We start from the raw sequence: 57,671 nt of genomic DNA on the forward strand, positions 1-57,671 counted from the left end.
TTTTCTTGCTGTAATCGTTCAACAATAAGCTGGCTGTCAATACCAAGTTGGCTAACTTTATGTTGGTCAATTAAAATTTGAATTTCTTTTTCGAAGCCGCCGCCCAATTTTACTGACGCAACGCCACTGACCGATTCAAGCTTTCTTTTTAACTCTTCGTCGGCATAGTCTCTTATTGATTTAAGTTTTTGTTCATCAAAGTTTTCACTACTTTGTTTTGTTTTCAAAGCAAAACGAATAATAGGATCTAAATTAGGGTTAAACCGTAATAACAGAGGTTTTTTTACGTCTAGGGGGAGGCGGATAACATCGAGCTTTTCTCGAACTTCAAGGCTGGCGAAGTCCATCTCTGTTCCCCATTCAAATTCAAGCAATACATCTGACTGACCTGCTTTTGAGATTGACTGTATATTGCGCACACCTTTAACAATACCAACAGCTTCCTCAATAGGTTTTGTAACAAGCTGTTCAACTTCTCCTGGTGCTGCACCTATATAATCGGTACGAATTGTTAGAGTAGGGTAAGATAATTCTGGTAATAAATTAACCGATAACTTTGATAGACTCACCATACCAAATAACAGCACAGCAAACGTAAACATCCATACAGTTACCGGCCTTTTAACCGCAACATTAACCACGTTCATAGTAATTTCCTTGAATTTTTATTTTTATTATATTACTTAAATAGCTTCAATTACTTGAATTACGGCTTGATCTTTTAAATTGTTTTGACCTGTAGTTACCACCATGGCATCTAAGTCTAAGCCACCAATAATTTCGACAAATGATTCATCTTCGTAGCCAAGAGTTACTACAGTTTTATGGGCTTTATTGTCATCAATGGTAAACACTGTATGTTTGTTATCCATTGATATAAGAGCTTTTTTAGGCAAAAGTTTAGTGTTGTTATGTACGTCATAAACCAGTTTAACTTGCGCAAACATACCTGCTTTAAGTTTATTGTCAGGATTTTCAACTCTAAGTTTTACGCTAAATGTACCGGTATCTGAGTCAACAACAGGGCTTATACGTTCAACATGAGCGATCACATGTTCGTTTGGAAATGCAGTAAAACTAAGCTTAGCTGGTTGGTTTAAGCGCAACTTACTTAATTCTTGTTCAGGTAAATTTACTGTGCTTTCTAATACTTGCATTTTAACGATATGAAAAAGTTTTTGGCTTTGATATTGCTCAACCAGGTTACCTTCCTTAACGTAACGCTTTGAAATATACCCTGAAATTGGTGCCAGTATTTTTGTTTCTTTTAAATCTAGCTCAGCAATTTTTACATTAGATTTAGCAATTTCATATTGCCACTTTAATTTATCAAACGTATCAGTACTCACTAGTTTTTGACTATGAACTTTATTAATTCTGTCTAATTCTATTTTTAAACTTGAAAGTTCAGCTTGTGCTTTTTCAGCTCTTAATTGAAATCGTTCTGGTTCTATTTCAGCAAGTAACTCGCCGGCCTCAACGAATTGGCCCTCTTCTACGTAAAGCTTTTCTAAAATACCTGATGCTTTTGAAATAACTTCCGCTTCTTCTTTTGGTTCTAACACCGTAGTTGAAACATAGTTAGAACTGATGTCACCACTTTGTACTAAGGCAACTTCTACAGGGATGGCAATTACTTCAGCGGGTTTGTCTTCAGCTACGGCTTCTGCATTATTACAACCCGTTATGAATATTGAAGAAGAAAGCATTGTTGATACTAGCAGCACAGATTTTAAATTGAATTTAGGAGATTTCATCACTTTTTACCTTATATATTGTCAGCCCGTATTAAGTACGGGATAACAAAAGTCGTATTATCTAGACCTAACGTTGCATTGACTGTGCCAACTGTAATAAAAATATTTTTAATGTTAATTTTCAGTAGGTTAGGCGTTTGAAGTATTTAAGGATATTTTAGATGTTTTGCGATATTAGTTAAATTTACAAAATGTTAGCAAATATAACTAAATGTTAATGAAATGTTAAAAATTGATACTTTTCATGGAGTTATAATGTGCAGGGAGAGTGTAAGAATTTGTGTATTGGAGAACTCAATAAGCAGGAAATCGACTCTCGTCGTCCCGTACTTGTTACGGGATCTACTAGTTAGCGGTTATTTTTGCGGTGCTCACGTTGTTGTTCAATTTCTTCTTTTCGTTTTACGCCTGCTCTAGGTAGAGTTTCTTGTAAATCGTTTAGGCTGTTTTTACGAATAGGTTTTGCACTTTTTTGCAACATTGATAAATTACCAATAAGTGTGGCAACAACTGCAATTATGATGGCGATAATTACCCAAGAGTCCATATTAAGGTGTTCCTACATTAATAATGTATTGATTATAGATAATATCTAACATGGCTAAAAGGTCAGTTTTATTTGATATCTCACTTGTCGCTAAACAATCTCTAAGCAAATCTAGTGTAAGTTTCGAACTGTACATACTCGCCAATGGGTGATACGAAATATGCCAAGGCTCAGCCGCAACCCCACCACGATATAAATCATAAGGACGGTAAAAGCCAAAATCTTTCATATTTTCATCGAGCCATTTGGTTAACGGTGCTTGTGGACCCGTTGCTTCATACTCCCAAGATTCAAGCTGCAATGGTTTATCATTGAGGAGATCAGGGTCGTATACATCAATATCTGTGCCCCAATGGTGCCGACTCGCACCAGGCAAGGCAGAAAAGAGTAAAATGCTTGTGATCTTTTCTTGGATTTTTAAATCTGCAAGATTTAACTTTTGATTATTAATATCTAACACATTCCGCTGACCAGACAACTTGCCATTAAATATGGCAAGCTGTTGGTCAAAAGAGCGATAACCACTGGCTATTTTTAGATTAAAGCCTGCTGCTAAAGCCGCTTGTTGTAATTTTAAAAATGCATCAACCATTGCCTTATGCACACCAACTCTGTCATTGAGGTAGTGAATATGTGCATCAGTGCAACCAGTAATACTGGCTTTCGATATCGCTGTTGGCATAGGTTGAATAAAGATCCTAATCAGTTAAAAGTTTTTTCATGATCAAATAATACATTTCTACCAAATCTTCTAAGTCTTGACAATTTACACTTTCATTAACTTTATGAATGGTTGCATTAGTAGGTCCAAGTTCGACAACTTGCGCTCCTGTTGGGGCGATAAAACGACCATCTGAAGTTCCACCTGCAGTAGACGGTGTACAATCTACGCCATTGGCTTCTTTAACTGAATCAACCACCGCGGAAAGTAACTTACCTTCACCTGTAATGAACGGTTTGCCATTAAAGGTCCATTTTAATTCATAATCGAGTTGATGTTTATCGAGAATATCGGTGACTCGAGTAATGATAATGTCATCATTAATTTCAGTGCTGTAACGCAAATTGAAAATAGCGTGTAGTTCACCTGGCACAACATTAGTTGCACCAGTACCTGAATTTACATTAGATAATTGAAAGCTGGTTGGCGGAAAATATTGATTACCGTCATCCCAATGTTCTGTACTTAATTCTGTTAAAGCAGGAGTTGCCAGGTGGATAGGGTTTTTGACTAAATGCGGATAGGCAACATGACCTTGCACACCATGAATAGTTAAGTCGCCAGTAATTGAACCTCTGCGGCCATTTTTAACAATATCGCCAGCTTTATCTGTACTTGATGGCTCACCAACAATACACCAATCAATTTTTTCATTGCGAGCTTCTAAAGTGTCAATAACTCGAGTGGTGCCATTAATAAATGGGCCTTCCTCATCAGAAGTAATTAAATAAGCAATGGAACCCTTATGATCTGGGTAGTCTTTTACAAAACGCTCGGTAGCAACGATCATCGCAGCAAGAGAGCCTTTCATATCGGCAGCGCCGCGACCATAAAGCCAGCCATCTTTAATGGTAGGTTCAAAAGCAGGGGTATGCCATTTTGAATCAGGCCCAGCAGGCACTACATCGGTATGACCGGCAAAACAAAACACCGGATGCTCAGTGCCGCGTCTTGCCCACATGTTGGTAGTATCTTCAAAAACCATAGATTCATTATTAAAACCAGCAGCAATAAGTCTGTTGGCCATTAATTCTTGGCAGCCCTCATCTAATGGTGTTACTGATTTTCTAGATATTAAGTCTTTAGTTAGTTCAATTACTGCGGATTGGTTAGTCATGGCTAAAAATCTCTTCATATTGAGCTGGCTTAAAGCCTAAATGCAATTGTGCATTAATTTCTAATAGAGGGCGCTTTAACAAGGTTGGTTGCTCTAAAACAGTTTGCTTGGCGATATCTGCTGTTAAATTATTTTTAACCTCATCGCTTAAACTACGAAACGTTGTGCTTCGTTTATTTATTAATAAATCCCAACTTGATTTAGCAACAATGCTGTCTAACAAGCTGTCATTCAATCCATCTTTTCTTAAGTCATGAAATTTATAGTTTATATTATTTTTTTCTAACCATGATTTGGCTTTTTTAACAGTATCGCAATTATGGATACCATAAAGAATAGTCATTAATTTTCTCTAATTTTATATTTATTTGTTCTTAATTTTATGATTAATAGGTTAATCATTAATTATAAGATAATGGTTTGCTCTTAAACAATTTACTGCCTTTTTTAAAGTATCTTGTTTTACGAGAATGTAATCTGTATCAAAAGTAGATATAGCGAAAATACTTATTTTTTTTTCGGCTAGAACTCCAGCAATATTTGATAAAATGCCAGTTAATGAAAAACCCAGAGGGCCCAAAACTTCAAGTGCGCGCCAATTTGACTCGCTTTCTAAACTGTCTAAATGAATACCTTCAGGCACAACAATTGATAACTCATCATAAGTTTTACTAATAAAATATACTTTGGCAGAAAAGACCGCGCTAGGTACTTCAGTTTCAGGTGTGAAGCTGTGAATGGTAAATAATTCATCTAATATTTGCAGAGTTTGCTTGGTCATTAAAGTCTCATCAGTGCTTTTATTGATTCACCTAACTATACCGTACAGAACATGCTAATGGTATAGAAAGTAAAGTGATAATAAATAAAATTTAGCTATATAACCTAATTTTAGTGATGTTTATTAGATAACTTGCAAAAACTAAAGCTTAAATGACATTAATCGCGATACTTTATTTATTTATCTAAAATTCATTATCCACAAAAGATGTGGGTAATTATGTGCATAAGCTTTTACTATAGTTGTAAGTTACTGTATTTAAAAGAATAAAATGAACCGCTTGAAAAGTGAGCTATGCTAGCTGTTGTTTGTATTTTGAACAGCTTGTTGTATAATCAGTTAGCACTTAAAATATGTCTTTAATGGCTATAAATACATATTAACTCTTATTAATATGACACGGTTAGCTTGATAAAAGGATCCTTTTATAGATCTAAATTAGTGATTTTTGATCTATAAAAGTCCAAATATTATGCATTCAGATAAATTTTGTAACGTTTTGAGCCCATATATTTTCAAATTATTTTCCTAATATGTGTTATCTTTATAGTGTTAATCATACAGAATAGAAATCATGCAGCAATCTTTATTAGAGCAAGTAAAACAAGGTCGCCATTACGTAAATCTTTGGCCACAACGACCAGAACTCATTCAATATTTTTCTGAATACAGAGCTGTTATCGTTAGTCGTTTTGTACTTAAATATGGTGGGGCGTTAGCGCTATTAGCTTTTTTAATGCCAATACTATTTATTGGCATCGAGCAGTTGAAACAATCTTTAGTGTACTCATTATTTATAGGATCTTTACCTGTACAAGCACTGTTTTTAATGAACAATAAGTCAAAAGAAAAGTTACCACCTTCATTGGCAAACTGGTATCGAAGTGGTGTAGAAAAACTAAAAGCTAAAAACGATGAAGGCGAGTTGATTATAAACAAGCCCACGTTTCTAGACTTAGCTAAGTTATTGAATATTTCTTATTCGCAGAAGTAATACCAGTTTCATTAAGTTTGTGATCTTGTTGTGCGCAGGAAAAATAAATCAAGGAAAGACGCTCGATTGACCAATAGCTGGCTATTGGGATTGAGAGCAACGCCGCCTTGAAGGATTTTAACCAGCACAAGTGAGCAGTAATTTAATGAAATTGGTATATCCATTCCTAAACTTTAGACCCTGAAATAAATTCAGGGAATAACATTGTGGCAGAGCCACTCATTACTCCTCTAAGAAATACAAGCGTCAACTTCCTGAACTACTACCAAGTTCTATTCTTATGACCTCCTGAATTTATTTCAGGATCTCCTATGCCTTTTTATAAATCCGCACCATGAAATCTACCTGACAGGTAAAGTTTATCGCTTGTCTAAGTGCGGTAACAAGTTGCTCTGATGATTTAAATGCAAAAGGAGTCATTGCCAATAATGTTAACGCTTGTTCCCCACGTTCAAAATTCATTTGATAATTAATATTTTCTTCAGCAACAAGTTCAAAACCATCAAGTTGCTGTTTATCAATATTATGATATTTAGGTGTTTGATAAATCATTTGTTTTAATTCCCACAAATGCTTTTCACCGGGTGTGACCGTAAGTAAGTAACCTTCATTTTTTAGTAAACGACTGAATTCTTCGGTTTTAATTGGCGCATAAATAGAGAATAGCCAATCAAAAAATTCGTCTGCAAACGGTAGTTGCGCAATTGAGCCAACACTAAAATGACACTGTTTATATTTTTTTGCGGCAATTTTAACGGCATTCTTGGCAATATCTACACCGTATACTTGATGTTGTTCAGATTCGTGGGCATTAGTGTAATAGCCTTCACCACACCCCGCGTCTAGAATATTTCCTGCAACAGCATAGCGGTTTTTGAGCTCAACCAAACGATCTTGCAATGGTTGATAAAAACCGGATTCTAAAAAGGATCGACGAGCATTAACCATTTCTTTGTTATCACCAGGATCCTTTGAGTGCTTATGTTGCACAGGCAATAAGTTTACGTAGCCTTCTTTGGCTTGATCAAAACTGTGATTATTAGTACAGCTAAAACTCTTATTATTAAGAGTTAAAGCTTGCTGGCAAATAGGGCAAATGTATTGGCTAGTTTTCATCATCAATTATTTAAATGTTGACCAAATAGGAGCGTGATCAGACGGCTTTTCAATGCCACGCAGTTCATAATCAATATCAGATTCAATACACGTTGCGGCAAGTTCATGAGTGGCCAATACCACATCAATACGCAGACCTCGGTTATCATCAAAGCCACGAGAACGATAGTCAAACCAAGAGTATTTTTCGGTTGTGTCTGGGTGTAGCTCTCTAAAGGTATCTTTAAAGCCCCAGTTTAATAGGGTAGATAACCATTCTCGCTCTTCAGGCTGAAAACTACATTTCCCGGTTTTTAACCAGCGCTTCTGATTTGGTTCACCAATACCAATATCTAAATCAATTGGCGATATATTGATATCTCCCATCACAATAATATTTTCATCGGGAGTGTGGTTATCATTTAAATAACCCATTAAGTCTTTATAAAATTGACGTTTATATGGATATTTAGTTTCATGAGAAATGTTATCACCTTGCGGAAAGTAACCATTTAATACTGTAACTTCTTCACCTTTGTCATTAGTGGTTTTCACCATAATCATACGCTTTTGCATATCTTCATTATCAGTTGGGAAGCCTTTTTGTACTGAAACAGGTTCTTTTTTACAAAGCATGGCTACGCCGTAATGGGCTTTTTGACCGTGAAAATACACGTGGTAGCCCATAGCTTCTACGTCTGCTAAAGGGAAAGCTTCATCATGAACTTTAATTTCTTGTAGACCAATAATATCTGGTTGATGTTTATCGATAATAGCTTGTAATTGATGCAAACGTGCGCGAAGGCCGTTTATGTTAAATGAGATTGTTTTCATTAAATAAGTCTTTAATTTTATTTTAAATAATAACCTATGCTAACAGAATTTAGCCTAGGCTTGTATGTCGTTTAGGGCGAACGATGGATTTTATTTAGGTGGCTCTGAGTTTTCATTAATCTCGATGAAATGCAAAATTGAAATAGCAATGAGCATAAGAAAACCACCAAACATAATAGAATAAACGCTGCCGTATAATGAAATAATACTGCCGATTATTGCCATAAGCACGTTTGATAAACTGAATGTTGTAGTGATCAGTCCCATTAATTTTCCTTGGCTAACATCTGAAAACTGCTCTGAGGCAAAAATAGGTAGCATGGCATTATAAATGGCAATTGCTACACCAATAAATACATAGGCAAACCAACTACTCGTCTCTGTTAAAAGTGCATGGGCAAACATCATCAAGGCAAAGCACAACATTGAAATTTTAGAAGCTTTAACTAAGCCATATTTCGCTTTAACAATAGGCAACAGATAAATGCTACTTATGATCATCGCTGTGGTTAATATAGCCGTTATAAAGCCTATATTCGGCCCCGAAAAATTAAAACTCTCAACTAACCACAATGGGTAAAACTCATAATATGCATTAGTGGCTAGGGTTGAAAATAAGAATACGTAAAATAGACGCCTAATTGGTTTATGCTTTAATAAGGTAAATGAGTTATTTTGATAAAGTACTCGTCGAATCGACAAATGAGCATGTTCCTGACACATTTTACTACGGTTACTCTCTCCTAAATAGAAGTACACAACAACAATGGCAAATAACATAGCAACGGCTGCAACTAAAAAAGCTAGATAGGCACCATGGGGTTGTAACAGTCCGCCGACAACTGGTCCTAATAACCAACCTGCATAGGTAGTCGCACTAACTAATGAATAATTCCGAGTTTTATCCAACGGTGGAGATAGGTCAATAGCAATTGCTTTAGCTATGGCAATGTTTCCTTCGCTAATGCCGGTAATAAAACGAGTAAGGGCAAATAATAAATAGTTTTCACTCAATAAAGCCCAAACTGACAGTAAATATCCAACAGCGCTAAAAATTAAAGTGATGACTAACACTTTTCGTCTACCATAAATATCTGAAGCTGCGCCAATAAAAGAACTACCGATCAATAATCCAAGTGGATAAACCGCTAATAAAAAACCAAGCAATAATTTAGGCTCGATACCGGCAAAATTAGTGAAGCTATTTACTTCATTTAGGAATAAAGGCGCTAAAATAGGATATGGCAAGGCAATGCCGGCACAACTTAGCAAAACAATTAGGAGTAGAGTGTATAAAGATTTTTTTGCTTGTTGTTCAGTCATAGTAGGCTTTGTAGCTATTATTTGACAGTATTCTAACCTTGAAAATTGCAGTGATACAGAAAAAAAACAAAAAAAATCACTTTTTAATTTAGTCTTTATAAATCAATTAACTAAAATGTAACCAAGAACAAATTTTATTCACTGTGAAGGCGTATTTTTAGCCACTTACGGTTACCTTTGTAATTCGATTGTAAACAGGGGTATTGATTTGTTATCAGAAAACGTAAAAAAAACGTTAAATAATGCAATTAAGTTATTGTTATATATGGGTTTAAGATGTAAATTTAATGTGAAGGGCTTTGTAAAATAACATTATTAACTGTCAAATTATTTTGTTATAACTATAAGCAGATGTACGAGAAGAGAACTTTTCTACTAAACGATTACAAAAAGAATAAGTTCGTTGTTAATAAATGGAGCGATATTTAATGTCAGAAAATAAACCGAGTTTGAAAAAAATACTATTGGTTGAAGATGATCGTCAGTTATCTGATTTGATTAAAGACTTTCTTGTTAGTGAAGGTTTTCACGTTAAGCAAGAATTCAGAGGTGATACGGTTTCTAAAACAGTAGAAAATTTTTCACCAGATTTAATTGTATTAGACGTAATGTTACCGGGTAAAGATGGTTTTACAGTATGTCGTGATCTTCGTCCTGCATTTAGCAATCCAATTCTAATGTTAACAGCAAAAAGTACCGATTTTGATCAAGTACTTGGCTTAGAAATTGGCGCCGACGATTATGTTGCCAAACCAGTTGAACCACGTGTATTACTTGCTCGTATTAATGCGCTTCTACGTCGCGGTCAATTACCAAAAGGCGGCAGTGAAAAAGCTGAAATTACTTGTGGTGGTTTGCATGTAAACCGTAACTCACGTCAAGTTACACTTGCTGGTGAGAATATTGAATTAACTAGCCAAGAATTTGATCTGTTATGGTTGTTAGCAACACGTGCAGGTGAAGTGCAAAACCGTGATTATATCTACAAAGCAGTGGTTGGTCGCGAATATGACGGGATGGACCGAAGCGTTGATGTACGTATTTCTCGTTTACGTAAAAAATTGCACGATAGCAACGAAACGCCGTTTAGAATCAAAACTATTTGGGGACAAGGTTACTTATTCGTACCAGATGCTTGGGAATAAGTAATGAATCTAGGTCGCTCCTTTTTTAGCCTGTATTTTTTAATTGTTGCGTGTTTTGGTGCTTTAAGTTGGTTATTAGACGAATTTTGGAGCATGAATGTACAGCAAGATGTTGAGTCATATACAGGCTATAAAACCGTCCTTATCGCATTATCTGACAGACTCGTAAGCTTTCCTGTAGCCGATTGGCAAGGGAGAGTTGAATCTGCCAATAAGCGCTATGATTTACCAATTCAAATTGTGTCTGATGATAGTATAGAAAAGCTATTACCAGATCTTCAGTATGTGAAAGATGAACGAGTTACCGTTTATTACGACGATAATTATATAACCTTATTTCACCCTATAGCTAATCAAAACAAAGTATTAATTTTAGGTCCTGTACAATCTCCCACAAGACCAAGAGATGCTGCCCTTATACGGGTTATAAGTGTCTTGTTATTAGGTGTGGTGATATTTTTCTGGGTTTGGCCTATTTCAAAAGATTTAGATAAGCTTGCCAAATCGGCAAAAGATTTTGGTTATGGTGATTTTAAAATAAAAGTTGATCGAGCTGACTCTGTTTTAGTTCAACCTATGATGAACACATTTAATATGATGGCATCAAGGATCAACAATTTAATTGAAGCTCATAAAGAATTAACCAACGCAGTATCTCATGAATTACGAACGCCTTTAGCGCGCAGTAAATTTGCATTACAAGTGTTACGTGGTGCTAAAGATGATGAAACTCGTGAAAAATATATCGATAAAATTACTACTGACGTAGAAGAGCTCGAATCATTAGTTAATGAACTATTGGTCTATGCAGCATTTGAAAGTGAACAGCCCAACATAAATTTCACCAATAGTGATGTTAAACAGTTAGTTGATTTTCAAGTAGCAAGTTTTGCCAGTAATGATTTTGATATTAACTTTATTTGTGAACAAGATTGTGTGATGGCTGAATACGACGCTCATTTTATTAACCGGGCATTTAGCAACTTATTAACCAATGCAGTCAAGTATGGGCAAGGAAAATTACAAGTTTCGTTATTGAGTGATGGCCAGCAATGCTCACTAATTGTTGAAGATAATGGACCAGGTATTGATGATGATTTTAAAGAAATAATCTTCGATGCATTTTCAAGATACGATAAAAGCCGAGGTAAAGACACTGGAGGTTTTGGCTTAGGCTTAGCCATAGTGAGTAAAGTTATGCTTTGGCACAATGGCAGCGCAACTGTAGAAAATAGTGATCTTGGCGGTGCAAAATTTATTCTTTCTTGGCCTGTTGACCATATAACGGGTTAACCAATTCTGATTAGTTCCGAATCACGAATACGTTGCACTGCGAATCTCGAAGTAGTTATCGTAGTGCAACGTATTCGAAGCGCTAGCGTATCCGAAGTAGCGAAGCTACGTATTCGAAACTAATTTCTCATACAACAGCGTTTGAATTTTCTTTTACTTAGGCATGGGCAGTCTTCATTTCTAGATACTTTTTTAATTAACTTATGAGCGCGTACATCACCATCTAAATAACGCCACGTTTCTTGTTCTTGGACAAATCTCGATTTTTCATGCATTTGCCAAACTTCATTTTCTACCAGATATTTAGCAACAAACTCAACGAAATGATATCTATTATCAGAGTAATCTGTAGACACGACTTCTAATGATAACCAAGTTGTTTGCTCAGCCCATTCTTTAATGTCGTCAATGCTATTTTCAGCTTGCTTAATAGATGCATAGGTTTGTGCAATATATTTCGAATTTTTCAGTACATAGGCGCTATAACGTGAACGCATTAACTGTTCAGCAGTTAAAGGTAATTGAGTTTGGTTGATATGGTTTTCACAGCAAAGTGAGAATGATTTATCAGAGCCGCAAGGGCAAAGTTCAGTCAAAGTGTTCACTAAATTAAAAGTATATTTGTTTGTCACTATAGCAGATCAAAAAGCGGTAAAGAATACAAAACAGGACGCTGGTGGAACAACTGGAGTTTTATATCAATCATTAGTATAGATTGGTATTGTTTTGTGCTCTTTACCAAAATTGGTGGTATTTAACTCTAATGCAGGCTACTTAACTAAATTAATGTAATTGGTTCTGTTTCTTATTTACTACAATGCATTCGGTATTACCTTGTTTGGCACAACTCTGTAGCATCATTAATTGACGCTCGCTAAAGTCATGATCACAAAGGATAACTGTTGAACAATTTCCTTTTAACAAAGTACGGGCTATTTTATCAAACGCTATAGGTTGATGTTGGCCATTAACACGTAAAATTTTAGATTTATCTACAGTGTCAGCAAGAGTTTGCAAACTTGATTCATCACTATCGACACATAAAATCCAACGTTTTTGTTGTTGGTTTTTAGCACACACTTCAGCTAAGTCATTGCTGAAAAATTGCTCATTATCTACATGTTTAATTTTAAACCATGATTGGTTTAACCCTATGTTTGCATTTAAGTTGCTGTTTTTTATAGTGATTGACTTGTTCATTTGCTAGCTCCAGCTAATCCATATAACTACTGTATAAAACAACAGTATATGTAAATCTTATGTAATGCAAGAACTTTTACTGAGTTTTTATACAGAGCCCTGTTTTTGAATATTGATTTCATAAAATACAATTTTTAAACATAAACTGCTAACCTACAGAAAAGATATCTCAATTAGATAGTATGATGAATGGATAATGCATTGCAGCCAAGTGCGGGCCTTGGGCATCAACATGCCAAGTTAAAAGTGTATATTGATAAGCGACCACCACTAGAGCAATACCAACAACTCGCAACAATTGAGCCGGTACAAGAAGGTGAAATTTTAGAAATAGGGCGCTTGACTGGTAATCATTGGCGAAAAATATTTAATGTGTATGCAAAGCTTTGTTTTGAATTAAATCCTAATAATTTTAGTTCTTGGCAGAAGTTGCGAGATCAACAACTTCTCCAAAAAAGTAGTGAACAAGCATTAATTTTTAATCAGGCAGGTTTTCAAAAGTATATTAAACAAGGTTCAAAAGATGCAATTCATATAATTATGGGCAGAACCTTTGCCAGTTCATTAATTAATAACAATCAGTTCAGCACCGATCTTTTATGGCTAAATGCAGAGTTTGCTATAAATAAAAAATCTAAAATTGTTGTTTGCCCATATTTTGATTACCGTCAGCTTTCTAACATCAAAATTAGCTATTTGGCTAAATTATTAAATTCCTTAAAATAATTGAGTTATTGGTAATTTATACCGTTAAAAAAATGTAAACTAATTTGTTTTTATTGAATTAAATCAACTCTATTCGCCATTTAACACTATACTATTCACTATTGTTAAATCTATTGGCTAACAACATGATTAAAAATGCAGTATTAGTAATTAATTGCGGTAGTTCTTCTCTGAAATTTTCTCTTATTGAACCCACTTCTGGTAACATCTTAGCCGCAGGCGTTGCTGAGCGTTTATTATCAAAACATGGTTTTATTAAAATTAATTATCAAGGCAATAAAGAAAGCACGCCACTTGCCGTACCTTTTGATCATCAAGTAGCGGTTAATTTTATTGTTGAATTTTTACGCCAACATGATTTAGTTGATTGTTTATCTGCTGTAGGACATCGTTTAGTTCATGGTGGAGAAGAATACTCGACACCAACATTAATAGACGATGTGGTTAAGTACTCGATTAAAAAACTCTCAAAATTGGCACCATTACATAATCCTGTAAATTTAATTGGCGTAAATGCAGCGCAACAAGCATTCCCACATTTACCGCAAGTAGCCGTATTCGATACAGCTTTTCATCAAAGTATGCCAACTAAAGCCTATATATATGGCTTACCCTATAACTTGTATAAAGACCATGGTATTCGTCGTTATGGTTTTCATGGTACCAGCCACTATTATGTTGGTAAGCAAGCCGCTAAACTGCTAGGTAAACCATTTGCTCAAACCAGTGTTATAACTGCTCATTTAGGCAATGGCTGTAGTATTACAGCAATAGATAACGGGAAGAGTGTCGATACATCTATGGGACTAACTCCGCTCGAGGGTGTAGTTATGGGTACCCGCAGTGGTGATTTAGACCCAGGTATCATTTTTCATTTAATTGAACAATTAAATTACACACCTGAACAAGTATCAAACTTGTTAAATAAGGATAGCGGTTTATTAGGTATCTCAGAAATGAGTAATGATTGCCGCACTATTGAAGAAGCCATCATTAATGAGCAAGATCAACGTGCTAATTTAACCATGGACATTTTTTGCTATCGCATTGCTAAAACAATAGCCTCTTATATGGCAAGCTTATCTCATTTTGATGGTTTAGTTTTTACCGGGGGCATTGGTGAAAATTCAGATCTAGTCCGTACTCGCATTGTTAATTCATTACACTTATTAAATATTCAACTAGATGAGACTCAAAATATCGAAGTTAGATTTGGTAAAAGTGGTTTGATTTCAACCGCAACTAGCCAAAACTGTTGGGTAATACCAACTAATGAAGAGCAAGTAATTGCTGAACAAACCTATCAATTAATTGCTGGAGGTAAATAACATGCCACGTCGCATTATGCTTGTACCTATTGGCTTTGAAGTAGGCTTAACTAGTGCCTCTTTTGGCTTGTTCCACAAGCTACAACAGTTGGGAATTGATGTTGGTTATTTTAAACCAATCAGCCAGCCATCACGAAATATCTTAACCAATGATCAAAACTCACCCGCCGAGTTTAGTCATATGGATGTCGGTTCAATTCCCATCAGCTATGTTGAAGATAAGGTTGGAGATGATTTACTTGATGTGGTGCTTGAAGAGATTGTCGGTAATTTTGAAAGTATTAATAAAGAAATCATCATTATTGAAGGTTTAGTGCAAACCACACGTCAACCTTATGCGGCAAAAATTAACAGTGAAGTAGCACAAGCGTTATCGGCCGATATTATTTTTGTCGCCACCCCTGACAATGATGAACCTGAGCAATTCGAAGATCGGCTAGAAATGAGTGCTAAAACCTTTGGTGGTGTTAAAAACAGTCGTATTCTAGGTTGCATCATTAATAAAATTAATTCACCCGATAAAGATGTATTCGGTTTGTTGCCTAGTGAAACTGAATTTCAACAAGAAGTAGACTTAACCCCTTGGCAACAACTGAGTATTTTTAAGAAGGGCAATTTTCATTTAGTTGGCGCAGTGCCATGGGAAATGGATTTGGTGGCTCCAAGGGTTACTGAAATTAAAAGTTATTTAAATGCCAAGGTTATAAATGAAGGTGATATGGAACATCGGCGGGTGCGGAGCATAAGTTTTTGCGCTCGCAGTGTGGCCAATTTAAAAAGTCATTTAGTACCTGGACGATTAATTGTAACCCCAGGGGACAGAACCGACATTATTATTGCTACCTGTTTATCAGCCTTAAATGGTACCAAAGTAGGAGCATTAATATTAACTAATGGCTATGTCCCTAATGAGAGTGTGATGGAATTGTGCCAACAAGCATTTAAAACCGGTCTGCCTGTATTATCGGTGCCATGGGATACTTGGGAAACGTCACGACACTTGCTAAGTTTCAGCCCTGAAATACCTGAAGAAGATATGCAACGTCAAGACCGAGTTAAGCAATTTGTTGCCGATTGTTTAAACCAAGACTTATTAGACAAATACCTTGATGCTAAAGTTCGAGGGCAACTGCTATCTCCACCAGCGTTTAGACACAAACTTACCGATTTGGCCAGACGCGCCAATAAACTTATTGTTTTGCCTGAAGGTAATGATATCCGCACTATTAAAGCTGCGGCTATATGTGCCGAACGCGGTATTGCCCGTTGCCAGTTGCTTGGCAATAAAGAGGAAATTTTATTAATTGCTGAACAACAAGGTATTAATTTACCCAGTGGCTTATTAATTACCGAGCCAGCAAGTATTGTTGAAAACTATGTAAGCCCATTGATGAAACTTAGAGAACATAAGGGTTTAACTGAAATTGTCGCTCGTGAAGAGTTAAAAGACAATGTGGTGTTAGGCACAATGATGTTACAGCTTGGTCAAGTTGATGGCTTAGTGTCAGGTGCGGTGCATACCACAGCCAATACAATTCGCCCTGCATTGCAGTTAATTAAAACATCCCCAGGAAACTCTTTAGTATCATCAGTGTTCTTTATGTTATTACCTGATCAAGTTTTTGTTTATGGTGATTGTGCGATAAACCCTGATCCTAATGCTGAACAACTCGCTGACATTGCTATTCAATCAGCCGATTCTGCAAGAGCGTTTGGTATTGAACCTAAAGTGGCAATGATCAGTTACTCTACCGGTAGTTCAGGCACAGGCCAAGATGTTGAAAAGGTCGCGTTAGCAACTCAAATTGCCCAAACGAAACGACCTGACTTATTAATTGATGGTCCATTACAATATGATGCTGCGGTGATGGAGAATGTAGCGAAGAAAAAAGCACCAGATTCTAAGGTTGCAGGTCAAGCTACAGTATTTATTTTCCCAGATTTAAACACTGGTAATACAACCTATAAAGCAGTACAGCGCTCTGCAAATTTAGTGAGTATAGGGCCAATGTTACAAGGGATGAATAAACCGGTAAATGACTTATCTAGAGGGGCACTCGTTGACGACATTATTTACACTATTGCGTTAACAGCTATACAAGCAACTCAGTAGGGGGGGGATATCGCCTATCAGCCGTCTTCCCAATATACACCGTCTTCCCGATGAAAATCGGGATCTCCCTGCTCGACAGTGAGCGGGCATGACGAAAGAATCAAAACTGTTTTTGCAGCTCACTGTGACTAAATAAGGTCCCTGATGTCGCTTATGCTCCTCAAGGATGACGCGTTATTGTCTCTATAACGCGTATATCGCCCTGCTCGACAGTGAGCGGTACTCTCTACTCTTCTATTACTTTAACTTTTCAATACCCGAAATAGGCGTTTTGAAAAAATACTGGCTATCATCATCAGCTACAGGCATATCACCCGCTTGAATATTACACTGTAATGACGGAAAGATAAGCTTAGGGTTTGCTAATGTAGAATCACGTGCCTCACGTACTTGTACATAATCCGTTTCACTTACACCACTCGATATTTGAATGTTTTCGGCTTTCTGCTCAGCAACGGTTGTTATGTATTTTAATTCACGGCCACCTGGTTGATAGTCATGACACATAAATAATTTAGTATCATCACCTAACTCATAAATTTTGTGGATTGAGCTATACAAAAGCGCGGCGTCGCCACCTGGGAAATCACAACGAGCTGAGCCTGAATCAGGCATAAACAAAGTGTCACCAATAAATGCGTTACCATCAATAACATAAGTAACACTGTCAGGTGTGTGGCCGGGAGTAGCTAATACATCTATTTCGAAGCTACCTAATGTCAGTTTATCACCATCAGTTAATAGCAAATCAAACTGTACGCCGTCTGTATTAAAATCTTTTGCTAGATTAAATACGGTTTTAAAGGTTTTTTGAATGCCTTTAATACCTCCTCCAATAGCAATTTTACCGCCAAGCTGTTGTTTTAAATAAAACGCACAAGATATATGATCCGCATGTGCGTGAGTTTCTAAAATATAATTAACCGTTAAGTCGTTATCTTTTACAAAGGCAATTAATTGTTTTGCATACACGGTATCTACGCTACTTGCTACAACATCATAATCTAGTGCTGGGTCGATAATTGCACAGTCCTTACTTATATCATCAAAAATAATGTAGGTAAGAGTGAAAGATGCTTTATGAAAAAACTGTTCTATTTGTAACGCCATGGAAATTCCTAGTGTTGTTAAATTTTTTGCTTTAGATGTTTATTATTACTATTTTACTGATTTATTCAGGTCAATAATGGGCAATATAAAGTACTTTTAATTACTTATTGCACATAGCCAGTGTCAGCAAGTAAATCGGTACCTTCTGCGGCTGTTCTGGCTAAATCGTCACAACGTTCATTGTCTGGGTGACCAGAGTGACCTTTAACCCATTGCCAGTCAATATCGTGTCTATTGTTTTGCTCGTAAAGGGCTTTCCATAAATCGACGTTTTTAACGGGTTGTTTGCTTGCAGTACGCCAGTTATTTTTAACCCAATTATTAACCCAGCCAGTAATGCCTTGTCTTACATATTGACTGTCGGTTGTTACGGTAACCTTACAAGGTTCTTTTAATATTTCTAACGCTTTAATTGTTGCTAGCATTTCCATACGGTTATTAGTGGTTAATTGATAACCTTGAGCAAGCTCTTTAACATGTCCTTGATATTTTAAAACTGCGCCATAGCCGCCTGGACCAGGGTTGCATATACCCGTCGCCACTCAAGATGCAGGTTTCAGAGCGATTGAGCGATTCCAATACAAGGCGTACTTATACAGTAATGGTTATTCCCTTGCAAATAGGTACAACGAAGTAGTGGGGTTGCTCAAGCGCTTCTTCGATGGGTTTAAAAGTAATTTATGCCGCGTTATTAAATTGAACAATGGAACAACCATTCTCTAAATGTAATGCCTAGCCTAAATTACTTTTAACTCCCACTGAAATCCCGCACTTTGAATGGCGACGGGTATAGACACGAACCATCAGTAAATATTTCTAATTGTTTTATTGTTTTAGTCATTATTAATAATGTTGAAGCGTTTTGCGCAAGTTTATCAGCTTAAACTAACACGCCATAGTTAAAGAATGTCAAAAGCTGGTATTTTTGATTTACATCATAGGGTAGAATTTGTTTATATATATTTACGACAGCAGTATTAAGGCTAATTAGTGTGCAAAGCAGCGAACAACAAGTAACAGAAAAACCAGAGCGTATTATAGTTCTTGATACTGAAACAACCGGTATCGACCCTAAGCAAGGGCACCGAATTGTTGAAATTGGCTGTGTTGAACTTATCGACCGTAGGTTTACTGGGCGCAGTTATCATGTGTATATAAACCCGCAAATGCACATGGAACAAGAAGTTATTAATATTCACGGCTTAAGTAACGAGTTTTTGTTGGATAAAAAGCTATTTAATCAAGTCGCAGATGAGTTTATTGAGTTTATTCGCGGTGCTGAACTGGTTATCCATAACTCACGATTCGATGTTGGTTTTATGGACCATGAATTTGCCATGACCCGTCGAGGTTTACCTAAAACCCTTGATATATGCACCGTAACTGACACATTGAAAACATCTCGTGATCAATTTGGCTCACCAAAAACCTTAGATTTTTTAGCCCGTCATTACCGCGTTGAAAAGCTAGTAGATCGTACCTATCACGGCGCCTTAATTGATGCGCAGTTACTGGCTTACGTTTACATTGAAATGACCCGTTATCAAAAACACCTTAAATTGAATGAAGGTGATGGTAAAGGCAACACAAAAGGTGTTCGTAGGGTGGAGCAAAATAGACCAGCGTTAAACGTTGTATTAGCAACTGATGATGAATTATCAGCACATGATGAACGTATGTCTATTGTTGAGGGAAAAGCAGGAAAAAGCATTTGGCGTGGCCCAGTTGTCGACTAGCATTTTTATTGGCTATTACAGCCAAAAAAGGTAACTTTTTGTGCTTATTGTATGACATTTGTGCAGTCGAACATTTTTATTCAAAAAAGTAGTTGACTCGTATAGTTCATATCCGTATTATTCGCTCCGCATTCAACGACATGTTGTTGCAGATGACTTATGTAGCGGAGTGGTAGTTCAGTTGGTTAGAATACCGGCCTGTCACGCCGGGGGTCGCGGGTTCGAGTCCCGTCCACTCCGCCAAATAAGCAGATACGTTAATTGAATATCTAAGATTTTCGATTCACATATCAGTTTAATTAAATCATCAGTTTATATCCTAAGTGGAGTGGTAGTTCAGTTGGTTAGAATACCGGCCTGTCACGCCGGGGGTCGCGGGTTCGAGTCCCGTCCACTCCGCCAACGATATAAACAAATCAAAATCTCTGCGGAGTGGTAGTTCAGTTGGTTAGAATACCGGCCTGTCACGCCGGGGGTCGCGGGTTCGAGTCCCGTCCACTCCGCCAGTTTTGATTAAACAGTTAATGTCGTTACACAATGCAAACATACGCGCGGAGTGGTAGTTCAGTTGGTTAGAATACCGGCCTGTCACGCCGGGGGTCGCGGGTTCGAGTCCCGTCCACTCCGCCAATATGTTTTCTGAATAAAATTTCTGATTTAAATTTCCAAAATATTACCTATAAAAATTCAACAGTTCATGCTGTTCATTTCTCGTTCCTATTATTCTCGTTTTTGTCATGTAGTTCAGTTGGTTAGGCTCTTCGCCATTCGATTCAATTTATGGATACCCGAACGAGTCGAGTATGACGCTTATGTAGTACAGTCAATCACACATAGAGCAGTTTTACCTACTAGTATTCGTCATTGCCGCGAATGCGGTAATCCATGCTTTTCGTCTCTCGTTTCTAGCATCCTCGTTTCTATCATGTAGTTCATTCAGATAGACTCTGTGTCCTTTACTTAAACATCGAATATTTCAAAATAAACCTGAATTTAACCTATAGTTATTATCAAACTAAATAAAAGGTATTAAAATGAAAAAACTATTATTAACAACAGCGTTTGTTTTTTCTTCAACAGTAGTTGCAGGAGGAGATGTTCATTGGGGCTATAGTGGAGAAGTTGGGGCCGATAATTGGGGTAAACTTTCACCTGATAACTATCAATGCTCAGGTAATAATCAATCACCAATTAATTTAGCTGGCTTTATTGAAGCAGACTTAGCGCCGATTAAGTTTAATTATAGTGCTATGGCAAAAGAAATCTTAAATAACGGTCATACCGTACAGGTTAATTTAAATTCAGGAAGTAGCATAGAACTTGATGGTATTTCATTTGATTTATTACAGTTTCATTTCCATGCGCCAAGTGAAAATCACATAAACGGACAATCATACCCACTAGAAGCGCACTTTGTGCACAGTGATAAAAGTGGCAATTTAGCCGTTGTCGCAGTTATGTTTAAAGAGGGAAGTGCAAGCAAAGGGTTAATGCCTGCTTGGCAGCAAATGCCTAAGCATGAAGGAGATACACATTCACTAAAAGCTAAATTTAACGGTATGGAAATATTACCTGATAGTAAAGATTATTACCGTTTCAATGGTTCATTAACCACACCGCCATGTTCTGAAGGTGTGCGTTGGTTAGTGATGAAAACTGCTGTTCAAGCATCAAAGCAGCAAATAAGTGCTTTTAGTAGCGTATTACACGAGCCTAATAACCGTACGATTCAAGCAACTAATGCACGAATGATCTTACAATAATCTAGTTACATTTAGGCCTGTTGCTTATTGACGACAAATGAAATGGCGTTAAAGAAATTAATGCCGTTTTCTTTAAGCCAGTTTTAACGCTAAAAACTCTGCCGCTATTTGTTTATCGTGCACCAGCGCCAATAATTGGCTTCGTATTACTTCATTAATATGTTGATGCTTATAATCATTTTCTGAAACTTTTAACGCAATCGGGATTGCAACGGAAACGGCTTGACCGATCAGAATTGATAAGAACACATTCACGATAAAAATCTGCCAATTTACCTCAACCCAAACAACGTCTTGATCATCACCTTTGATAAACTCAACTGTTTGCATTAGGCGTTTACCAAAGTTTTGATAAAACATGCTGTTGGCACTGTGTAATTCACGGTTCATCATCTCTTGAATGGCAATACTGGTAAAGTACTGTTGAGTTGAGCCCCACTGTTGCAGAGTGTGGCAAAACTGGTAAAAGCGCTCAAGGGCAGGGGCGTCTTCATGTTGTGCAACCAAATCATTTATCATATTGGCAAAATTTTGTTCTAAATGTTCTGTTACCGCTAAATATAATCCTTGTTTAGATTTAAAATGATAAACAATGGTAGAATTTTTTACGTCAACTTTTTCTCTAATTTTACTTAGCGATGCACCTTCAAAACCAAGTTTTGAAAATTGCTCAGCTGCAGCATTAATTAGCTGTTGCTTAGTCCAGTCGACGTTTCCTTTGCCGTGTTCTTGCTTTACTGGTCTGGTCATAATATTCACTACTAAATCGGTAATTATGCGGGCTAAAATAGCATGCTTTAATCGTTCCAACATTAATTAAATGAGCACATTGTAGTAATGTTACAAATAAATAACCCTACTAGCATCTCCTTATTGGAGTACAAGCAAGTTTTTACTGCAAGTGCTCTAATTAAAATTAATAATCTGGTAGTTCAATCATTCCGCCTGCCGAACGAGATACACAAGGCGTGAAGAGCTTAACTCGATTTTTTTCATCATCACTTAGCACCATATCACGATGTTCTATTTCTCCATTGACTTTACATCGACAAGTGCCGCAGACGCCATTTTCACAAGAAATAGGAATGAAAATATTCTTTTCAGTTAAAGCCTGCACAATAGATTTATCTGCGTGCACTTCAATTTCTTGCTTTGACTTTAATAATTTGACGGTAAAGCTTTTATTTTCTGAAACGCCAAGCTCACCACCAGCTTTAAAGCTTTCCTTATTAAACTGCTCTTGGCTAAAGCCTGCATCCATCACTGTTTTTTCGATATAGTCCATAAAGCCGCCTGGGCCACATACATAAATGTCAGCATTATCATGACCTTCTAATTCGATTTTAGCATTGAATTTATGGCTCGAATCGTCATCTAAGTACACTGAGGTATTCGCTAAAAACGGTAAATCATTCCAATGATCTTTAAACGCCCATTTACTTGAGCTTGCAGTACAGTAATGTAAATGAAAAGGAATTTTCTGACGGTGTAATGTCCATGCCATAGCCAGCATTGGTGTAATGCCAATGCCGCCCGCGAATAAGATAACTTCGGAGGCTTTTTTCAATTCGAATAAATTTCTCGGCTTACTGATCTTTATATTATCACCAACCTTGAATTTCTCATGTAGTGTTCTTGACCCGCCGCGTCCGTCATTTTCGCATTGAACGGCAATTTCATAGCGATTTTTTTGATCTGAAGCGTTACATAAGGAATATTGGCGTATTAAACCGGGCTCAATAATTACATCTACATGAGCACCCGCTTTAAAGGTTGGAAAATCCTCACCTCCTTTAGCAGGAGCAAAGCTATAGTGATTAATACCGTCAGCAACCGTAGTTACACTTTTAATGGTGACATCCATGAATTGGTGATTGGTGGAATTTTGTAGCCCATTTTGACGGCTGATTTCTTCAAAATGTTCTGAATTAATCCCAACATTCACTAATTCTTGCTGTTCAAAAATATCCTTACCCAACTGCCATGCTTTCCAGTTACGGTAAATTGGCATATTAGGATAAAGATGATGAATTAAATGACGGTTTTGACCAAAATAAACTGAGGCAAACGCACTATCAAAACCACGAATAACGACCGTTGTTTTAAAAGGATTATGCTCTTTAGCACTACATTTTTCTGGCGGATGCTGAACATATGCAAACATATAAATAGCGACAAAAAATCCAATGCGCTGCGGCAAAACATACAGCATAACAAATTCGTACCAGTAGGCAGAACTTAAGCCAACAGCCAAAATGCTTATATAGATAGCCATGCCTGATAAACTTGCCCATTGGGTTACTACTGTAGCTGTATTCCGATGACGAAAACTCCAGTAAGCCCAGTAAAAATCTTGCGTGGCAACTTTAAACATGTTTACCAGAAGCGAACCTTTATATAAACGTTCGTCAGGATCGTCTTCGCCACAGGTGTCTCGATGGTGAGTTAAATGCTGATGACGCCATTGTAGGATTGGCAATTGCGGGAAAGGAATAATCGTTAACACAGTAGCTAGCCAATCATTAATTTTAAGGTTTCGCGCCATACTTAAATGTGCTGCTTCATGCCCTGTTAGTAAAAATATAAAAAAGGTATAGGTACTCAATACTACGAGCCAAATAGCTGAAAGTTCACCAGCTAACCAAAGCTGACTAACATAAGCCCATGCCGCCAAGCAAAAGCTACAAGCGAAAAATAACACCCAGTTAACTTGTGGCACATCAAGTAATTTTTTAAATTCAGGACGTTGTGATAATAATAACAAATCGGCCATTGCTTTATCGGGAATCTGGCCTTTTGTTGACGCTGGTATATTCATATAAATTAAATTTCTATTTTATGTATCGGTTGGTACATAAGGTAGCAGTTGGTAAAAAAAAATTCAACGATTATTGAAGTTATTTTTAATAATTCCGTGTAAAAACAAAGGTTTATTTTGTTTTTGAAGATCGAAAAAATATTACCGGGGAGTAATTTCTTAAAGAGAATGATATTTTTGTTCCTTTGCCTTGTGAACAAGGTATTTGTAGAACTTGTATTCACAGTCAAATAAGGTGAAGTGGAAAATAAAAACTTAGAGTTAAATAGCCGTTTAGTCCTTGTGTTAGTCGAGCTATAAAATACTAGGGGCAGAGTCAGGTCCTAATAACCTGATTCTGACCCTAGTTTATTTAATTTTATTGTTTTTTATAAAAAGGTCGTATTTTTTATAAAAAGTGACTATTTGCTGTTTTCGGTGATCACCAAGTGTGATACTCAAACGCTTACTTAAAATAACGATAAAAAAAGTCTCGGGAGTTCATAATGAATACCAATAGTTTAAAACTGTGCGCCTGGACAGGGCCGATATTTGTCATCATGTTTTTATTCGGCTTTGTTGCTCTCGCTGGTTTTCTACCGCCGCCATCGCCGTCGTTAAATGCCGATGAAATTGCCAGTTTATACAGCCAGAATAGTCTTATGATCCGTTCAGGATTAGTGATTATGATGATCGCTTTAGCCTTATTAATACCGTTTTTAGCTGCTATAGCTGCTCGTATGCGCCATATGAATAACCATAGTCCAGTTTTGATAATTACCTTTTTATTATCTGCTGCCGCAACAACTGCACTTTTATATATCATTGTTTGTGCGTGGGGAGTAGCAAGTTTTCGGCCAGAACGTTTAGCAGATGTTACCCAAGCATTTAATGACTTTGCCTTTATTATGCTAATTTGGCCGGTATCGTTAATACCGGTGAGTTATATTGCATTAGGCATTTCCATATTAAACGATAATCGCCAACAGCCTGTGTTTCCTCGCTGGTTTGGTTTTTTTAATTTTTGGATGGCTTTACTTGCCTATGGTGGCGCGTTGTTGATTTTTTTCACCCATGGACCATTTGCTTGGAACGGCTTAATTGCATTTTGGATCCCTGCATTTGCGTTTTTTGGTTGGTATATTGTTGCTGCAATAGTTCTTATTCAGTCAGTAAATTGTGAGATACGAAATAACAAAATAGCGGAACGCAATTAATGAATCAGTATCGGTCAATAAAAACTGATCAACTTGCAGGTTATGCTGGCATTAGCTATGAGAAAAAGAAAATACCGGCAGAACTTGGTGTTTGGCTGTTTATCATTGGTGATATGTTAGTTTTTACCGCTCTTTTTGTCAGCTATGCCATGCAACGTTCTGACCAAGTAACGTTGTTTACCCACTCTCAAACAATGCTTAACCAATCATTTGGGGTGATTAATACGTTGTTATTACTTACCGGGTCGTTATTTGTTGTTCTCGCACTACATAGTGCCAGAAATGGTTATAAACGAGCGCTAACACGGTTTTTGCTGTTGGCAATAAGCACAGGCTTATTGTTTTTTATTGTTAAAATTTTTGAATACAGTGAAAAAATTAGTCAGGGCTATAACTTACTTAGCAATGATTTTTTTATGTACTATTTCATGTTGACCGGCATTCATTTGTTGCACGTATGTGTGGCTATTGGAGTATTAATATTTCTGCTGTGTCGTTATCACCATGGTGATAACGATATTCGTAATTTAGAAAGTGGCGGTGTTATTTGGCACATGGTGGATCTATTATGGATTGTCTTATTTCCGCTCATTTATTTGATTAAATAGTATGATAAATTTTACTAAATTTTCAGACAGAAACGTTCGGCAGAGCATGTTGATATGGGTAGTTTTAATTACGCTGACATTACTATCGTTTTATTTAGGCCATAGCTCAGAGCATGTTTCGCACACGACAATAACGATGGCGATATTGCTGCTCTCATTTTTCAAAGTGCGCATGGTCATTGTATATTTTATGGAAGTTAAAGATACACCGCTGCTATTACGATGCTTCTTTGAGCTTTGGTGCATAACTGTATGTGCTGCGTTGATCGTTATCTTGTAGACATAAACATCATCAACTATAAACGCATTTTTTTTCTGAGTTGTGCCGGTGTCATTTGGTAGAATTTAGCAAATTGTGTGGTTAAATGACTTTGACTACTAAACCCCAATGATTCGGCTATTTGACAAATCGACAGGCTGGAGTGGATCAATAGTTCTCTGGTTCTGTTGAGCCTGGTTTGTAAAATAAACTGATGTACAGACTGACCCGTAACGGCAGTAAAAATTCGTCTAAAATAAGACTCGCTCACTGATAGCACATCGGCTAAATGATGGACCGATAAATTCTTACCTAAGTTCAGTTGAATATACTCTATAGTGCTGCGAATTCGAAACAATTGTAATGAGTTAGATGCAAACGCTGTGGTATGTTGTTTTGATAACACTCGTTCACTATGCAATAAAACCGTTTCTGTTAACGCGTCAATATAATTAATATCATCACTATTTTGCTCACTGGATATTTGCAACAACTGCCGAATTAGAGCATCGAGTACAGGATCGCCAACCATAACCACTGATACCAATGACTTTGCCATGCGATATAATTTTTCGGTTAATTGGTTTTGTTTAGGGTCAATGATCATTAACGCAAAGTCCACTTCACCTAGCATATCAAAGCGAGTTTTTTGATCTGCGGGAAAAATTGTTACCACACTTGATGATGAATGGTCTGTATTTCCCTGTATGCCCGAGGTTTTAATGCGAGCCCCAGAAAATTGCACGCCAATTAGAATCGATTTCAACGGTGGCACTGTACCGGTTATTTCCGAGCACACATAGCGCTCCAAACGAAAACTAACTTTCTCACCCTGTTTATAACTGGCGATAGGTTTGCGGTTAAGTAAATTTTCGATAGTTTGTCGGCTGACTTCAACGTTTTTGGCACTAGTCACATTGTTCATATCTCGCCTTAGGTTTCTGGCTAGTTAGCAATAATTATTTAAACAATAAGTTTTGCTTAATAATAATCGGTTTTTATAAAAAACACACTCTTTTTATAAAAGACAGCACTTATTTGTCAAGGTAAAGTTTACAGCATAATAATTAAATTAGAGTTAAACATGACATTACATAACGTTAAATTAGTCTTTAGTGACAATGAAGAAGTCGAACTAGAACTATCGAGTGAAGAAAATTTATTGGACAAAGCCGAGCAGCAGGGTATATATCTGGCCAATGATTGTCGTGAAGGGGTTTGTGGTGTTTGCAGTGGTAAATGCAAAACGGGTAACTATACCTTAACCGACGATACCGCATTAAGTGAACATGAAAAAGACAAAGGTATGGTTTTACCTTGTACCATGCAAGTACAAAGTGATACTGAGTTGCATTTTGATTATCCCAAAAGCCAGTGTAAGCCAAGTTCAAATACCATAATTTCAGCCACGATCAGTAATATTGAAACCATTGCAGAAAATACGGCAAGTATCACGGTTACAGCAAGTGAACAAACACAGCAGTTAAATTACTATCCTGGGCAATTTACTTCAATAAATATCCCTGAAACAGATGACTGGCGTGCCTATTCATTTGCTAACACTAGTAACAAGGTCAATGAGTGGCAGTTTATCATCAGACTGCTTGAAGACGGTAAAATGAGTAATTACCTGCGCGATCAGGCGAAAGTAGGCGATAACATTGATATAAAGTCTCCAAATGGTCATTTCTACCTTAGAGATATTACTCGTCCAACACTATTTTTTGCTGGTGGCACTGGCATATCGGCAATTATTGTGATGTTAAAATCGATAGCTGAAAACCTATCTAGTTACTCAAGCATTCCGCCCTTAGTTTTGTATTACGGGGTTAACAATGCAACCGAATTTTGCTGTGCAGATGAGCTTAAACAGCTAGAAAAAACACTGCCACAACTTATCGTAAAACGAATTGCGATGACAGTTGAAAAAAATAATGTAGAAGATTTCGCTATAGAAACTGGCTTAATTACGCAGTTATTGTCAGAGCAAAGTGTATTTAACGGTAATGCCGATTGCTATATGTGTGGTCCGCCGCCGATGCTTGCAGCCATTGAGCAATGGTTTGAGCAAGCACCAATGTCGGGATATAAATTCTATAGTGAAAAGTTTGTTGCCAGTAAAGGGCAAGGTAGCACAATTCAAAGTACTGAAATGTCGGTTTCTTGCGTAGCCGATTTAAGTAAACCCTATAAACGCGCGGTTGTGGTTGGTGGCAGTATTAGCGGTATTATCAATGCAAGAGTGTTAAGCGATTATTTTCAAGAAGTCATTATTGTTGAACGCGATGATCCCCATCATATAGATCAAGTAAAAAAATCAACTCCGCAAGCACATCATGCTCATCACTTACTGCAAAAAGGCCAGCGCGAGCTTGCTAAACTATTTCCTGAACTTCTTGAGAACTTAGTCGCAGCAGGCACGCAAGCCTATGACTCTTCTAAAGATTATCGTATATTTCAAAATGGTAATTGGAAGCACGTGTTTAACTCTGACATAACCATTATGGCCGGCCCAAGAAGAATTTTTGAAACGGTATTAAGACGACAATTATACCATTATGCCAATATTGGTTATCGCTATAATGCCAATGTTGATAAATTGCTGCTCAATGATGACAGTAGCGTTATCGAAGGTGTAGGGCTGAGTAACGGCGAGAAAATTAATGCCGACTTTATCGTTGATGCGAGTGGCAAAAACAGCTCTTTTCCTAAAATGCTTAACCAGCATGGTTACCCTTTACCCAAAGAAACCAGCCAGGAGCTTAATATATATTACTCAACCTATATTTTTGAGCTAACTGCACAGCAGGTACCTGAATGGGGGATGATGTTACTTTATGGTACGCGTCCAATTGATAAAGATTTTGGTTATGCAGCACTATATGGCAAAAATAAGCAATCGTTGTTAGTTACCCTTTGCTCCTACGGCTGTGAAAAGCCGATACGAAATCACGATGAATTTATTAGCCATGCTAAATCGATTGTGCGCAAAGAAATTTTTGAGATGATCAAAAATTTAACTCCGGTTACCGAGTTGAGAACTTTTAAATATCCAAAAATGTTTCGTCGTCACTTTGAGCAGCAAAGCAAGTTACCACAGGGGTTTATTGCCAGTGGTGATGCATTAGGAAGCGCTGATCCTATATCTGGTGCAGGGATGACAAAAGCGGTATTAGAAGCACAAGCGCTAAATAACATTTTAGCTAAAAATCCAAAACACTTAACCAAGGTCCCGAATCAATTTTATCAACAGGCAGCGAAATTATTCGATTACATCTGGTTTGTTATTAGCGAGCAAAATTTCCGTTTCCCATGGGTAAAAGGCAAACGACCATTTTATCAAAAAATAATGAAATGGTACGTCGACCAAGTGCTGGATTTAGCCCATTATGATGAACAGGCGTTTAGAAGCTATTTGATGGTGATGCATTTGAATGATCATGTTTTATCATTAATGAAACCTAAAATGTTGCTCAAAGTGTGCAATAAGGTGTTATTTAAACGTAATAAAACAGAGCAGATAAACACTATAGTATCGAATAAGATCAATTAAATACTAGGGTCAGAGTAGGTTTAATAACCTGACTCTGACCCTGAGGTATCCCCACAAAATATAGAGATAAATTAATAATTTAATGAACTTTCATGGTGTTTGGTGATCTGTTTAATCGCCAAAAAAAATAAATCAGGAAACACCATGAAAGTCATCGATATTTTGAACAATACCTTAGCCAATGTCACTAAAAATATGCATTCCACAAGAAAAAAGTCCCTCTTTTCTTGTATCGAGAGTGCTTTAAGTGGTGCTAGTTCAACGGTAACCAGTATTGGCCGGGGTATTCGCTCTAATGCCTATGAAAAACATAATATTAAAAGAGCTGACCGCTTACTATCTAATAAGAATCTCAATTCTGATTCTATAACCATCTATAAATCAATCGCTAAGACATTAATTGCTCCAGGTAGTAGACCAATTATTCTTGTCGATTGGTCTGATTTAGATCCTTATAAATGCAACTTTTTAATTCGAGCAACGCTCGCGATGAATGGTCGAGGGTTAACAGTTTATGAAGAGGTTCACTGTATAAAGCACAAAGAAAAGCCTCAAACACATAAACGATTTTTGCAATCATTAGCAAAGGTCATCGACGCGTCATGTGAGCCTGTTATCGTTACGGATGCTGGATTCAAAGTACCTTGGTTTAAGCAAGTACAGGCTGTTGGATGGGATTTTGTTGGTCGTACTCGCCTACCAAATACTTATTCTTTGGATGGCCTGAATTGGCCAAGCATTAAGTCGCTTTATGAGAAAGCCACAACGCAACCAAAGAGCTTTTCTGGTTTTATTACCAAAAGTAATCCATTAGCCGTAAATCTATCTCTGTATAAAGAAAACCTAAAGGCAGAAAAAACTTAACTCGTTGTGGGAAAGTGAGAAAAAGTGCCGTGTCTTTAAAGCATGCGAAAGGTGCTGAAGACCCTTGGTTAATATCAACATCATTAAAGATGAAAGGTAACTTAGGAAAAAGCCTTGTAGGGATTTATAAAACACGAATGCAAATAGAAGAAGGCTTTCGAGATATGAAAAGTCACCGGTATGGTTTAGGACTAGGTCTACACCAAAGCTATAAAACTGAGAGGCTTGCAAATCTAGTATTAATAACCACATTAGCTAATTTTGTCGTGTTCTTGACGGGAACTGTCGCGATAATGACGAATCGGCATCGACGATACCAAGCCAATACAGTGAAGAATAAAATGATATTGTCGAGAGTGTTTATCGGTTTAAGAGTGTTATCGGATAAGAAAATGAGATTAACAAAAAGGCATCTTAACGATGCCTTAGATAAAATCACTATCGATATGAAAGAACTCTATGAGGGGTTCCAATAAATTTGTGGGGATCCCTCAGACTCTGACCCCGGTTTTTATAGGTGAGAGTATATCCATTTACGGTTTTTGTACAAATAAGTCATCAACTTAGTGAATTTTTCCGGCATCCAACGTTTAATCGCCCACACCCAGCGAGCATCAGCTTGCGGCATGACATACAATTTATTTTTCAATATCCCTTCAAAGGTTTTATCTGCAACCATTTCTGGAGTAAATTTTGACTCATTAATTTGCTGGGCAATATTTTTTTCAAAAGCGGTTTCGCCCTTCAACGATTCGCTGATATTAGTTTTTAGCACGGTAGGGCAAACAACCGTTACACCAATATTATCAGTAGATAATTCAACATTTAGCGTTTCAGATAAGGCAACTACACCAGATTTAGCTACGTTGTAGCCAGCCATTTCGGCTAAGCATAACGTGCCAGCACTTGATGCCGTATTGATTATGTGACCACCACCATTCTTTTTAAGTAACGGAGCAAAAATACGACAGCCGTGAATCACACTCCATAAGTCGATATTTATTACTCGGTGCCATTCTTCATCATCATGCTCGTTTAATTTACCGCAACTGCCAATGCCAGCATTATTAAACACTAAATCTACACCGCCCCAGGCTTGTTCGAGTTGATCTGCAGCACCTTGTTGTTGCTCTTTGCTCGTTACATCAACCACCATAGTGATAATAATGCCACCTAGCTCTTCAAGCTCTTGCTTCGCAGCAGCTAGTCTTTGTTCATTAATATCGGCAATTGCAATTCGCCATTTATTGGCGGCTAATTTTTTTGCATAGGCTAAACCTAAACCACTGGCGCCACCGGTAATAAAGGCGCGTTTTTCTGGGAAACGTTTGTTTAACATGTAATGTCCTGCATATTTTTAAGTTTATAAATGTCTGCTCTATATTTACCGTAGCAATACATTATAAACCTCACCCGTTCGGATGATATTTATGAGTTTTTTGCAAGCTGTTATGCTGTTATCAAGCTTTATATAAATTCCCGACTGACTAATTCATATGTTATATCTTTAAGTAGTTTCAATAAGCAGGTGATATGCGTATTGCTATAACATTAAACTTGCATTATCGATGATAAAGATCATAGTTAATTTATAAGAACAATTTATTAATAAACTTTGGTAACGATTTGCATGGGTACGAACAATGATCACTTTGCCTTACAGTCAATATAAGCTTGGCAGATTCACCATCAACTGTCATGAGCTTACGATTGCTTATGGGGGCGAGTCGATCAAATTACCAAAGAAATTGTTCAATTTACTGATGCTCTTTATCAGCAATAGTGAGAATACAGTCAATACGCAACAGGCCATAGATATTGTTTGGCAAGGAAACGAAGGGGTTGGCAAAACTGGATTTCCCCAAGCAATGTGGCATTTGCGCAAAGCATTTTCAGACTTAGGTGCAGAAAATGAAGAGGTTTTTAAAACCGTACACAAGGTTGGTTACGCGCTTATTATCAACCCTGAGCCTATTAGAAAAGAATATGAGCTACAGAAACGCAGCAAAGTCTCAAGGTTACAAACGTTTATAGCGGCGGTCATAGCATTATTGATATTAGTTGCTATGAGTTATCATCTGGTCGTGCAAACAGATAAAACAAAAGTAAATTCTGCAAGGCTAATAAGTCACACTGATCTCCCCGGCATTGAAAGGCAACCAGCAATATCTCCTAACGGACGCTACCTAGCATACATTTGGAATCAGCAGGATTTAGTAGAGCAAATATATGTTCAGGATTTGAACAATCCGAATGTTGCAGCGAAAGCGATAACCGATAATCTAGCGCAAAAAACATCCCCAGCCTGGTCAGCTGACAATGAGTCTCTGGCTTATTTGCTTCGTTCCTCAGATAAAGCGTGTGAGTTAAAGGTAAGGCAACTGGTCAGCAAAGTGCTCAAGGTTTTAGATAACGGCTGTGCGTTTTCAGCAACGCAGAGCCGATTGAGCTGGAGTGTTGATGGCAATCATATACTTTATCCAAAACAACTTAACGAAAAAATAGGTCTATTTAGTTACGATCTTGAGCGCAACAAACCTGCGCAAGTGACGTTTCCTGCCGTAGGTGAACGGGACTTGATGGGAATATACTCGAAAAATAACAAAAAAATTATTTTTGTCAGAAAGTCTGACCAACAATCTGTGTTAATGCAGCTAAAGGATGGTAAAGAAACGGCTTTACACATTCAACAAGGAAAAATACTTGGCATTAACTGGCATTATAACTTTAATAAAATCTACATGACGGTGCTAATTAATGGCCACCATATAAGCCAATCTTATAATATCAATGATAACAGCATTAAGGTACTTGACTACGTTCATTCGCTGTCTCGGTTAAGCATTGATCAGCAACAAAATTCGCTATATTTTAGCCGAGTTCTTAATAAACCCTTTATTCTACAAAGTTCGTTAATTGATGACAGGGCGGTTACCCGGGTAAAAAGCGATGATAAAAACTATTATGGTCGGTATCTGGCAAATTCTTCAGATGTGTTGTTTATTTCAGATCGTTCTGGCGACAAGGATTTATGGTTAAAATACCCGAGTGGTACGCGCAATCTCACTCAAAATTCTGGCAAAGTGTTAGTTTCAGCAGTGTCACTTGATAGCAAGCACTTTGTGGTCAACTTAAAAAATCCAATGAAATACAAATATCAGTTATATTTAGCAAAATTACCTGGTGCCCAATTGACTCTGCTTAACACAGGTGACCTAGAGCCTATCAACCCATCATGGAGTCGTGACAATCAGGGCATTTATTTTTCAGCAACCAGCGAAGCAGGAACCGGTTTGTTTCTCTTAAATATCGCCAGTGGCGAGGTTCGCCAAGTTACTTTCAAAAATGAGGTGTATGCCATGGAAGGTGCTGACGGTATGCTCTATGTTAGTCGTAAAGGGGCTAAGGGTATATGGCAGGTAGACCCTAAAAGTCTGAGCGAAAAGCTCGTCATTAGCAACTTGGCCGAACAAGATTTCGGTAATTATTTTTGGGAAAATAATAGCATTTATTATCTGCTGCGCAGCAAGAAATACGATTACATAATGCAATGGCGACCTGATCAAAAAGATCTGATTATCAAGCAATTCCCTGCACAAAGTATCGTTGAATATTTTGGTATTTCAGCTGCTGATGCACATACATTTTTAGTAACCATACAACGCGCCAATAATGCCAACATTTACTCTACCAGTTTAAAAAACCAACCATAATCGACTCTATTCTACGTTTGACTTTCTCATATAACTTTAAAGTTTAGCTTTTTATATATTTGTAACACGCTGAATACAAAGGTTTAAATTGATCAAAAACAAATCAAAAAATAATCAAAAACAAATAACAGGAGGTAACCTTAACTCTTGCCATTATTGCAGATAAGATGCCGAGCTTAAAATTCTAGAGTTTAGAGTTTGCCGAGTTTGGTTTCCAATATTATTTGATGGTTTTGCATGACATTATACAGTTCACTATATAAATACAGTTTACTTTGGCTGGGGTGCTTTGCTTGCCTTAGCCTTTCATGTTTGGTTAAAGCCGATATTAATGAGACCTTATGGCAAGATGTCCCAATAGTAATGTCTGTTAATAGTAGTGTGACAGAGTCATTGAACGCATTTTCAAACAACACACCTTCAAACATAGTACCAGCAAGCCAGTATCGCTTAGTCGATTTGAATCGCGAATTGTTAAAACAAAAACTACAGCAACACCGACAAATTATTTCGCTACCATTACCTAACGGCGAGTTAATTGATATCGAGCTTAGCGAAAACAGTGTGCTGCCCAATGCATTACAGGCAAAATATCCAAGCATAAAAACCTATACCGGGGTACAAGTTGGCCACCCTGAACATGTTGGCCGCTTTGAATATACTGAGCAGGGTTTTCATGGTGTTTTGCATTATCAAAATGACACTATATATATTGATCCACAACAGTCTGGCAACCAGCAACAATACCTGAGCTACTATAAAAAACATGCGCTTGCACAAACCATTGCAGTAGAAACCTCAGTATTAGCGCTACCGAAAGTAGCCTCAATCCGAGCCATGGGAAACACTAATGTTTCGTCCGTCAATAAAATCTATCGTATCGCCTTTGCCGCCACAGGAGAATACAGTCAATTTCATGGTGGTACTAAGGCTGCAACTATTTCAGCGATTGCGACACTTGTTAATCGGCTCAATCAGGTATTTTCGGTCGAGCTGGGTCTTACTCTGCAACTGGCTGAAAATAATGATGCGGTAATATATCTTGACCCTGATACCGACCCGTTTGATAACGATGATTTTGACGTTTACAACAACCCCGAGGTATTACGCACGCAGCTTGGAAGCGAAAATTTTGATCTTGGTCATGTGTTAACCACTGGAGCTGGTGGCATAGCCTTGGTAGCGGGTGCCTGCGATAACGATGCCTATGAAGAAGGTGAGCAAAGTTTTTATCCGTTAAAAGCAATGGGCGTAACCGGGCGTGAAGCTCCAGTAACCGACAGTTTCTACATCGACTTTGTCGCCCATGAACTCGGTCATCAACTTGGCGCAGAGCATAGTTTTAATTCTGAAAGCGAGTATTGCAACTTTAATCGAGATTGGAATTCGGCTTACGAGCCGGGCAGTGGTTCAACCATTATGGGGTACGCTGGGATTTGTGCGCCGGAAAACGTACAATCCAACTCCGATGCCTATTTTCATGCCCATTCGATTGCTCAAATCCACGATTATTTAACCGCAGACCCTTACTATATTGGCCAAAATTGTGGGCAAACAGTGGCGTCAGACAATAATGCTCCGCAAATTACCTTGTCGAAAGTATTAACTGAAAATGTCACCATTCCAGCAAAAACGCCGTTTCAATTAACCGCCAGTGCCAGCGATAGTGATCAAGATAGGTTAACGTATAACTGGGAACAGTTTGACCTTGGCTCAGCAACTAGCAGTGCTGCTATGATGCAAAAAGACGATGGTATACGGCCATTATTTCGTTCTTTTAAGCCTACGGACGATGGCAAGCGAGTATTACCAACACTTGCCAGTATTTTAAGCGGTGACCTGGTGGCCGGTGAAACTTATGCCACGACAACAAGGGCATTGAACTTTAAGTTATCGGTGCGCGACCAAAAAGGCGCGGTGACTATGCAACAAGTTACGTTGCAAGTTGACGGCAGTGCCGGCCCATTTTCCGTGAGTGCGCCATCTCAGTCTACCTATTGGGCCGCAACCACAACCAATACTATTCATTGGGACGTTGCCAATACTAATGTTGCGCCAATAAATTGTCAGTACGTCAACATTGACTTGTCATTAGACGATGGTGGCCATTTTAGCCAACGCCTGGTAAGCAATGCAGACAATAGCGGCAGCGCAGACGTTAGTACGCCTCAGGGAGTACATAAACAAGCACGATTAAAAGTAAGCTGTAGCGATAATATTTTTTTCGCCATCTCTGCAAAGTTTGAAATTTTTAATAGTACAGCGGCTAATGTTGCGCCAAAAATTACGGCTGTGGTTGAGCAATTATCCACGTTAGAAGATACGCCGCTAGACCTTAATGCCGCGCAATTCAACATTATTGACCCTGATACGCGCTATCCCGAAGGCATTAGTTTATCCATACAACCAGGTCCGCATTATCAGGTTAATGGTAATAAGGTGATCCCTGAGGCTAATTTTTATGGTCAATTACAGCTGCAGGTGATTGCCAACGATGGCACTGATAGCAGTGAACCATTGGCATTAACAGTCGAGGTTATCGCCGTTAATGACCCACCAACAGCAACTGATGATAATTTTAAAACAACGTCCGAAACAATAATCGACTTAGATGTTTTAGCTAATGATAGCGACCTAGAAGGACAAGCCTTAACACTTGCTTCGTTTAATTACCAAGGTAACGGCTTGCTGAGTCTGCACAATAATAAAATTCGTTACCAAAGTGCGCCAGACTTTATCGGTGACGAGCAACTGAGTTATCGAGTCATTGACAGCGCAGGCGCAATATCGAACGCCAACATAGTCATAACGGTTTCGGCTAAACCCAATAATAGCTCTTCTGGCGGCAGCTTATGGCCATTGAGTTTTATTTTTTTGTTGGTGTGCCAATTTTTCCGTTGTTTAAACCTGTCATATAGCATTCAAATTTTACGAAAATTCGGCACTGAACTTAATTCAGCTTGCTGTCATTCAACACTTTTAAACATTTTTAAGCACAATTTAAAAATGTATTTACACCTTAAATAAGAGGACATTATGGTTTTCAAATCAACCTCAGTCGCATTGCTCGTTGGCAGTTTACTGTCACCAGAAGCAGGCGCCTTAGATGCCAATGCTGCTAGTTCAACTAGCCAGCTACCACAGGGCAGTGTGTTTACCGAACAAGTCAGCGGCTCTTACTTGCTGACACTAACAGGGTCGGGTGCATTAGATCGACAACACTGGCAACAGGGTAGTGATCGTCAAGCTATTTTAGCCCAAATTAGCCAACAACAAAGCAGTGTCCTTGCTAGTGTTAAAGCGATTCAAGCGGATGCTCAGCTCATTAGCCAAACACGATTGTTGGCCAATCAGCTGTTCCTAACCATGACCGCAGATACCGCTGAACAAATAAAACATAACGATCAGTTGGCGAGTGTGCAATTTGTTACCAATGCCGCGGCTACCAATGTGACAACACTAGCGGCTAAAGTTACGGCTGAAGACGATGATTCAACCTCTCCCAATGTTGGTCACCCGTACCCATTTTTAAAAGTCAACGATGCTGGCGATAATATTACTGTCGCCATTATTGGCCCAGGAGTCGATTACACTCATGTGGCGTTAGGTGGCAATGGCGAAGAGAACTCTTACGCGGAAGCGTATTTTAACCGTGCCAATGCCTGGGGCGGATTCCCCAATAATGTCGTTATTGGTGGTTACGATTTTAATTCTGAATCAGTAATGCAAGATTACAATCCACTCGAGTATCATACGAATATTACCGATACCCGCGATGACTCGTTAGAGTATATTGCAGGCCGCGGGACTATGGCCGCTTATACCATAGTTAACTCAGTACCGGATGCCAAAATACTGTCTTACAAAACCGAAGGCATTACCGACGGTGCAGATGTTATTGGCGAGAAGGGTACCCATGTTAAATTAATGGCTGCGCTTGAGATGGCCGTCGATCCTAACCTCGATGGCGATATGTCTGATCGCGCTGACATTATTTTAATTGCTAATACCTTAGCCTCGGGCTTAGGTTATTACGATGAGCGGGAAACATTTCACTCGTTTGGTAGCCTGATCACCAATTTTGTTCGTGCGGCCAGTGCTACCGGTGCGCTCGTGGTAATTTCTGCGGGTGATCGTGGTCATTTTGAAAGTTACTATAATATCGCCGCTCGCGCGCTTGATCCGGCGGCATTGTCTGTTGGCTCTTCAGTAAGAGCAAAGGCCGATGGTGAAGAAGTTTATCGTTATAAAGTGGCGGCAGAATCTCCTATCGGGCCAACGCGTGGTCCGGTTTCTGTATTAAAGCCCGATATTTTGGCATTAAACAGCAAACTTACTGGCGCTCTCGCGGGCTATATTGATGGCTATGGCGATATTGATGGTGGTAACTTCTTTGCTGCCACCCGTGCCGCTGCTGCTGCTGCCAGTATTATGTCAGAACATCCACAACTTAGCGCCGCTGAGGTAAAAGCATTAATTGTTAATACCGGTATGCTTAGTCTTGAAAACAGTATCGGCGTTGCTCAAATTGGTGGCGGCTCACTTAATCCGCTTGCTGCAACCAATGCTTATGCGCTGATCTATCAAAAAGAAAATCACCAACCCAGTGTTAATTTTGGTCAGGTAAAAGTTGCCGGCAAATCGAGTTTTAGCCGCGACCTAGTGATTAAGAATATCACTGATCAAAGCCAACATTATCAGGCTGCGGTAATTGTTAATGGTGAAAAACATAATAATAATGCATTAACCATTTCTTTCCCTGAGTCTGTACTTATCCCGGCTAACAGCGAAGTGGTGGTGCCGTTAACGCTTACGCTAGATAGCGCCTTGATGGCAGAGTTCCCCATTCAGCGCGGCTCCGATTACAGCTTAGCGCAATGGGAGAAACTTGCTCTGCATGGTTATATCCAATTGAATCATCAAACCAGCCCTGGCGCCGCTATTCATTTACCGTGGCTAATCATGCCAATGAACAATAGCTCGCTGGTGGTTAACCATGGCAGTGATTTAGCGCAATGGCAGGAAGTATTGACGAGCACACCGGTTGAAGATAGGTTTACACCGCCACACGATGCCAACTGGCCATTTATTGGCGGCTTTGTTGCCGGTGTTTCTTATAACCAAGTAGAGCTAGAAAATAGTTCAAACCAAGAGCGCACTTTGTACGCTTTACCAAGCATTTATCATAGCGAACGACCTGCTGCTCATCTTGCTGATGTTCGCGGTCATATTATCAAGTCGATTGCCGGCGACGTACTACCAGAGTCGCAATGTTTATCAGGCAAAAAATTAACCTTAGCAGTTACTATGTTTGAACCACTTGCGCTCCCTGCTGCCCGACATAAAGATAAACAAGGTGTTGGCTCGGCTGTGGTCGCAATTAAATTACATAATCAGAAAAATATAGAACTTGCCAATTATGATCCGCGTGTGCTTGATGCATTAGCACGTGAAGTGGGGCACTTAAGCACGTTAAAAGTTACTTATAACACTGATGCCGAGTTAGTCACTCAATGGTACGATTTAAGTATTCCATTTAACTATGCCACCAATAATCAGCGTTGGAAAACTACCGAACTAGAGACTATTTCTAGTCCGAATAGTGACACTATCGTGACTAATATATGTACCGACAAACTGTTTCATGGCGAAATTAGTGAAGCAACGTTTAACGACAAAATTGGTTTTCAATTTATCACCGATCGCCATGTGCTACCTACAGTCGGCGAACGCGTAATTACCCATAATTTTTCTGTTGGCGGACACGTAGTTTTGCCGTTTGGCGACGAAATGCCAGCCGATACCGAGTTGCAGTGTGAGCCCGATTTTGTAAAAGATCACGCCGGTAACTGTATATATGGTTTTAGTGAGCCAACAGCCGACGTCGACCTGAATGAATACTTTAACTTTTTAGAAGCATTTTCAGCTGAGCCACAACTGAATTATCTTTGTACTATTGCAAGTAATAAGGTGTTTTATAGCTGTACGATAAACCATTCACGCGTCAACGAATTCACATTTTATTCACCAAACACAAACCCTGGTGCCATTTTATGTGATTTTGAAGTTGAAAATGCCCAAGGTCAAATTATGGCAACTTGTGAACAAGAAAATTTGATAGCCGACAGTGGCGATCATATCACTCCTGGTATTTTTGCCTGGCAACCAATAGATATGAAAACCTTCCTCAATGCACCGTTAACGAATACTAACTCGGCATTTTTATCTGGTGTTGCTATTAAAATGGCAAAATCAGCAGAGTTATCAGCCGATGCACCTAACTGGCGTAATATCATTACCTTGCAACCTGGTGAACGTGCGGTTGTATCATACCTACGTGATCTTTCTTGTGGTGTACAAGTGGGTACCGAAGTCGGTTCAGCTGATACTAGCTGCTCCGCTGGTGGGTATGTCTTTGAGCCACTAACCGGTTTTAGCAAGTTAGCAGTTAACGCGGCAAACGCTCCAGTGATTGCAAAAGGTCAAACCTTCAGTGTTGCAGAAGATGCCAATATTGGTGATGTCTTAGGTACGGTTCGTACTTACAGCCCATACCTTAAAGAAGCGTATGCGCTCTACCCAGGGCAGGTTAAAATTAAATTGCTCAGTGCCGGCACCGGTGGCCCATTTCAACTAAGCGCTGCGGGCGAACTGTCAGTGCGAGATCCACAATACATTGATTTTGAAAAGCAAGCTCATTACCAATTAAGCGCATTTATTCAGCGTGGTAACGATACCTCTGAAGCTGAGTTGATCACTATATCTATACGTAATAGTAACGATAACGCACCGCTGCAACTTGCCGATATTGAACCATTAGCATTAACGCAAAATATGGCAATGACACCGTTTGCCTTGGCGGGCTATTTTGCTGATATCGATGGCATTGGCACAACCTTTACTGCCACCGACTTACCAGACGGCCTTACCATAGATAAAAGTGGGGTGATTTCAGGAACGCCAACACAAGGTGGCGAGTTTAGTGCCACGGTTCATATCTTTGATGGTAGTAACGAATATATTACCGACGTCGAAATATCGGTTTCCTACGATCTCGCTGCCGTAGGTTCGCCTAAAGGCGAGCGCTCATCGGGCAGTTTTGGTTATTTACTGGTCCTAGTACTAGTGTTTTGTCGCCGCCGTCTTATTTAGACTATTTAGCAAGGTGCTGTGCACCTTACGTAAAGACTTTATTGTGAGAAATAATATGAAAAACGTTATCACTAAGATGACATTACTAGCTGCAAGTATAGCCGTTAGTGCCATAACCTGGGCCGAGTCAAATAATGACGGGCCTAAGTTACCATTTGCCACGAGCACACATGCCGAGCGCCAAACGACTGATATTGCCAGCATTAGTCGCACTAAGCAGTCTTTGACTAATGAATATTTTGTTATTCTTAAACAGCCACCACTGGCTCTATATGACGGTGGCATTGATGGCTTAGCGCCAACCAGTCGTTTAGGCAGTAAACATAGCAATACCACAGCGAAAGGCCTACTTAATACTAAAAGTCTCGCTTCTAAAAGATACAGAAAACACCTTGCCAATAAGCAACTTGAAGCGCAAAACCATATAGAGTCAAGATTGAAGCGCAAAGTCACCATTAACCGCCGTTATGATACGGTGTTAAATGGTTTTGTTGCTGAGTTGAGCGACAATGAAACCCGTTTATTGCAACAGCACGACGCCATTAAATTTATTGAAAAGGTCGGCTTTGATCAAATCGATACCGATTCTGGTCCTTCATATTCGGGCGCCGATAAAGTTTGGTCAGGCACTGCCGAACATGGCACTGCCGGCAACATGGGTGAAGGCATTGTAGTTGGGATCTTAGATAGTGGCATTGCCTCGTTTTTAGAACCGGTAGATGACATTTTCGACACCGAAAATTTACCGCCGTTTCACCCTTCGTTCACCGATATTGGTGGCGACGGCTTTGATCATACCAACCCGAAAGGTAAAGGTGTTTATATTGGTGATTGTGCTTACACTCCCGCCACCGAAAATGAACCTGAACGTGTGGCCGAGCCTAACTGGTGTAATGATAAGCTGATTGGTATTGTCCCAATTGGGGTTTATGCCAAAGATATTATTAATGGCGATAATAACGAATCCCGCAACCGAACCGGACAGGATATTAATGGTCACGGCACGCACACTGCGTCTACTGCAGCCGGTAATGTTGTAAAAAATGTTAAAACCGAATCGCAATTAGGCAAGGGCCTGCGCCATTTGTATCAGGAAGATTTTACATATGAGCAAATTAGCGGTGTAGCACCACACGCCAACATTATCGCCTATCAGGTATGTTCACCGTTGGGCTCTTGTAATCAAAGTTATGCCCTTGAAGCAATTGAACGTGCCGCTGATGATGGTGTCGATGTAATTAATTACTCCATTTCAGGGGTTGCCACCTCACCTTGGTATCATGCACAGGCATTAGGATTTCTTGCGGCGCGCAAGGCCGGACTAAATATTTCGGCCTCGGCAGGTAACTCGGGTGCAGAAGGGGCGTCCTCTATTCGTACCCCAGGTAACGCACCTTGGGTTACTGGTGTTGGCGCCAACTCACATAACCGTGGCTTTAACGATAAGGTCTTAACGCTTGTTGGCGGTCCGGCAGATTTTGCCGAAACTGAATATATTGGTAAAGGTGCTACCTCAGCATTACCGGCAACTGAGGTGGTTTTTGCCAGTGACGTTGAATTTACTGGGGAAGGAACTCATAGTCATACTCATATACATAGTATTCTTGATGAAGAAAAATATTATCATGAAAGCGATGACGCACATTCTTATCCAGCCTCTACACTAGATAATCCAGTTGCCTATGAACATACTCATGTTCATAACAATATGGATGCTTATGATGTTTATGGTATTCAGGGCGCGTGTGGCGAAGATTCTATATCAGCCGAGGCGGTGGCCGGCAAAGTCGTAATTTGTAATCGTGGTGGCCGCGACACTGAAGGTACGCTTAGTCGCTTGATCAAAGGTTATGCCATGCATCAGCTTGGCGCTAGTGGCTTGATTTTAATCAATACCCTAGACTCATCTGAAACCCTAAATAATGATCATCATACTCTTCCTGCAATCCATCTTAACCGCAAGGATGGCCGTAAACTATTGGCTTGGTTAGATCAAGGTGCAGATCATAAAGTGGCGATCAATGCCTCTAATTTGGTTGCTGATGATGAAATAGCCGGGGTAATGGGCGGTTTCTCTGCACAGGGCCCAGACTCGTTTAGCCTTGATTATTTAATACCTGCTATTTCGGCGCCGGGTGTCGGTATATTAGCTGCCGGTATCGGTAAGGGCATGAAAGATTATCGCATTAGCAAAGCGGCTCAAAGTGACATAGATTTCCTTTATATGGATGGTACCTCAATGTCTACGCCACATGTCACCGGAATGTATGCATTGCTCAAAGCTGCTCAGCCAGAGTGGACGCCAGCACAGGCGCAATCAGCGCTAATGCTAACCGCGGCAAGTGGTTTGAAGGTTATCGATGACTATGTTGACGGTGAATATATTTATAAAGATGCCAACTTTCATTTAACCGGCTCAGGATTAGCCCGCGTTGACCGTGCAGTTGCGTCAGGACTAATTTTGACTGAAACCTTCGATGGTTATATGGCGGCAGATCCATTTGGAGATGTTCCTGGTATGGCCATTGTTGATACTGACGGTACGACACCGGCAGATCCTAACCTACGTGAAGAAAAAACACGTGTGCCGGCTGCTGGATGGCATGGTAAACCTGAACGTATGAATTTAGCCAGCCTGTCAAAAGGTGCATGTGATTACCAATGTAGCTGGACTCGAACCTTTACAGCGACCAAAGATGCTACTTGGAATGTATCGTTTAGTTATTTAACCGAAGGTATGGAACTCACTACCAATATCGAGCAAATTAGTGTTCGTGCAGGTGAAGATTTTACCTTAGATGTTAGCGCGAATTTAGTTGGCGAATTAAAATCTGTGTGGAGCTTTGGTCGCGTACATTTAACCGCTACTGATAGCGATATTCCAGTAGCATCATTGCCTGTTGCGGTTGAGTTCGTTGCCGGTAGTACGCCAAAAGACGTAAACATTAGCGCGCATCGTGATGTTGGCACTGTTGTTGTTGAAGATGTTATTACCGTTGGTACAGAAGACTTAACTTTTACTAAGTCGGGCTTGTTTAAGTCTGAAGTATTTGTTGGCGAAGTTCAACGGGCGGCAAACCCAACCAATCTATACCTGGATTATACTAAAAATGACGGCTTAGGCTTTCACGTAATTCCGTTAGCTATTCCTGCTCTTGCTGGCCGTTTAGTGGTTGAAGTGCTTGAAACCAGTTCACCGGATCTTGATATATATATTGGTGTTGACCCTGATGGTGATGGCCAAATGCATCCAAACGAAATGACCGACATACGTTTTTGGAGTATTAAACCTGGTGCTAATGAATTTCTTGACTATGAACAACCAAGAATTGGTCAATATTGGATTTTAGTACACAATTTTGGCGACCGTTTCAATGACTTCCAAGATGACGCGTTTGATCCTGCCAATCTGATTATCGATGATTTTAAACTAGCGGTTAGTGTTATCACCGAAGACAACGACAGCTTAACCGTTACTGCGCCAAAGGAAGTGTCCCGAGAAGCCGAAGTGGCAATGAAGATAAACTGGGAACTCGACATGGATGAAGGTGATAAAGCCTACGGTATTATAAAAGTGAGTACCGCAGAAGCTATCTTAGATAACGTTGGTACAATCAACGTTAACTTAACCAGAGCCAGCGACGATGTACAACTATCACTTGCCAGCAATGAAACAGAGCAGACATTAGCAGGCTTTAATATCCGCTTTGCTGAAAATAACACAGGCCAAGACCGCCAGTATCAAATGTCAGTTGACTTAGTTGCAGGCAGCAGCGTTGAATTGCTCGCTTTTAATGCCAGTAACAATGGTCAAGCAACGAATGCTGATCTACAAGATGTTGAATTTAGCCAGCAGGGCGATACATTGACCTGGTCATATAATCACCCCAGTGGTAGCGCCGCCAAAACCGCCTTATTGATGGTCAATTATGCCGATGTACAAGGCTATATCGACCTGACACCAACGGTATACTCTGTACTTGATAACGCCGACAAAGGTGAAATTTCTGGTATTGCCGAGCCGGTAATGGTTTATGCTCGACCAGTATTTGTACTTGCTGCCACTGAGCAACTCGTTGATCCAGGTAGCACCGTCACCATAGTTGCAAGCGTTGAAGATGCAGTTATTGATAATGCCCAGATCCGTTACCAATGGTCTCAGTTACAAGGGCCTAAGGTGGCTTTTAGCAAAGATCAAAACAGCATTACCTTTACTGTACCTGACAATGCCGATGGTAAACATTTTGAATTTTCGCTTATTGGCTCAAATGGTGTACTAGAATCGAAAATCACGACGATAAATATCAGTGTAACCGGTGAAGATGTAAATGCCGGTAGTTCAAGTTTGTCTATGTTGTTTTTCACCATAATAGCTTGTTGCAGTCGACGCAAGTTAATGCCAATCGCTAAGAATAATAATCAGTAACAAAAAATAACATAAAATCCAGAAATATTGAGCACTTACATGGCTAAGTGTCGGTGCTCAATAGGTCGAGAAATCGATATTTCTGTGGGAGAAAATTTTGAAAAAATTAAGTTTTATTACTGTTAGCATACGAACCGGACTGGTTATTGGTATGGTTGGCAGTGCAAGTATTTATGCGGCGCAGCAGCCATTAGCTGCAATTGAAGTAACCGCAGTAAAAACGAATACAACTGCTCAACTAGATAACACCAATCAAGATGAAGCAGACACTGCTGACGAGCAAGAAATTGAACGCGTAGAAGTAACTGGCTCACGCATTAAAGCAGTTGATCTTGAAGGAGTAAGCCCGGTTGTTGTGATCAATGCCGAAGAACTTGCGGCGAAAGGTTTTTCTACCGCATTTGATGCATTAAAAGATTTAACCCAAAACACCGGGGTAACCCAAGGTGCAGAATCGGCGGCAATGGGCGGTTTCACCCCCAATGCGCAAACGGTAAGTTTACGCGGTTTAGGCAATAATCAAACTTTAGTGTTAGTTAATGGTCGTCGCATGGCCGATTACCCGTCGCCTTATAATGGTGCCTCTAACTTTGTTAACTTATCTGGCATCCCTATGGCCGCAATTGCGCGCATTGAAGTGGTAACTGCCGGTGCCTCAGCGGTATATGGCTCAGATGCCGTTGCTGGGGTGATGAACATTATCACCAAAAAAGATGTTGAAGATACCACCTTGAGTGTGAAAGCGGGTACGACCACGGAAGGTGGTGGTGATGAAGCCAGAATTCAACTGGTAACCGGTTTTTCAGGTGACCGCTTTAGCCTGACTACCGCGATAGAATATCAACACCAACAGCCAATTTATTCAGCCGACCGTTCATTTATGGACTCGGTTGATGATGGCCCTGCAGGGCATCAATATTTAGACCGTGGTATTGTGGTTGTCGATGAAATGGTGCGTTTAGGTTTTTATCAAGATGATGAAGATACTGAAGACATTAACGAAGGCCGTACGCTTTATCGTGATCCTGGCGAGCAAAACTGTACAAACTCGGCCTCGGGTTACGAGTATAGCCAGCGGGTTATTGATGAAGGTACAGATGATGAATATGACTATGGTTTTTACTGTGGTGTAGACTTGTCGGGTACTCGCAGTATACGAAATGAGCGTGATACGGTATCAGCATATGTCAGTGGCATTTATGAACTAACTGATGACACCGAATTGTTTGCCGACGTAATGTACACCCAACAAGATGCGTTTATTCGCAGTGGCTTTCATTATATTAACTCTCCTATTATTGAGTACCGCCCTAATGGCGATGGTAATATGGCTGCGTTGGCTGACGATGATAGCAAATACGAAGGCGCCGAGTTCTACGATTACCATACCGAGCAGCGCTTATTTGCTGAACACGAATTAGGCTTTAGAGACAGCGAGGTTGAAGACACCTCGTTAATGATGAATGTGGGTGTTAAAGGTTTATTGTTTGATCAATATGACTGGGATATCACCTTCAGTCGCAGTGAAAATGAAAACAGCCAATCATCAAGCCAAATGAAAGAAGAATTGGTTCGTAACCTATTTTTAGGGGACGTTGGTGAGTTTTGGGCAGTAGATTACTCAGATGGCAAGGGCAGTGTTGGTATATTTGATCCGATCACCGCAAATACTCGTGAACAACTTATTGGCCGCCAACTAACGACTGCCGATTCTTATTCTAACTCAGTAACGGCGGTAATTTCTGGTGAAGCCTTTGAACTGCCAGCGGGCGATGCCTATTTTGCCTTAGTGGCCGAGTGGAATAAGCAAGGGTATGACATCAATTTAGATGATCGCATGTTAAATGATAGTGGCATGGGCTGGTGGAATCTCACCGGTACCGAAGGTGGTGGTGACCGCTCTCGCTATGCCGTAGGTGTCGAGCTTGAAGCGCCGTTAATGGCTGCAATGAGCTTAAAACTTGCGGGTCGTTACGATCAATATGATGATGATACCAGTGAGGTTGGCGGACGTTTTTCACCGCAACTTGGTTTAACCTATCAGCCATTAGACAATGTGTTGCTACGGGCAAGTTGGAGTAAGAGTTTCAGAGCGCCAGATATGCATCGGGTGTTTGCCAGCGATGGTGGATATTACACCGTTGCCGTAGATTTATCGGCCTGTGAGGATCAGTATTACCAAGCAGAACGTGATGAAAACGGTGATTTTCCTGACGATCTCGAAGCCTTTGACCCACAGCAAGCTCGTTGTCCAACTCAGTCGGTAAAAGGCAACAGTAAAGGCTCTAAAACCTTGAAAGAGGAAGAAGGTACTAACTACGGCCTTGGCGTTGTTTGGGATATCAGCGATAACTTAAATATGAGTTTTGACTGGTATACCATTGAGCTTGAGCAAGTGGTGGTTGGTGAAAGTGTTAGCAGTATTTTACAGACCGAATATTACTGTAAAGATCGCAGCAATGCCGATCCTGAAAATCCAGACTATCCATTTCCGGTAACTGAACGTCCAGACATTGTGCCGGGCAGTGCCCAATGTATCGAAAATGATGCAAAAATCAGCCGCTCAGACAGTGGTTTTGCCGGCGAACAAATCGATGCGGTTGCTACCTCGCACTTAAATGCAGCAAAACAGACCACCGAAGGTGTTGATGCTAAAATTCGCTACTTTACCAGTACCGATTTTGGAGACTGGACAATGCAACTTGCCTGGACTCATACCCTAGATACCAGTTCACAATTTGATCAGGAAAGTGAAGAAATTCACAGCCGTGATTTATGGTGGAATTTCGATGCGCGTTCAACTATGAATGGCCATATTACCTGGATGCAAGAAGAGTTAGCATTAACACTTAGTGGCCGCCGTGTTGGTTCAATTCCTATTTGGAATCAGCCAGAAGAGTTCAGTGACGAAGACAGCTATCATTTTGAGCAAGTACAAAGGTTAGACCCTTATTACACCTTCAATTTTACCGCTGCGTATCGGGTGACTGAGGGCTTATCGATGACTGCACAAGTGGTGAACATCTTTAACCCTAGACCGCCAAAAGATGAATCACATACCGCATGGCCTTACTACAATGGTGGCATATACGGCGGTGCTTCGATAGGTCGTACGGTTAGCGCCGAGATCATTTATGTATTTTAATTACTAATTTAATCGCAATGGCCATATTTAACCTGTGGCCATTATTTACACTGTTTGCATAATATTATCGTGTTTATCGATACAAATAGCGTAGCTTAGCTAAAAGATATTTGTACTTGTGTACATAAATGTTGTGTGATGAAAATATTTAATACCCACGCTTTACCACAGTTAACTTTAACTTTTGGTACGCGTTGTAAACGTTAATAGAGGAAAATATGACGTCTCATATATCACTAAAAAGAATGATACGCGCTAGTTTGTTGACTAGTTGCGCCATCCTCACCGGTTGTGGTGGCAGTAGTGCAGGAGGTGGTACATCACCAAATATTGAGCCACCGGCAAATGTTGCACCTAGCGTTATTATTGACGGCACTAATCGTGCCCAAGAACGCTCAACTATCACCTTGCTGGCAGTCGCATCCGATGTCGATGGCACTATCGCCAGCTATAATTGGCAAGTGAGTGGTGCAAACGTAGAGCTTATTGGACAAGACTCTTCGGCACTTACTCTTACTTTACCTAGCGTAGATCAAGACACTGCTTTTAATGTTACCGTTGAGGTGACTGATAATGATGATCAAAGCGCTTCCCAAACTTTGGTGGTAACCAGCGAAGCGATTTACGATACTATATCAATTCATGGCTTGGTGACCGATGAAGTCATTTCTTATGCCGACGTGCTATTAGAGGTCGGCGATCAGCAATTTACCACCCAAGCCGATAGTTTTGGCCATTATTTTTTTGAAGATATTGAAGTTAATGAGCGTAACTATAACGCACTGGTGAAGCTTAGTGCCTTTGGTAACAATAACTATAGCCCTGGTCCAGGGGTAGAATTCGTTTCATTACTGGCAAGTTTTAATCACTTGAAGCAAGCTGCTGGGCGTGACGGTATTTTAGAGATGCATGAGCTGCTCGGTGTTAATATTACTAACTATAGTACTGCCCAGTTTGTGCTAGCTGAGCAAATCCATCTGCAGAGTATTGCTGAAGCGGCTTCAAATGACGGCTATAGTATTATTACTACCGACGTTGAACTTGAGCAAGCCGTTGCGGCAATAAATGCCGAACAGCTTGTTGACTTAGCCGCGGTGATTAAAGTCATTGTCGATAATGAAGAATTTAGCTTACCGCAAGGTGTTAACAGCACGTTAGAGTTGGCAGCAGATGCTGAGCTTGTTAGCCAAAGCAAAAGCGCAATGCTGTTAAGCCAGCCAGATATCATCGAACAAACCATTTTAGTGATTGAAGCCGATGAAAATTTAGTTGAAAACCCCGATTTTGACAACGACGGCATTCCTGACCGTGAAGATGATGATATTGACAACGATGGCGTTTTAAACGACGACGATTTTTTCCCGCGTGATTTTGATCAGTATGCGCCGCTACTCGGTATGATCAAAGATCAATTTCAGACAAATCCAAACGGGGTAGCACCGCTATACACTTGTATTAATATAGCCAGCCATGATGTTGAAGCTGGAGTACCTACGGCTGATATTTCGGTATTAGAAATTCATACGCTTAAGTGTGCAATCATTAGTGCTGCAGCTGAGCCGGTATTAAAATACTTTACTAATCTTAAACATTTAAACCTAACGGGTAGTGCGGTGTCACCAAATGCGCTGAATGATATTAGTGCAATTGCCGGTTTAACCAAGCTCGAGTCACTTAACCTTGGCTTTACTCAGGTTAGCGATTTCTCTGTTGTGGCCAATTTAACCAATTTAGTCGAGCTTGAGCTAAATAACACCACTGGTTTCACTACAACTGTGCTTGCTAATTTAAGTCAGCTTGAGCGTTTAAACCTAAGTAATACCGGTATTTCAGTTCTTACCGGTATAGACAATGCGACCAGCCTAAACGAATTAGAGCTCTCAAATAATGAGCTGACAGACGCTGGCTCATTAGCAGCTCTACCTGCGCTTACCTCTTTACAACTAAATGATAACCAGCTTAGCGTAATGCCAGTGTTAAGTGCGAGCGATTCGTTAACCAGCCTTAATTTAGCCAATAACACCCTTAACGATACAGTCAACTTAAGTGGATTAACGGCGCTGCAAGCCTTAAATTTAAACTATAACCAGGCAAATAATGCTCAGGGTTTAAATATTAATGGCTTGGTGTCATTAACTGAGCTGCGCACGTTAGAATTAATTGCCAACAATATCACTGATGTGAGTGCTTTAGCCGGCCTGACGGCATTGACTGGTTTAGAGTTAGCCAATAATACCATTGTTAACGCCAGTCCTTTGGCGTCGTTACAGCAGTTAACTCAGTTAGGCCTGAATAACAACCACATTAGCCAAATTGGCGATGAGCAAGGCTCGCTTGTTGATTTGACTAAGTTAACGGTATTCAATTTAAGCAATAATCAACTCAGTGACATGCCGATATTAGCCGGCTTTACGCATTTGACAGAAATCAAACTTGCCAATAATCAAATCGGAGATTTAACCGGGATTGTTGAATTAGCTAGCGTATCGGAATTAGACTTAACTAATAATAACTTAACATCCGTTACGCCATTATTGTCATGGAGCTCACTACCAGCTCAATTACTGTTATCAGATAATGACATTTCATGTGGTGACGGTAGTGCCCAGCAAATCATCAGCAAAGCAGAACAGCATCAAATCAGTTTGTTTTTAGATGACTGTCAGCCAAAGTTAACGCTGCTCGATGATGTCTCAGGACTAATCTGGAAGCTTGATATCTTTGGCTTACCATCGACAGGAGGCACGGGCGGTAGCTCAGCACCAACGGGGCGAACCATTTCTAATGACGGTATTTTGTGGAAAGAGAGAAACAATTGTGTGTTTGTTCAGCAATATATGGATGCTCCTGTTTGTTGGACTCACGTAATGTATTCCCTTGATTGTGTTGGCTCGGCTGGCGATACAATGCTGGAATGTAGAAATAATGCTCTTCCTGCGGGTCACTACCCACCTATGCAACTGGATGTAGATTACGGCCGTAAAGCAGACAATATCTTTGTTAATGATTTTAGCGCTCGTTCAATATTATCGGTGCTTGGTGTTTATCATAAAGAGGCAACAGTAACCTGTAGTGAGCTCGATGAAAATAGCCTGGCAAGTTGTACTTTAACCAGTGACTTATTATCAGGGGATGCAATAACCTGGCAACAAAACCACACGTTTACCACAATGCCAAACTGTAACGGTAAAGAAGGCGAAAGCGTGGCCATGTGTATACCTACTGCAGCAACAATAGGCCAAGACGTATACGACCCTGCGCAAAGTGAGTTTAGTTTTGAACTAGATTTAACCACCAGACCGATACAGTCTCGGGAAGAATCAGAGACTTGCGATCCGAATACTCCAGGATCCTGTTAAGCTAGTTACCGCTTAGCGGCCTTAAGCCATAAGTTAAAACCCGGATATATGCAGATATACCCGGGTTTTTTACTTCAGGGATGAAGGAATGGCAATCTAACATGGATGTTACAAGATTGGCTCAATTCAGGGATGAATTAACTTAGAATTGCCAGGGATGGTATAAATTCTGTTACTTCAGGGATGGAATGTCAATCTGACATGGAAGTTATAAGATTGGCTCAATTCATGGATGAATTAACTTAGAATTGCCAGGGACAGTTTTATTCACATGCCTCGGAAATTACTCCTCGATAATCTCCTGCATTATTCTACCTACCTACGTACGTCCTGTACTAGTGTATGGCTCTAATAAATGACATCCATGTCGAAATGTGATCAGGGCATACCATATACAACATCCTTGCTAAAATGTGATCTCGGCATATATAACTTCCATATTGAAAACCACTCATTCAGCCCCTCGAAAAATCCGCCTAATAATTGCGTCCATTCGCAAGTACATAAAGGCACACTCAGTTATAAACAAAGTTGATTTTAGATAAGTCATAGCCGAGATAAGCGAGAATTAAGCTGGGCTGCCGTAATCATTAATAACAACACCTACAAGTTCAAAAACTATTCCACTCACCAGTAAAGTTAAAACATAATCGCAACGTTATTTAATTTTCCTTTTTTTGCTAAGTTATTGTTTTTTATGTAAATAGAAAACAAATAAAAAATTTATTATTAATAAAACGAAGGCTGGGCTGTTGTTTTTTATCACTGTTTTTCATATTTATAACTCAGCAGTTTGTAAACCAATAAACTTAAATAACTGTACCTAGATTTGAGCTCATTCTCTTTTATAGCAATGACTTCAATCTGAGCATGGTCATAAATAAAAATTAAGGTTTACTCACTGAATTTAAGTTAAAACAATAGGAAATTTCATGTCTAAGACAGTAAAATATAATAAAAGTACTCTAGCGGTAGTGATTTCATCAGCATTGCTTAGCGCCTGTGGCGGTGATGATACTACAGTAGAGCCAGCAGCAGTAACTGCACCCGTTGAAGTAACTGCACCAGTTGAAGTAACTGCACCAGTTGAAGTAGCTGCGCCAAATGTTGTTATCGAAGCGCCAGTTGCCGTAATGGCTTCTGTTTCAGGCAGTGTTATCAATGGTAAAACTCGTGCTGCTGTAGCAGAGCTTGCTATTGACTTGCACATTAATGGTCAGACTCTTTCTACAACATCTGCCGAAACCGGTAGTTTTTTCTTCGCCGACTTAGCCCCTGAAAGTGACTACATGTTAGTAGTTAGTTCAAGCGACGGTACTATGGCTCCAGCTTATTACCAAGGTAAAACATCAGCGACTGGCCAAATTGTTCAACCAATCAGCGTATTTAATGCACGAACAGCAAGTGTTACTTTAAACGATGTTAATGGCGGCAAAGTTGAAGGCATGCAATTATTCATCGAAGGTAACCATTTCTTAGCTGACGATGTTTCAGCATTATCGGCCAAAGGTTACATGGTTGCGGTAAACGATGTTGTGGCAACAGAAGCAAACGGCGTTTATACTTTTAGCTTGCCAGATAATGGCCAAGCATTCCCAATTACTTCGGTAGGCATGGATAGCATTGAACTTGCTGACGGCACATTAGATGATATCTCTGCCGGTGACAATGTGGTTGAGCACAGCTTTGCCAAAGCTGATATGGATGCAATGCAATATACCCTTAACTTTAATTTAACCGATGAAAATGGCGAAGCCACTTTTGCCGGCGAAATGTTAGAGGTTGTTATCGCAGGTGATACTTATTCTGCAATGAAAACGGCAGACGGTGCTTATAGTGTTACTCTTGGTGTTGCGGCATTAGATGCTAAAACTATCACAGTATTAGCAACAGGCGAGAAATTAACGCTTTCAGTAGATGCTCTAATTGCAGACCCAACAGTTTCTTTCGACGTTACTATAACAACAGCAGATCAAGAAATAATTGATACTGAAGTACCTGACTTTGGCTATGAAGTGGTTTCTAGCAGTTTACTTGCTAACAGTGAGTACCAGGTAGTGATCAAGTTTACTCACCCGGCAGAGATTGTTAATGAGCCAGTGTCATCTCATCATGATTTTGAATTAGTTGCTTCGACCTGGGATATGGGGCAAAGCATGTCAAGATATCAGTCATTTGAAACGATTGATGGCCAAAGGGTTTACCACTTTGCTGGTCAAGGCTGGTATGCTGATAACAAAGTATTAACGGATGCAGAGCAAGCATTAACGGATGCAGAGCAAGTATTTACTGATGCTGAGCAAGTAATAACGGATGCTGAACAAGCTATAGCGGCTGCAGAGCAAGCATTAACAGATGCTACCGATGCATTACCTAATGCACAGCAAGCATTAATAGATGCTAACGAAGCTTCAACAGCTGCTAGTGAAGCATTAACAGCTGCTACCGATGCATTAACGGATGCAGAGCAAGCATCAACAGCTGCTGACGATGCATTAATAGCTGCAGACGATACATTAACGGCTAATTACGCGACATTAACAGCTGCTAATCGAGCTGTGCCTGTTGTTGAAGAAGATGTTGCTGCTGCATTAGCTGCTGCAACTGCTGCAACTGCGGCTGTTGAAGCAGCTGAAACAGTTGCTTCCGATGCTGCTGCTGCTGTTACTGAAGCTGAAGCTGAAGAAGATGCGGCTAATACTGCTGTTACTGATGCTGTGACTGCAGTAGCTGCTGCTGAGACTGCTGTTACTGATGCTACTAATGGTGAAGCCGAAGCTATCGCTGCTGCTCAACTAGAAATTACAGACGCTGAAGAAGCTTTTACTGTTAAGCAAGTAGCTTTTGCTATTGAGAAAGTAGCTGCTGAAAGCGCTATTGTTGATGCTGAAGCAGGTGTTACAGCTGCTGAAACCGCCATTGCTGCTGCTGCAGGTAGTGTAATAGCTGATTTCAGTTATGAGATACCAATGGCAAATAATGGTCAAAATGCGTCAGCTAACCCATTAAACAAGTCAAACTGGCATGAAAACAACTTCCCATCTTCTTATTCAGGTACTACGTCTCCACAAGAGGGAAAATATTACAAAACCTCTAGTTATTATATGAGTAAAAGTCAATACGCCGGTTTCGCGTTTATAAACTCTGGTTTATTAAATGGGATGGCCAAATATAACTCTTGGCGCACACCTTATGCCAATGTTCACCCAGATCACATAGAAGGTGATGAAACGTCGCCAATGTATGATTTTGTAACTGAAAATAAAAATAGTTGGAACAAAGACCTACATACAGTGAAATTTGTGGCGGTAGATGGTGAACTGACTGATAAAATTAGCTATTACCAAAATGATGCTACTGAGCCAACAACTATGGTGCAAGAGTTAGTTACCAACCAAGGTTTGATTTCTGGTTACTATGATGCAACTAGCAATACAGTTGAGCAAACATTAACCTATAGTTGGAATGCAGACAAAACGGTACTAACCATGACGGGCGATGTTAGCACGGTTAAAGATGGTATGACTTATAGCCTAACTGCGACAGCATTAAGCTTGCACGATAACTCAAATCTTGATGTAGTTAACGTATCTACAGCGGCTAATAAAGCCGAGTATACCTTAGCTGATATCAGTGCTGATGATGGCGATCAAACAGATAACCAAACGGCCACGGGCTACTATGATGGTAACCAATATGTAGCAAGCATTACTGCTGATAGCCATTATTCGGCTAATACTGATATTAGTGACCTACAAAAAGTTTCTTTACCTGGTTCAACAGTCGGCTACATCGGTAGAACTCCGTCTTATGACAACTATTACTACCAAGGTGGCTATACAGCTAAAAGTACGCTACCGGGTTATAATGAGAAATTTGGTGCTTATAATAAGAAACCGAATGTGTCGAGTGCGCCAATATCAATAATTTCACCAGTGGCTCTAGACGGATTTATGAAAATAACTTCAGTTGAGATTATGTATGCTGAAATTGGACAAGTTGAATGTCCAGAAGGGAGTGTCTGTAATGGCGGTGATGTGCCACTTTGGGATAACCCATTAGAAGGCACAATTGAAATTGATGGCTTGATGGTACAATTTGGCGACACCCAATTATCAGGTGGGCAAACTGTTACCCCGACTATTAATGTAGGTACTGACAGGAGTGCTACTTTCTTCATGACTGACGAAGGTCAACAGAGCGTAGCTGCCGCTTATGGTGAAGAAGTGTCTTTAGCTGTAGGTTATAACCCAGCTGTTGCGGGGAAAGTGTTCTACTCTTACCCAATCCCATCAATTGTAAATTCTATTGCATGGTCACAACCTGAAGGTAAAAAAGGTGTGTATGTTAAGTCAGTGACTGCTGAGCTTAATATTACTATCGACGGTAAGTCGTATAAAGAAGAGAAAACATTCTTAGTACACTAATCGGTTAATATAACTCGTTAATTTAAAAGCTCCTTCGGGAGCTTTTTTTTATTCAGGGAATAATCAACGCAAATCACCTCGAATGGTATTAAATTTGTTTGCCCTGTGAAGCTGGAAAACCCGGCAAACCCGGCAGACCAAAAGAAGTCATAGGAAGTTAGAAGTGCACAACTAAGTACATGCTATTTATGTAATATTGGAGGGCAAATGTGCGCAACATCGCCAAGCTATATACTTGATCAGAGCAATGGATTAATTGAGTGCAATTGTTTAGCAGGAAGTCAGTGCAATAACGAAAAGTCTTGGCATCGTATCCAAGCAAAATAATTAGACATTATATTCAAATCCATATTCTGCGCGAGATGGCAGATGCGCATGTAGTTATAATTGCGGCTAGAGCTTTAAGCCGAATAGGTGCGACTAAACCAGATTAAGCCAGGCTAACTCGATGAAAGCCGACAGAGCCAACTAATCTGTCTATGCCAATTAAATTCAACTAAACCTGCCAACAGACTACACCTGTAACGTCCAACATTGTCTGGCTTACACATCGTCATTTGTGGAATAA

At 39.5% G+C, this 57,671-nt stretch carries 39 protein-coding genes and 4 tRNA genes (1 of these 43 cut by a window edge); 25 read left to right on the forward strand and 18 right to left on the reverse strand.

Features of this window, described 5'->3' with window-relative positions; genetic code table 11:
* The 7 genes from RGQ13_RS07195 to RGQ13_RS07225 form a co-directional block, all read right to left on the reverse strand.
* Positions 1-647, reverse strand: the 5' portion of a protein-coding gene (locus RGQ13_RS07195; RefSeq protein ID WP_348392878.1) for an efflux RND transporter permease subunit. 2,623 nt of this gene lie to the left of the window's left edge; the window shows 647 of its 3,270 coding nt (coding positions 1-647); its start codon is at positions 645-647; its stop codon lies off the left edge, out of view.
* A gap of 36 nt (positions 648-683) precedes the next feature.
* Positions 684-1,757: an efflux RND transporter periplasmic adaptor subunit gene (locus RGQ13_RS07200; RefSeq protein WP_348392879.1), complete on the reverse strand. Its 1,074-nt coding sequence runs from the start codon at positions 1,755-1,757 to the stop codon at positions 684-686.
* A gap of 349 nt (positions 1,758-2,106) precedes the next feature.
* Complete coding sequence (locus RGQ13_RS07205; RefSeq protein ID WP_348392880.1) at positions 2,107-2,304, reverse strand: hypothetical protein; 198 nt, start codon at positions 2,302-2,304, stop codon at positions 2,107-2,109.
* Position 2,305: 1 nt separating this feature from the next.
* On the reverse strand, positions 2,306-2,986 hold the full coding sequence (locus tag RGQ13_RS07210; protein ID WP_348392881.1) for a M15 family metallopeptidase: 681 nt from the start codon (positions 2,984-2,986) through the stop codon (positions 2,306-2,308).
* 16 nt (positions 2,987-3,002) lie between these two features.
* Complete coding sequence (gene dapE / locus RGQ13_RS07215) at positions 3,003-4,142, reverse strand: succinyl-diaminopimelate desuccinylase (protein ID WP_348392882.1); 1,140 nt, start codon at positions 4,140-4,142, stop codon at positions 3,003-3,005.
* Entirely contained in the window at positions 4,135-4,485 is a 351-nt protein-coding gene (locus RGQ13_RS07220) for an ArsC family reductase (protein ID WP_348392883.1), read from the reverse strand. Before RGQ13_RS07220 ends, dapE begins: the two co-directional genes overlap by 8 nt.
* Positions 4,486-4,536: 51 nt before the next feature.
* Positions 4,537-4,923 (reverse strand): ACT domain-containing protein, encoded by a 387-nt coding sequence (locus RGQ13_RS07225; RefSeq protein WP_348392884.1) that lies wholly within the window; start codon positions 4,921-4,923, stop codon positions 4,537-4,539.
* Between the two features lie 574 nt (positions 4,924-5,497).
* Here RGQ13_RS07225 and yfbV point away from each other — a divergent pair.
* On the forward strand, positions 5,498-5,917 hold the full coding sequence (gene yfbV, locus RGQ13_RS07230; RefSeq protein ID WP_348392885.1) for a terminus macrodomain insulation protein YfbV: 420 nt from the start codon (positions 5,498-5,500) through the stop codon (positions 5,915-5,917).
* 309 nt (positions 5,918-6,226) lie between these two features.
* On the opposite strand, the gene rlmA is transcribed toward yfbV, so the two are convergent.
* The 3 genes from rlmA to RGQ13_RS07245 all read right to left on the reverse strand — a co-directional run bounded on the left by rlmA (position 6,227) and on the right by RGQ13_RS07245 (position 9,169).
* Positions 6,227-7,036, reverse strand: a complete 810-nt coding sequence (gene rlmA / locus RGQ13_RS07235) for a 23S rRNA (guanine(745)-N(1))-methyltransferase (RefSeq protein WP_348392886.1) — start codon at positions 7,034-7,036, stop codon at positions 6,227-6,229.
* A gap of 3 nt (positions 7,037-7,039) precedes the next feature.
* Complete coding sequence (gene xthA / locus RGQ13_RS07240) at positions 7,040-7,846, reverse strand: exodeoxyribonuclease III (RefSeq protein WP_348392887.1); 807 nt, start codon at positions 7,844-7,846, stop codon at positions 7,040-7,042.
* A 90-nt stretch (positions 7,847-7,936) separates the two neighbouring features.
* Positions 7,937-9,169: an MFS transporter gene (locus RGQ13_RS07245; RefSeq protein WP_348392888.1), complete on the reverse strand. Its 1,233-nt coding sequence runs from the start codon at positions 9,167-9,169 to the stop codon at positions 7,937-7,939.
* Between the two features lie 449 nt (positions 9,170-9,618).
* Between RGQ13_RS07245 and RGQ13_RS07250 the strand changes: the two genes are divergently transcribed.
* Together RGQ13_RS07250 and RGQ13_RS07255 are read left to right on the forward strand one after the other, a co-directional pair.
* Complete coding sequence (locus tag RGQ13_RS07250) at positions 9,619-10,314, forward strand: winged helix-turn-helix domain-containing protein (RefSeq protein WP_348393388.1); 696 nt, start codon at positions 9,619-9,621, stop codon at positions 10,312-10,314.
* A 3-nt stretch (positions 10,315-10,317) separates the two neighbouring features.
* The gene (locus RGQ13_RS07255; RefSeq protein WP_348392889.1) at positions 10,318-11,607 is read left to right on the forward strand and encodes an ATP-binding protein; all 1,290 of its coding nucleotides are present in this window, start codon (positions 10,318-10,320) and stop codon (positions 11,605-11,607) included.
* Positions 11,608-11,726: 119 nt separating this feature from the next.
* Here the strand turns inward: RGQ13_RS07255 and RGQ13_RS07260 are convergent, their stop codons facing one another.
* Positions 11,727-12,203 carry a YchJ family protein gene (locus RGQ13_RS07260; RefSeq protein WP_348392890.1) on the reverse strand — a complete coding sequence of 159 codons (477 nt, stop codon included), beginning with the start codon at positions 12,201-12,203 and terminating at the stop codon, positions 11,727-11,729.
* A gap of 187 nt (positions 12,204-12,390) precedes the next feature.
* A complete protein-coding gene (locus RGQ13_RS07265; protein WP_348392891.1) occupies positions 12,391-12,807 on the reverse strand; it encodes a hypothetical protein in 417 nt (138 codons plus the stop codon).
* 189 nt (positions 12,808-12,996) lie between these two features.
* On the opposite strand from RGQ13_RS07265, the gene RGQ13_RS07270 reads away from it, so the two are divergent.
* The 3 genes from RGQ13_RS07270 to pta all read left to right on the forward strand — a co-directional run bounded on the left by RGQ13_RS07270 (position 12,997) and on the right by pta (position 16,974).
* Positions 12,997-13,533 carry a DUF6942 family protein gene (locus tag RGQ13_RS07270; RefSeq protein ID WP_348392892.1) on the forward strand — a complete coding sequence of 179 codons (537 nt, stop codon included), beginning with the start codon at positions 12,997-12,999 and terminating at the stop codon, positions 13,531-13,533.
* 125 nt (positions 13,534-13,658) lie between these two features.
* Positions 13,659-14,861, forward strand: coding sequence for an acetate kinase (locus RGQ13_RS07275; protein WP_348392893.1), 1,203 nt, complete (start codon positions 13,659-13,661; stop codon positions 14,859-14,861).
* Between the two features lies 1 nt (position 14,862).
* The gene (gene pta / locus RGQ13_RS07280) at positions 14,863-16,974 is read left to right on the forward strand and encodes a phosphate acetyltransferase (RefSeq protein WP_348392894.1); all 2,112 of its coding nucleotides are present in this window, start codon (positions 14,863-14,865) and stop codon (positions 16,972-16,974) included.
* Between the two features lie 237 nt (positions 16,975-17,211).
* Here pta and RGQ13_RS07285 read toward each other — a convergent pair whose 3' ends face one another.
* Both RGQ13_RS07285 and rnhA read right to left on the reverse strand, forming a co-directional pair.
* A complete protein-coding gene (locus RGQ13_RS07285; RefSeq protein WP_348392895.1) occupies positions 17,212-18,084 on the reverse strand; it encodes an MBL fold metallo-hydrolase in 873 nt (290 codons plus the stop codon).
* Positions 18,085-18,188: 104 nt separating this feature from the next.
* Positions 18,189-18,626 (reverse strand): ribonuclease HI, encoded by a 438-nt coding sequence (rnhA, locus tag RGQ13_RS07290; RefSeq protein WP_348392896.1) that lies wholly within the window; start codon positions 18,624-18,626, stop codon positions 18,189-18,191.
* 450 nt (positions 18,627-19,076) lie between these two features.
* On the opposite strand from rnhA, the gene dnaQ reads away from it, so the two are divergent.
* From dnaQ to RGQ13_RS07320, 6 genes are all read left to right on the forward strand, one after another.
* Entirely contained in the window at positions 19,077-19,820 is a 744-nt protein-coding gene (gene dnaQ / locus RGQ13_RS07295) for a DNA polymerase III subunit epsilon (protein ID WP_348392897.1), read from the forward strand.
* Positions 19,821-19,986: 166 nt separating this feature from the next.
* A tRNA-Asp gene (locus RGQ13_RS07300) sits at positions 19,987-20,063 on the forward strand.
* Positions 20,064-20,145: 82 nt separating this feature from the next.
* A tRNA-Asp gene (locus RGQ13_RS07305) sits at positions 20,146-20,222 on the forward strand.
* Positions 20,223-20,249: 27 nt separating this feature from the next.
* Positions 20,250-20,326, forward strand: a tRNA-Asp gene (locus tag RGQ13_RS07310).
* Positions 20,327-20,373: 47 nt separating this feature from the next.
* A tRNA-Asp gene (locus RGQ13_RS07315) sits at positions 20,374-20,450 on the forward strand.
* A gap of 404 nt (positions 20,451-20,854) precedes the next feature.
* Positions 20,855-21,583 (forward strand): carbonic anhydrase, encoded by a 729-nt coding sequence (locus RGQ13_RS07320; RefSeq protein ID WP_348392898.1) that lies wholly within the window; start codon positions 20,855-20,857, stop codon positions 21,581-21,583.
* A 72-nt stretch (positions 21,584-21,655) separates the two neighbouring features.
* Here RGQ13_RS07320 and RGQ13_RS07325 read toward each other — a convergent pair whose 3' ends face one another.
* Positions 21,656-22,333 carry a TetR/AcrR family transcriptional regulator gene (locus tag RGQ13_RS07325; protein WP_348392899.1) on the reverse strand — a complete coding sequence of 226 codons (678 nt, stop codon included), beginning with the start codon at positions 22,331-22,333 and terminating at the stop codon, positions 21,656-21,658.
* A 166-nt stretch (positions 22,334-22,499) separates the two neighbouring features.
* Entirely contained in the window at positions 22,500-24,401 is a 1,902-nt protein-coding gene (locus tag RGQ13_RS07330) for a fatty acid desaturase (protein WP_348392900.1), read from the reverse strand.
* Between the two features lie 485 nt (positions 24,402-24,886).
* Between RGQ13_RS07330 and RGQ13_RS07335 the strand changes: the two genes are divergently transcribed.
* Genes RGQ13_RS07335 through RGQ13_RS20140 form a run of 3 tightly spaced genes read left to right on the forward strand, consistent with a single transcriptional unit; the run spans position 24,887 to position 26,485 of the window.
* Positions 24,887-25,597, forward strand: a complete 711-nt coding sequence (locus RGQ13_RS07335) for a hypothetical protein (RefSeq protein ID WP_348392901.1) — start codon at positions 24,887-24,889, stop codon at positions 25,595-25,597.
* Positions 25,597-26,205 (forward strand): cytochrome c oxidase subunit 3, encoded by a 609-nt coding sequence (locus RGQ13_RS07340; protein WP_348392902.1) that lies wholly within the window; start codon positions 25,597-25,599, stop codon positions 26,203-26,205. Before RGQ13_RS07335 ends, RGQ13_RS07340 begins: the two co-directional genes overlap by 1 nt.
* Before the next feature lie 46 nt (positions 26,206-26,251).
* The gene (locus RGQ13_RS20140; RefSeq protein WP_405054177.1) at positions 26,252-26,485 is read left to right on the forward strand and encodes a cytochrome C oxidase subunit IV family protein; all 234 of its coding nucleotides are present in this window, start codon (positions 26,252-26,254) and stop codon (positions 26,483-26,485) included.
* A 16-nt stretch (positions 26,486-26,501) separates the two neighbouring features.
* On the opposite strand, the gene RGQ13_RS07345 is transcribed toward RGQ13_RS20140, so the two are convergent.
* The gene (locus RGQ13_RS07345) at positions 26,502-27,389 is read right to left on the reverse strand and encodes a helix-turn-helix domain-containing protein (protein WP_348392903.1); all 888 of its coding nucleotides are present in this window, start codon (positions 27,387-27,389) and stop codon (positions 26,502-26,504) included.
* A gap of 159 nt (positions 27,390-27,548) precedes the next feature.
* Between RGQ13_RS07345 and RGQ13_RS07350 the strand changes: the two genes are divergently transcribed.
* From RGQ13_RS07350 to RGQ13_RS07360, 3 genes are all read left to right on the forward strand, one after another.
* The gene (locus tag RGQ13_RS07350; RefSeq protein WP_348392904.1) at positions 27,549-30,017 is read left to right on the forward strand and encodes an FAD-binding oxidoreductase; all 2,469 of its coding nucleotides are present in this window, start codon (positions 27,549-27,551) and stop codon (positions 30,015-30,017) included.
* Positions 30,018-30,161: 144 nt separating this feature from the next.
* Positions 30,162-30,881, forward strand: coding sequence for an IS4 family transposase (locus tag RGQ13_RS07355; protein WP_348392905.1), 720 nt, complete (start codon positions 30,162-30,164; stop codon positions 30,879-30,881).
* Between the two features lie 14 nt (positions 30,882-30,895).
* Complete coding sequence (locus RGQ13_RS07360; RefSeq protein WP_348392906.1) at positions 30,896-31,357, forward strand: hypothetical protein; 462 nt, start codon at positions 30,896-30,898, stop codon at positions 31,355-31,357.
* Positions 31,358-31,392: 35 nt separating this feature from the next.
* Here RGQ13_RS07360 and RGQ13_RS07365 read toward each other — a convergent pair whose 3' ends face one another.
* Positions 31,393-32,220 carry an SDR family NAD(P)-dependent oxidoreductase gene (locus RGQ13_RS07365; protein WP_348392907.1) on the reverse strand — a complete coding sequence of 276 codons (828 nt, stop codon included), beginning with the start codon at positions 32,218-32,220 and terminating at the stop codon, positions 31,393-31,395.
* Between the two features lie 304 nt (positions 32,221-32,524).
* On the opposite strand from RGQ13_RS07365, the gene RGQ13_RS07370 reads away from it, so the two are divergent.
* From RGQ13_RS07370 to RGQ13_RS07400, 7 genes are all read left to right on the forward strand, one after another.
* Complete coding sequence (locus RGQ13_RS07370) at positions 32,525-34,594, forward strand: winged helix-turn-helix domain-containing protein (RefSeq protein ID WP_348392908.1); 2,070 nt, start codon at positions 32,525-32,527, stop codon at positions 34,592-34,594.
* A gap of 237 nt (positions 34,595-34,831) precedes the next feature.
* The gene (locus RGQ13_RS07375; protein ID WP_348392909.1) at positions 34,832-37,621 is read left to right on the forward strand and encodes a reprolysin-like metallopeptidase; all 2,790 of its coding nucleotides are present in this window, start codon (positions 34,832-34,834) and stop codon (positions 37,619-37,621) included.
* Positions 37,622-37,630: 9 nt separating this feature from the next.
* Positions 37,631-41,746 carry a S8 family serine peptidase gene (locus RGQ13_RS07380; protein ID WP_348392910.1) on the forward strand — a complete coding sequence of 1,372 codons (4,116 nt, stop codon included), beginning with the start codon at positions 37,631-37,633 and terminating at the stop codon, positions 41,744-41,746.
* A gap of 55 nt (positions 41,747-41,801) precedes the next feature.
* Positions 41,802-46,172 carry a S8 family serine peptidase gene (locus tag RGQ13_RS07385; RefSeq protein WP_348392911.1) on the forward strand — a complete coding sequence of 1,457 codons (4,371 nt, stop codon included), beginning with the start codon at positions 41,802-41,804 and terminating at the stop codon, positions 46,170-46,172.
* Between the two features lie 97 nt (positions 46,173-46,269).
* Entirely contained in the window at positions 46,270-49,317 is a 3,048-nt protein-coding gene (locus RGQ13_RS07390; protein WP_348392912.1) for a TonB-dependent receptor plug domain-containing protein, read from the forward strand.
* Positions 49,318-49,535: 218 nt separating this feature from the next.
* The gene (locus RGQ13_RS07395) at positions 49,536-52,676 is read left to right on the forward strand and encodes a leucine-rich repeat domain-containing protein (RefSeq protein ID WP_348392913.1); all 3,141 of its coding nucleotides are present in this window, start codon (positions 49,536-49,538) and stop codon (positions 52,674-52,676) included.
* A 932-nt stretch (positions 52,677-53,608) separates the two neighbouring features.
* Positions 53,609-57,103: a hypothetical protein gene (locus RGQ13_RS07400; RefSeq protein WP_348392914.1), complete on the forward strand. Its 3,495-nt coding sequence runs from the start codon at positions 53,609-53,611 to the stop codon at positions 57,101-57,103.
* Positions 57,104-57,671 lie beyond the last annotated feature (568 nt).

Source organism: Thalassotalea psychrophila (assembly GCF_031583595.1).
GTDB classification, from domain to species: domain Bacteria; phylum Pseudomonadota; class Gammaproteobacteria; order Enterobacterales; family Alteromonadaceae; genus Thalassotalea_A; species Thalassotalea_A psychrophila.

Bases quoted from the DNA above. Each gene is read 5' to 3' on its own strand.
- RGQ13_RS07265 (WP_348392891.1), bottom strand. From the start codon at position 12,807: ATGAACAAGTCAATCACTATAAAAAACAGCAACTTAAATGCAAACATA.
- pta (WP_348392894.1), top strand. From the start codon at position 14,863: ATGCCACGTCGCATTATGCTTGTACCTATTGGCTTTGAAGTAGGCTTA.
- RGQ13_RS07400 (WP_348392914.1), top strand. From the start codon at position 53,609: ATGTCTAAGACAGTAAAATATAATAAAAGTACTCTAGCGGTAGTGATT.
- RGQ13_RS07275 (WP_348392893.1), top strand. From the start codon at position 13,659: ATGATTAAAAATGCAGTATTAGTAATTAATTGCGGTAGTTCTTCTCTG.
- RGQ13_RS07220 (WP_348392883.1), bottom strand. From the start codon at position 4,485: ATGACTATTCTTTATGGTATCCATAATTGCGATACTGTTAAAAAAGCC.
- RGQ13_RS07385 (WP_348392911.1), top strand. From the start codon at position 41,802: ATGAAAAACGTTATCACTAAGATGACATTACTAGCTGCAAGTATAGCC.
- yfbV (WP_348392885.1), top strand. From the start codon at position 5,498: ATGCAGCAATCTTTATTAGAGCAAGTAAAACAAGGTCGCCATTACGTA.
- RGQ13_RS07325 (WP_348392899.1), bottom strand. From the start codon at position 22,333: ATGACCAGACCAGTAAAGCAAGAACACGGCAAAGGAAACGTCGACTGG.
- RGQ13_RS07205 (WP_348392880.1), bottom strand. From the start codon at position 2,304: ATGGACTCTTGGGTAATTATCGCCATCATAATTGCAGTTGTTGCCACA.
- RGQ13_RS07330 (WP_348392900.1), bottom strand. From the start codon at position 24,401: ATGAATATACCAGCGTCAACAAAAGGCCAGATTCCCGATAAAGCAATG.
- RGQ13_RS07340 (WP_348392902.1), top strand. From the start codon at position 25,597: ATGAATCAGTATCGGTCAATAAAAACTGATCAACTTGCAGGTTATGCT.
- RGQ13_RS07370 (WP_348392908.1), top strand. From the start codon at position 32,525: ATGATCACTTTGCCTTACAGTCAATATAAGCTTGGCAGATTCACCATC.
- RGQ13_RS07395 (WP_348392913.1), top strand. From the start codon at position 49,536: ATGACGTCTCATATATCACTAAAAAGAATGATACGCGCTAGTTTGTTG.
- RGQ13_RS07285 (WP_348392895.1), bottom strand. From the start codon at position 18,084: ATGGCGTTACAAATAGAACAGTTTTTTCATAAAGCATCTTTCACTCTT.
- RGQ13_RS07210 (WP_348392881.1), bottom strand. From the start codon at position 2,986: ATGCCAACAGCGATATCGAAAGCCAGTATTACTGGTTGCACTGATGCA.
- RGQ13_RS07320 (WP_348392898.1), top strand. From the start codon at position 20,855: ATGAAAAAACTATTATTAACAACAGCGTTTGTTTTTTCTTCAACAGTA.
- RGQ13_RS07380 (WP_348392910.1), top strand. From the start codon at position 37,631: ATGGTTTTCAAATCAACCTCAGTCGCATTGCTCGTTGGCAGTTTACTG.
- RGQ13_RS07335 (WP_348392901.1), top strand. From the start codon at position 24,887: ATGAATACCAATAGTTTAAAACTGTGCGCCTGGACAGGGCCGATATTT.
- RGQ13_RS07375 (WP_348392909.1), top strand. From the start codon at position 34,832: ATGACATTATACAGTTCACTATATAAATACAGTTTACTTTGGCTGGGG.
- RGQ13_RS07225 (WP_348392884.1), bottom strand. From the start codon at position 4,923: ATGACCAAGCAAACTCTGCAAATATTAGATGAATTATTTACCATTCAC.
- RGQ13_RS07245 (WP_348392888.1), bottom strand. From the start codon at position 9,169: ATGACTGAACAACAAGCAAAAAAATCTTTATACACTCTACTCCTAATT.
- RGQ13_RS07365 (WP_348392907.1), bottom strand. From the start codon at position 32,220: ATGTTAAACAAACGTTTCCCAGAAAAACGCGCCTTTATTACCGGTGGC.
- RGQ13_RS07345 (WP_348392903.1), bottom strand. From the start codon at position 27,389: ATGAACAATGTGACTAGTGCCAAAAACGTTGAAGTCAGCCGACAAACT.
- dapE (WP_348392882.1), bottom strand. From the start codon at position 4,142: ATGACTAACCAATCCGCAGTAATTGAACTAACTAAAGACTTAATATCT.
- xthA (WP_348392887.1), bottom strand. From the start codon at position 7,846: ATGAAAACAATCTCATTTAACATAAACGGCCTTCGCGCACGTTTGCAT.
- RGQ13_RS07255 (WP_348392889.1), top strand. From the start codon at position 10,318: ATGAATCTAGGTCGCTCCTTTTTTAGCCTGTATTTTTTAATTGTTGCG.
- RGQ13_RS07200 (WP_348392879.1), bottom strand. From the start codon at position 1,757: ATGAAATCTCCTAAATTCAATTTAAAATCTGTGCTGCTAGTATCAACA.
- RGQ13_RS07270 (WP_348392892.1), top strand. From the start codon at position 12,997: ATGGATAATGCATTGCAGCCAAGTGCGGGCCTTGGGCATCAACATGCC.
- RGQ13_RS20140 (WP_405054177.1), top strand. From the start codon at position 26,252: ATGTTGATATGGGTAGTTTTAATTACGCTGACATTACTATCGTTTTAT.
- RGQ13_RS07350 (WP_348392904.1), top strand. From the start codon at position 27,549: ATGACATTACATAACGTTAAATTAGTCTTTAGTGACAATGAAGAAGTC.
- rlmA (WP_348392886.1), bottom strand. From the start codon at position 7,036: ATGATGAAAACTAGCCAATACATTTGCCCTATTTGCCAGCAAGCTTTA.
- RGQ13_RS07355 (WP_348392905.1), top strand. From the start codon at position 30,162: ATGAAAGTCATCGATATTTTGAACAATACCTTAGCCAATGTCACTAAA.